The organism is Martinezella miluonensis (assembly GCF_900094545.1).
In the GTDB taxonomy this organism is placed as follows: domain Bacteria; phylum Pseudomonadota; class Alphaproteobacteria; order Rhizobiales; family Rhizobiaceae; genus Rhizobium; species Rhizobium miluonense.
Genome location: NZ_FMAH01000002.1, coordinates 171995 through 229196 on the forward strand (window position 1 = coordinate 171995; position 57202 = coordinate 229196).

Sequence of the window (57202 nt, forward strand, 5' to 3'; positions counted from 1 at the left end):
CAAATCCGTCAATGGCAGTGGGCTACGGCGCCGGGCGTGATGCCGTATTTCTTGCGGAACTCGCGGTAGAAATAGGAAAGATCATTGAAGCCTGCGTCGAAGGCGATACCGGCGATACCCTGCCCGCCCTGCGCATGAGAGCCGAGGTGGGCATGCGCTAGTTCCAGGCGGCGGCTGAGCAGCCGGTGGCCCGGGGTCTCGCCAAGGGCCTGGAAATGCCGTTGCAGCATGCGCTCGGAGACGTTGAGGCGGCGGGCAAGCTCGCTTGGGCCGAAACCGGGATCGGCGCAGTTGCGATCGATCATGACAAGCGCCCGCGACAGTAGCGTGTCTGCCGGTCGCGCCTTCTCCTGCGTCCTCATTCCTTGCAGATAGGCGCCCATCAGGCAGAAGAAGGCTTCACCGAGCTGCGTCGTCGCGCCGGGCTCTGCCAGCATCTTGGTCAGCACCGCCCGCATGGCGATCCACAGCGGGTCGTCGCGGCTGATCGCTACACCGCCGGTGCATTCCGCGCCAAAACGATGCAGCATTTCTTCGCGCGGCATGTGCAGCGACACCTGACTGGAGCGCACGCCGTCATAGACGAAGGCGGACGGCAGGGTGGAATCGACGAGGAACATGTCGCCAGCGGCAAGCGCCGCCATTTTCTCGCCCTGCTCGATGCGGCAATGGCCCTCATCCTGGATCAAAAGAAAGAGGTGTTCGCCCGGATCCTGACGGATCGAACGGACGCTGCGGCTGACGTGGCGGGCATCGAGCCCAACCACCGCCGTTTCGAAGAAGCCGATGCGGCGTGTCGCGACGTCGCCGGCAACCGTTCCGTCCCGGCCCATCGGCTCCAGGTCGAAGGCCCCGCAGACCTTGCGCAAGTCCGCCTGCAGGATTTCCACGGGCAACGGTCTATGGACCGGTGTTATCAACGACTGCATCATCCCCTCCCTGGCCTTTGCAGCTTTACGCGGATCGTATCACTTTATTGACACTTGCCTATGGCCGCGGCCATTTACCGCCACCAGCCGCCCGCTTCAGCAACGCACATGGCGGCTCGGCGAGTCCTGTCTCAGCAAGACGGGTCAGCGCATCCGAGACCTCCGCAAGTCCCCGCGCCTCGGCATAGGCCATCGGCCCGCCGCGCCAGCGCGGGAAACCATAGCCATGGATTTTAACGAGATCGATATCGGCTGCACGCAGTGCCACGCCCTCGGTCAGGATGCGCGCCGCCTCGTTGACCATCGGCAGGACGATACAGTCGGCAATCTCAGCCGGCGTCCAGTCGCGCCGCGGCATGTGCACGGCCTCTTCGGCGATGATCGCCGCCACTGTCTCGGAGGCTTGCGGCTTGCGCTCGCCAGGCTGGTAGTCGTACCAGCCACCGCCGGTCTTCTGGCCGTAGCGCTCCGCAGCGCAAAGCCGGTCGGCGATCGGGGCGAAAGGCGTTTCGCCGCGCGCCCTTGCGGCGCGGCGCTGGAAGGCCGCGATGTCCAGTCCGCCCAGATCCTGAGCCTCGAAAGGCCCCATCGGCAAACCGAAGGCGCGCATGGCGGCGTCGACCGCCGCCGGTGTCGCGCCCGAAAGCAACAGCCGTTCGGCCTGGGCGCGCGTGACCTTGAGGATGCGGTTGCCGATAAAGCCATCGCAGATGCCGGCACGGACTGGGATCTTGTTGAGGAGCCGTGCCAGCGCGAAGCCGGTCGCCGTCACGTCCGTCGCGGTTTCAGCTGCCGGTACGATCTCCATCAGCTTCATGATATTGGCCGGACTGAAGAAGTGCAGACCGAGGAAGCGCTCCGGGTGGACAATGCCCGACGCGATCGCGTTCGGATCGAGATAGGAGGTGTTCGTGGCGAGCACCGCGTCGGGCCGGCAGACCTCGCCGAGCCTTGCGAAGACCGCGCGCTTGACCTCAAGGTCCTCGAAAACCGCCTCGATCGCCAGGTCGACATCGGCTGCGGCAGCATAGTCGGCCGAACCCGTCACGCCGGCGATGCGTTCGGCGGCAATCTCGGCGCTGATACGGCCGCGTTTGGCCGAACCCTCGAAGATCGCCGCGACATTGGCAAGGCCGCGCTCCACTGCCACCTGATCACGTTCGATGAGGATAACGGGCAGGCCGGCGTCGCGAAGGGCGGCAGCAATCCCCGCACCCATGGTGCCGCCGCCGATGACGGCGGCCGAGCGGATCAGGCGCTGCTCGATGCCGGCAAGCTCAGGCGGCCGGGTAGCGGCGCGTTCGGCGAAAAAGACGTGCCGCAGGGCCGCCGCCTGGGTAGAACCGCGCAGCGAGAGAAAGGTCTCGCGTTCGAAGGCCATCGCCGTTTTGAAATCGCTCTCTGCAGCCTTGCGTAGGCAGGCAAGCGCGCGAAATGGCGCTTCCTCTCCCTTGGCCCGGGCGGCGACGGATGTCTTCGCCACCTCCCAGAAACTCGCTTCCGGCGAAGCGACGCTGCGCTCGCTGAGCGGGGCGGGCAGCGGCGCATTGGAAATGCCGCGCGCGAAGACGATCGCGCCTTCTGTCAGATCGCCCTCGACAATCGCGTCGATCAATCCGGCGGCGAGTGCCTTAACGGCTTTGACCGGCTGGCCGGTCGTGACCATCTCCACCGCAGTCTTAATACCGGCAAGACGTGGCAGACGCACGGTGCCACCTGCTCCCGGCACGAGGCCGAGGCGAACTTCCGGCAGCCCCATGCTTGCGTCAGGTGCAGCAACGCGGAAGCGGCACGCCAGCGCCACTTCGAAACCACCACCGAGCGCAGCACCGTGAATCGCAGCGACCCAAGGTTTTGCAGCGCTTTCGATCCGTGCCACGACGTCAGGCAAATGCGGAGGCTGCGGCGGCTTGCCGAATTCGCCGACATCGGCTCCGGCGATGAAGGTGCGCCCGGCGCAGCTAAGGACGACCGCCTTAACTGAAGGGTCGGCGTCGAGGGTTTCAGCCGCTTCAAGAAGCCCTTGGCGCAGTACCTGCGACAATGCGTTGACGGGCGGATTGTTGACGATGACGACGGCAATCCCGCCTTTCAATGCGATGGTGACCGTCATGGCTCACTTCCCCGTCTTTGGCCGGCGCCACATGGCAAGCCGAAACCGGTTTGCGACGAAAGCAGTGTCCGTGAGGCTGGCATTGCCGGCAGGATTGCCGCCGGTGACATGGAAGTCGCTGAATGCGGCGCTCTGGTTGACGAAGATGTTGCCGGTTAGATTGACCGAGAGGTTGACGCCGGCGGAAGCAAACGCATCGGCCGCTTCCTCGATCAGCGTCTCGTCGGTCGCATAGAGCGCTGCCGTGATCGCACCCTTGTGGCGGGCGAGCATGGAGGCTTTGGCAATTCCCTCCTTGCCGCTCTCGACAGCAATGACGAAGGTAATTGGCCCGAAGCGTTCTTCGTTCTGCACCTCGCTGGAAGCTCCGTCGACGGCGACAATCAGCGGGGTTGCGCTGCGCGCGCCGTCCAGCCCGGCAAGGGTTTCCGAATCGCGCATGATCCGCCCGAGGCCGCGGGCCACCTCGACGCGGGCAAGCGTTGCGGGGTTCGCGATCGCGCCGCAGACGCCGGCCGCGCGCGCCGGGTCGGCGAGTAGCTCGTCGATGGCGGCGGCAACACCGCCTGCAACCTCGTTGAAGCTCTTGTGCCCCTCATTGGTGTCGATGCCCCCGCGTGGCACGTAGATATTCTGCGGCGAAGTGCACATCTGACCGCTGTAGAGCGATAGCGAAAAAGCGACGTTGGCGCACATGCCCTTGAAATCGTCTGTCGCGGCGATCACGATCGAGTTGACGCCGGCCTCTTCGGTATAAACCTGTGCGTCGCCGGCATTTGCGCGCACCCATGCGCCGAAGGCGTTCGAGCCGGTGTAGTCGACGATGCGCACGGCCGGATGCACCACGAGTGCGGCGGTGATCGGCGCCTCGGCCCGGTCTGCGGCGAGCAGCACGACGTCGGCGGAGTAGCCCTGCTCTTCCAATACGGCGCGAGCAACCACAACCGTCAGCGCCAACGGCAGGATCGCGCCGGGATGCGGTTTGACGATTACGGTATTGCCGGTGGCAAGGCTCGCGAAGAAGCCGGGATAGCTGTTCCAGGTCGGAAACGTCTGGCAGCCGATTATCAGCGACACGCCGCGCGGCACGACGCGCCAGTGCTTTTCGAGAACGATCGGCTCGGCCTTACCCTGCGGCTTCGACCAGACAGCGCTCTTCGGCGCGCGGGTCATTTCGGCATAGGCGTAGGCGACCGCTTCGAGGCCACGATCCTGCGCATGCGGGCCGCCCGCCTGGAAGGCCATGGCGAAGGCCTGGCCCGTGGTGTGCATCACCGCATTCGCCATTTCGAAGCTCATGCGGTTGAGGCGGGAAAGGATTTCGATGCAGATGCCGGCGCGCGCCTCCGGCGTGGCAGCGGCCCAGGCCGGCGCGGCTTCCAGAGAGGCGGCAACCAGCGTTTCAGCACCGTTCGCCGGATAGGAGATCCCGAGTGCCGGGCCATAGGGGGAGACTTCCGCCCCGACCGACCCGGTCGCGGGATGACGGGGAAGAGAGAAAGGCCGGTTCAGCCGCGCCTCATAGGCCTGAAGCCCCTCGTCCTTGGCCGTTTCACCATAGATCTTGCCACTCGGAACTTCGGGATAGGCCGACCAAAAACCGCGATCGCGCGCCGCGGCCAAAGCCGCCTCCAGCGTCGCCCGATGTCGGTCGAACAAAGTCTCCATGCTGGCTTCCTCCCTGTCTGTGTTTTGTATAATTGACTGACCGGTCGGTTTATGCAAGTATTTTTTCGGAACCCGCCGGGACTGGCCGGCGGCAGGAGGAAACCATGCCAGCTACCGATACCGTTCTTTCCGTGCTTGCCGACGGCGTTCTGACGCTGACGCTCAACCGCCCGGACAAACTCAACTCCTTCAACGAAGAGATGCATCTGGCACTGCGCGCCGGCTTCGAACGGGCGCATGCCGACGATGCCGTCCGCTCCGTTCTTCTGACCGGCGCGGGCCGCGGCTTTTCCGCCGGCCAGGACCTCGGCGACCGCGATCCGCGCAACGGCGTCCCCGATCTCGGCCACACCATCGAAACATTCTACAATCCGCTGCTCCGGCTGATCCGCAGCCTCGACAAGCCGATCGTCTGTGCCGTCAACGGCGTGGCCGCAGGCGCGGGCGCCAACATCGCCTTTGCCTGCGACATCGTGCTTGCGGCACGCTCCGCCCGCTTCATACAGGCCTTCGCCAAGATCGGCCTGGTGCCGGATTCCGGCGGCACCTGGAGCCTGCCGCGCCTGATCGGCGAGGCCCGCGCCAAGGCCCTGGCGCTGACCGCTGAGCCGCTCTCGGCGGAAACCGCGGCCGACTGGGGCTTGATTTGGCGTGCCGTCGACGACGAGACGCTGCTGGCGGAAGCCACGGACCTTGCCAAAAAGCTCGCTGCTGGCCCGACCAGAGGGCTCGGCATGACCAAGCGGGCAATCCAGGCCGCAGCCACCAATTCGCTCGACGAGCAGCTAGACCTCGAGCGCGACCTGCAGTGCGAGGCCGGCCGCAGCGCCGATTACGCCGAGGGTGTCACTGCCTTCCTGGAGAAGCGTAAGCCGGAGTTTACGGGACAATGAGTGCGGCAGAGACCATGAGCCCGGATCAGCTTGCCCGCGCCTGCGCCGACGCCATGTGGAGCGACGACCGTGCGACGCAGCGGCTCGGCATGCAGATCGACAATGTCGCGGCGGGAACCGCCACCCTATCGATGACGATCACCGCTGACATGGCGAACGGCCACGGGATGTGCCACGGCGGCTATATTTTCACGCTCGCCGACAGCGCCTTCGCCTTTGCCTGCAACACCTACAATCAGCGCACGGTGGCGCAGCATTGCACCGTCACCTTCATCGCTTCCGCCTTTGAGGGCGACCGCCTGACAGCAATGGCGCGCGAAGTCTCGCGGCGCGGTCGAGGCGGCATCTACGACATAACGGTCATGAACCAAAAGGGCGAGACGCTCGCGGAATTCCGCGGCCACTCGCGCACCATCAAGGGCACGCATCTGCCCGAAGAGAGCTGAACGTCAAGCGCCCGCATTTGGGTGCGGTCCCGCAGTCTCGTTCATTTGGATTTCGGAGGAGAAATACATGGAAAATCTAGTCCCCCGCCCCGGCGATCTCGAGCCGATCGAAAATGCCTCGCGCGACGAACTCGCCGGCCTGCAACTGGAGCGGATGAAATGGTCTCTCAACCACGCCTACGAGAACTCGCCCTTCTATCGCTCCCGGTTTGACGAAGCAGGCATGCATCCCTCCGACCTGAAGACGCTGGGCGATCTCGCCAAATTCCCCTTCACGACCAAGCAGGACCTGCGCGACACCTATCCCTTCGGCATGTTCGCCGTACCTCGCGAAAAACTCTGCCGCATACATGGCTCGTCAGGTACCACCGGCAAGCCGACCGTCGTCGGCTATACGAAGAAGGATATCGACACCTGGGCGACGGTGGTTGCGCGTTCGATCCGCGCCGGCGGCGGCAGGCCCGGCGATATGGTGCATGTGGCCTACGGCTACGGCCTCTTCACCGGCGGCCTCGGCGCGCATTACGGTGCCGAAAAGCTCGGCTGTACGGTGGTGCCGATCTCCGGCGGCATGACCGAGCGTCAGGTCACGCTGATACAGGACTTCAAACCGCGCATCATCATGGTCACGCCCTCCTACATGCTGTCGATCCTCGACGAGTTCCGCCGTCAGGGCATCGACCCGCGCTCAAGCTCGCTCGCGATCGGCATCTTCGGCGCCGAGCCCTGGACGAATGCGATGCGCGAGGAGATCGAACAGGCCTTCGACATGCACGCCGTTGATATTTACGGGCTCTCCGAAGTGATGGGGCCTGGCGTCGCCAGCGAATGCGTGGAGACTAAGGACGGACTGCACATCTGGGAGGATCATTTTTATCCCGAGATCGTCGATCCGGTTACCGGCGAAGTGCTGCCCGACGGCGAGATGGGCGAGCTGGTCTTCACCACGCTGACCAAGGAAGGCCTGCCCATCATCCGCTACCGCACCCGTGACCTGACCCGGTTGCTGCCGGGAAGCGCCCGCAGCATGCGGCGAATGGAAAAGGTCACCGGCCGCTCCGACGACATGATGATTCTCCGCGGCGTCAACGTTTTCCCGACGCAGATCGAGGAGCAGATCCTGAAATGTCGCGGACTTGCTCCCCATTTTCAGATCGAGCTTTCCCGCTCCGGCCGTATGGACAATATGACGGTGCATGTGGAATGCACGCCGGAAGCGGCCGATGAAGCGGCGCGCGCCGGCTCTGCCAGGGAGCTCGCGCACCACATCAAAAGCGTCGTTGGCGTCAGTACCAGGATAGAGGTGCAGACACCCGGCACAGTCGCGCGATCCGAGGGCAAGGCAAAGCGGGTGGTCGACAACCGCCCCAAGGAATGAAGGGGTCATAGCGGTCCCTTACGACGGACGTCTCCACGAAAGCCGTCCATTGCATCAAAGGGTGCGCAGGTTCATGGCTTGCGCACCTGCTCGGGCTGACGAATGATTCGAAGCCGAGCGATTCCCCCGGCGATCGACGCCGGCTTTTTGCCCTCACGGGCAGGGAGAAACGAGAAGACGATAAGGACGAGTATGGCACGCACACGCGCAATCGACTTTGAGGAAAAACAGCGGGGCATCCTGTCGAGCGCTGCCGCGGTCTTCGCCGAGATAGGTATGGAAAAGGCCTCGATGGCGATGATCGCCTCGCGCAGTAACGTCTCGAAGGCTCTGCTCTATCACTACTATCCGAGCAAGGATGCGCTGATCTTCGACATCATCCGCACCCATCTGGTCGAACTCGATTCCGCCATTGAAGCCGCCGACCAGCCGGATGCGGAGCCTGAAAAGCGGCTGAGGCTCCTTGTGCGGCAGATGCTCGAAAGCTACCGCGACGCGGACGACCACCACAAGGTTCAGCTTAACGCCAGCGGTACGCTTTCCGCCGAACAGATTACCGAGATCCAGTCGATCGAGCGGCGGATCGTCAAACGCTTTTCAAACATCATCCGCGACATCAATCCCGACCTAAGCCGGGAGCGGCCGCTTCTCATGCCTGTCACCATGTCCCTCTTCGGCATGATGAACTGGGTTTACATGTGGTTCCGGCCGGATGGCCCGATCAGCCGCGACGAATATGCTGACATCGCAACGACGTTGGTGCTCGAAGGGGTGAAGGCGGTCAGGTAAATCCATTTTTTCCGGCAGTCTCCCAAGACGAGACCTTGCCTATTGCCGCCCCTCAATCCCCAAGCTTCAGCCGCGCCAGGATCAGCGGATCATATTGAGGCGCGCGAACGCGCTGGCGGTTGGGCTCGGGCGCCGCGAGCGGTTCCGCCGGCCGCAGCTTGTCTTTGGCCTCGAGCGCCAAGCGTTGGTAGACGCCGGTGCCTTGGCGCTTCCAGGCGATTTCCTTTTCGCTGAGCTCGCGCAGGACGCGGGCGGGAGAACCCACCGCGAGGCTGTTTGGGGGAATTTCCGCCCCGGCCTTGACGAAGGCCATGGCGGCGACGATCGAATTTTCGCCGATAATCGCCTCGTCCATGACCACGGCATTCATGCCAACCATGGCGTTGCGGCCGATCTTGCAGCCGTGCAGCACGGCTCCGTGTCCAATATGGCCCTCTTCGCCGATGACCACCTCGAGATCGGGAAAGCTGTGGACCACGCAAGTCTCCTGCACGTTGGAGCCGGCGCCCAAGACAATGCGGCCGAAGTCGCCGCGCAGGACCGCCGCCGGGCCGACATAGCAGCCGGCACCGACGATCACGTCGCCGATCACCACCGCCGCCGGGTGCACGAAGGCCTCCGGATCGATCACCGGCACGATGCCGTCATAAGCGTAGATCTGGGCCATGTCTCTCCTCCGATCGGCGCTCGCGGCCGCAGGGACGCGGCCGGAAACCGTTGATGTTTACCCTCGGGTCTTCGCCACCATGGTCAGCACATCGTACTGCGCCACAGTCTCGCCCTTCTGGTTGCTGACGCGGCAATCCCAGCGCACCTCGCCGTGGTCGGCGTTTTCGCGCGGGTTGATCTCCTTGGCTGTAAGCCGCACCTTCAGAGCATCGCCCGGATAGACCGGGGTGAGGAAGCGCAAGCTGTCGACACCATAGTTGGCAAGCACCGGACCCGGCGCCGGGTCGACGAAGAGGCCGGCGGCGAAGGAGGCGATGAGGTAGCCGTGCGCCACTCGTCCGTCGAAGAAGGGATTGGCGCGGGCCGCCTCCTCGTCCATGTGGGCGTAGAAGGTATCACCCGTGAAGTGGGCGAAATGCTCGATGTCTTCGAGTGTCACGATGCGCTCGGCCGTCTCCAGCTGGTCGCCGATCTTGAGTTCCGCAAGTGATTTGCGGAAGGGGTGCTCGCCGTGGGTGTTCGCCGGCGCGCCGGCCAGCCATCGGCCGGTGACGGCGGAAAGCAGCGCGGGCGCGCCCTGGACGGCCGTACGCTGCATGTAGTGCTTGACGCTGCGCATGCCGCCGAGTTCCTCGCCACCACCGGCGCGGCCCGGACCGCCATGGACGAGACCCGGCAGCGGCGAGCCGTGACCGGTCGAAGTTTTGGCGCTGACGCGGTTGCCGATCAGCACGCGACCATGGAACGGCGCCATGCCGATGACGACGTCCTCGGCAAAATGCGGGTCGTTGGTGAAGACCGAGGCAACGAGGCTTCCCTTGCCGCGCTTGGCAAGCTCAATAGCCTCTTCCACCGTGTCGTACGGCATGACGGTGCTGACCGGGCCAAAAGCCTCGACATCATGGACGGCGCGCGCGGAGGCGGGCTTGTCGCAATAGAGGAGGACTGGATTGAGGAAGGCGCCGGCTTCCGCATCGCCGGAGACGACACGCGGATTGCCGGGATCACCTGCGACGATCTCGGCGTCGGCGGATAGGTCGCGAATGCGGGCGCGCACTTCCTCGCGCTGGTCGAGGCTGGCGAGCGGGCCCATGCGCACACCTTCTTCGGCAGGGTTGCCGAGCGCAGTCTTGGCGAGCCGATCGCCAAGTGCTGCGACCAGCGCGTCGGTATAGCGGCGCGGCGCGATGACTCGACGGATGGCGGTGCACTTCTGCCCGGCCTTCGCGGTCATTTCACGGGCGACCTCCTTGACGAAGAGGTCGAACTCCTCCGTGCCGGGCGCGGCGTCGAGACCGAGCACGGCAGCGTTGAGACTGTCGGCCTCCATGGTAAAGCGGACGGAATTTGCGACGATCGCCGGATGGGTCTTCAGCCGCCGGCCGGTCGCAGCCGAGCCGGTGAAGGTGACGACGTCCTGATCGCCGACATAGTCGAGCAGATCGCCGACAGAACCGCAGATGAGCTGTACCGCGCCTTCCGGCAGGATACCTGTCTCGACCATCCGCCTGACCATCAATTCCGTGAGGTAGGCGGTCTGGCTGGCGGGTTTGACGATCGCCGGCAGACCGGCGATCAGCGTCGGCGCAATCTTTTCGAGCATGCCCCAGCAGGGAAAGTTGAAGGCGTTGATATGGACGGCGACGCCTTCGAGCGGCGTGAGGATGTGCTGGGCGGAAAAGCTGCTGTCCTTGGACAGCAGCTCCACGTCGCCGTCTGTCAGCACGCGGGTGTTCGGTAGCTCGCGCCGGGCCTTGGAGGCGTAGGAAAGCAGCGTGCCGATACCACCCTCGATGTCGATCCAGCTGTCGGCGCGGGTGGCGCCTGTCGCATAGGACAGTGCGTAGAATTCCTCCTTTTGCTCCATGAGCGCCAGGCCGAGGGCCTTCAGCATGGCAGCGCGCTCGTGGAAGGACATACGGCGGAGCGCGGCTCCCGCCTTGTCGCGGCCGTAGGCGAGCGCCGCCTTGAAGTCGAGGCCGGTGGAATCGATCAGCGCGACCGGGGCGCCGGTCGCCGCGTCGAGCAGCGGCACGCCTTCCTTCGCGCCGGCCGCCCAGCTACCGCAGACATAGCTTTCGAGCCGACGTGGCGCCTGTACGTTGATGGTCATCTCGTGGTCCTTCCTATGTCAGTTCAGCGGCAGGGCGGAAAGCGCGCTTTCGACCGCGCCTTCCCACTGCGCAAGCATTGTCTCGTTGGGCGTATGACGCAGGCCGAAACGGGAGAGCGTCTCGTAGCGGACCGAGCCAGCCAGACCGAAGCTTGCCGCGACGCGCGGGCGCCAATAGGCGAGCGAGGCAGCGATTTCGGCGCGGCCTTCCGGAGTTTCCGCAATGCGCTCCAAGCCGGCGAGCGCCAGTTCGGTATGGCGCGCCTCGCGCGGCAGGATAATGCGGAAGACGTCGGCGAGCGGCTGATAGGAGACGCGCGCCAACTCGTTGAGCTGGATGACGGAAGCCTTGCCCATCAAAAGGTTCATGACCACAGCGTCCACCCAGCCGGCGAGCGGATAGTGGAAGACGGAAAGCCGCATGTCGCCTTCGCGTCGTGCCGCGCCGATATCGGCGTCGCGAGCGACGCGCGCCGCCCATGGATAATGGTTGGCATAGCGGCGCGTATCGACACCGAAGGAACCCATCACCTCCAGCACCCGGCCGGCATGATCGGTCTTTTCCAGCACGATACGGGCAGCCGAAATGCGTTCCTTGATGCCCGGCGCATCATTGATGATGTCGGCAAAGCCGGCGGCACCCGCAAGCTCGCTGTCGACGAAGCTCGCCATCAGCCTCAAGAGTTCGCCGCGATAGCGCGCCGGCACATTATCAGGCGAGGTCAGCATGCCTCCTTGCGCCAGATAGTCTTCGATCGGCATCACATCATCGGACATTGCATTTCTCCCAATTCTCTCTTCCCTTCTTCGTGGCCGGAAGAAGAGGACGTACTTACTGGTCGTAGCTCACCACGATGCGGTCGGTCAGCGGGTAGCACTGGCAGGTGAGCACATAGCCCTGTCGCACCTCGTAATCCTCGAGCGCGTGGTTGACCTCCATTTCCACCTCGCCTTCCAGCACCTTGGCGCGACAGGTGGAGCAGACGCCAGCCTTGCAGGCGTAGGGCGCGTCCATCGCGTTTTCGAGCGCGGCGTCAAGCAGGCTCTGGCCGTGCTTCGGAAAGGTAAAGCCGCGGGTCGCGCCGTCGAGGGTGACGGTCGCATGGCAGGTGGCGTCGCGGTCGGCGCCGGCTGCGCTTTCGGCTTTACGCCGCGCCCGGCCAGGCTGAGAAGACGCAAACAACTCGAACTTGATCTGCCCGTCGGAAAGGCCATGGTTGCGCAGCGCCGCCGCAATTGCCAGCATCATCGGCTCGGGGCCGCAGATGAAGGCGGTATCGACGGACTTCAGGTCAATCCAGTGCGAGAAGAGGCCTTCGCATTTTTCGGCATCGATACGGCCAGTGAAGAGGTCGATATCCTGCGCTTCGCTTTCAAGCACGTGGATAATTGAGAAGCGTCCGAGATAAATGTTCTTCAGGTCATCCAACTCTTCGCGGAACATGATCGAGCTGATCTGACGGTTGGCGTAGACGAGGGTGAAGCGCGAGCGTGGTTCGCGGGCGAGCACGGTCTTGATAATCGAGAGCACCGGCGTAATGCCGCTGCCGCCGGCAAAGCCGAGATAGTGCTTTGCCTTCTCCGGCTCCAGCGCGGTGAAGAAGGCGCCCATCGGCGGCATCGCCTCCAGCGTGTCGCCGATCTTCAGCTCTTCGTTCGCCCAGGTTGAGAAGCAGCCGCCGTCGACGCGCTTGATGCCGACGCGCAGGAAGCCTTCATCGCGGCCGGCGCAGATCGAATAGGAGCGGCGCAGCTCCTCACCCTCAAAGGCTCGCCGGAAGGTCAGGTACTGGCCTTGCGTGAAGTCGAAGGCGGCGCGGTCCTCCTCGCTCGGAACAAGGGTAACCACCACGGCGTCGCGGGTCTCGCCGCGGACATCGGCGACTTGAAGGGAATGGAAACGTGCCACGATTTGGGGCCTCACTTATTGCGGCATCGCTCAGATGCACTTGAAATAATCGAAGGGTTCCAGGCACTCCGCGCAGCGATAGCTCGCCTTGCAGGGCGTCGATCCGAACTGGCTGATCTTCTCCGTCCGCGTCGAACCGCAGCGCGGACATTCGATCATCAGGTTCGAGCGGCCGGCGAGCCGGTCGATACGCTTCATCAGGGTCCCGTCAGCGGCGGTGCCGTCGACCGGTGGGGCAATCCCGTAGACCTTGAGCTTGTCGCGGCCCTCTGCACTAATCCAGTCGGTGGTCCAGGCAGGTGACAATTGCCGTTCGAGCCGGACCTTGACCACACCGCGCGCGGCAAGGGCTGCCTCGATGTCGAGGTTGATGATGGCGGTCGCCGGACAACCCGAATAGGTCGGCGTCACCGTCACCACCAGCGTCCCGTCATCCCACCGCACGTTGCGGATGATACCGAGATCGGTGAGCGAAATGACCGGGATCTCCGGGTCGGGGACCTCGGCCAGCCATTGCCATACGGTTTCCGTCGAAGGCTGCGCCATGATCCTCCCTCCCTACCAGGTCGCGCCCGGATAGGCGCGCTGCAGGAACTGCATCTCGGTGAGGATGAAGCCCAGATGCTCGGAGTGGACGCCGCGCTTGCCGCCCTTGTGCATGTAGCCATCGGCCGGCTTCTTCAGCGTGGCTTCAGCAAGCGCCTCGGCAACGATTTCGTCCCAGCCGGCCTTCAGGCTTTCCGGCTGCGGCGCAACGCCCGTTGCCGCAAGGGCAGCATCGCCCGCGTCGCCGATGAACATTTCGCCCGTATAAGCCCATAGCCCGTCGAGGGCTGCCTGCATACGGCGGTGGCTTTCGTCGGTGCCGTCGCCGAGGCGGATCACCAGGTCGCGGCTGCGCTCCAGATGGTAGGCCACCTCTTTCGAGGCCTTTTCGGCGATCTCCGCGATGTGCCGCTCGGCCGAGCCCTTGAGGGCATTCAACATCTGCAAGTGCCAGGCGTCGAACAGGAACTGGCGCATCAGCGTCTGGCCTATGTCGCCGTTCGGGCGCTCTACGAGCAGCAGATTACGAAAGTCGAAGCCGTCGCGCAGGAATGCGAGATCGTCAGCGCTCCGGCCCTTGCCTTCAATTTCTGCAGCAAGGCCGAGCCAAAGCTGCGTCTGGCCGATCAGGTCAAGCGCTACGTTGGCGAGCGCGATATCCTCCTCCAGCGCAGGCCCGTGTCCACACCATTCGGAGACACGGTGGCCGAGGATGAGGGCATTGTCTCCCATTCTCGTCAGGAACTCGGTGAGCACCGCCTTGTCGACGGCCGTGTCGGTCGCTGTCGCCATCACATGTGCCCCACTTCGTCTGGAATGTCGAAGAACGTCGGATGACGGTAGACCTTGGAGTTCGACGGCTCGAACAGCGGGCCCTTGTCCGATGGCGCGCTGGCGGCGATATCCGAAGAGCGCACGACCCAGATGCTGACGCCCTCATTGCGGCGGACATAAACGTCGCGGCCATTGTTGATGGCCATTTCGGCATCCGGCGCGTGCAGGCTGCCGACGTGGCGGTGGTTGAGGCCGTGCTGGCCGCGGATGAAAACTTCCCAGAGGGGCCATTCGCTCGACATGAATTCTCTCCCTTGAAACTATGACTGCTTGCCGCTCATTCCGCCGGCATCCGGGCGGCACGCCGCGCATCCGCCTTCTCGGCGTGGGCGACCAGCCCGTCACGGAACCAGGCGCCTTCGTCCCAGGCGGACTTGCGGGCGTTCAACCGCTCGGCGTTGCATGGGCCGTTGCCGGCGATAACGTCGAAGAATTCGCTCCAGTCCGGCTCGCCGAAATCATAGCCGCCCTTATTCTCATTCCATTTGAGGTCCGGATCGGGAACGGTGAGACCGAGATATTCGGCCTGCGGCACGGTCTGGTCGACAAACTTCTGGCGCAGCTCGTCATTGGAGTTCTGCTTGATCTTCCAGGCCATCGATTGGGCCGAATGGACCGAAGCGTCGTCGGAAGGACCAAACATCATCAGCGACGGCCACCACCAGCGGTTCAGCGCATCCTGGACCATCGCCTTCTGCTGAGGCGTGCCCTTCACCATCTTCATCAGGATGTCGAAACCCTGGCGCTGGTGAAAACTTTCCTCCTTGCAGATGCGCACCATGGCCCGCGCATAGGGGCCATACGAACAGCGCTGCAGCGGTACCTGGTTCATGATCGCCGCACCGTCGACCAGCCAGCCGATCGCGCCGATATCCGCCCAAGTGAGCGTCGGATAGTTGAAAATCGAGGAATATTTCGCCTTGCCGGAATGGAGCTGGCCGTACATCTCGTCGCGGCTGATGCCGAGCGTTTCGGCGGCGCAGTAGAGATAGAGGCCGTGGCCCGCTTCGTCCTGTACCTTGGCGAGCAGAATCGCCTTTCTTTCCAGTGTCGGAGCACGCGTGATCCAGTTGCCTTCTGGCAGCTGGCCGACAATTTCGGAATGGGCGTGCTGGCTGATCTGGCGCACCAGCGTCTTGCGGTAGCCTTCCGGCATCCATTCCTTCGGTTCGATCTTCTGGCCGGCGTCGATACGCTCCTGGAAGTCGCGCTCGACGGGATCCATCTCGTCGAGGCTGCGGACGCGGGCGGTGTCGGTCTTCACCATCTGTGCGTACATGGTTCTATCCTTCTGCTTTCGCGCGATCAGACGCGCTCAAGAATGATGGCGATACCCTGGCCGACGCCGATGCACATGGTACATAGCGCATGGCGTCCGCCCTGGCGGTCAAGCTGATAGGTGGCAGTGGTGACGAGGCGCGCGCCGCCATGCCGACAGCGTCCATGCCGGAGCAGCAGAGGCGATTGACGGTTGCACCCGGGATCGAGATCGGCATGCCGGACAGCAGCACGGCCATGCGTGCGACATTGCGATTGTCTTCGCCGGCCTGGTTGGCGCAGCCGTAGATGACATCCTCGACCTTCGCCCAGTCGACGTCCGAATTGCGCTTGGGGAGATGGGCGAGCGGGACGGCCGCCAGATAGTCAGCGCGCGCCGAAGCGAGCGCTCCGCCATAACGGCCGATCGGCATTCTCACCGCATCGCAGATGAAAGCTTCGGACATGCATTTCCTCCCGCTGCATCGCCGCATTCGGCCGGAAATAAATTAACCGACCGATCGGTCATGTATTACCACCGGAAACATCACAGTGCAACGCAATTTTTTGACTTTTATGTAATGTTTTACAGAGTGGCTATATTCCGATTTTAACACAGAGGCGCTCAGCGAGCGATCTTCCGTCGAAAATGACCACCAGGTGCGAGACAATCTGCCTGCACGCTGGCTTGAGGATGAGGGATGGGGAAACCCTGCAATTCGGGTCTTTCCCTCTGCCGATCGTCAGAAGGGTGCGCGCACTCTTAAAATCTCGAGCCGCGCCTTCAGCCGGCCCCCTCCCTGCGGATGAGCAAGGCGATCGGGTGAACTAGACTGAGGCTCGGAACCCGAGCATCTCGGCTCGGCGCCGCGTATCATCACTCTCTTCGGCGAGCGGTCCCGAGGCGGTGACGAATTGGTTGGCAACATGCCGGTCGGCAGTGGGAGAAAGCGCGAGATAGAGTTCGGCGAAGAGGCGGCGAGCGGCGTCGCCCGGCCAATCCGCCGGCAAGGCGGCGGCCGGCAGCCGAGGATCGCGGAGCGCGATGGCACGGAACTGATGCACGAGCAGGAGCCGTGCTGAAAGGGCGGTCTCAGCGTCGGTGGGCAGGTCAGCGGCGAAAGTTTCCGCGACAGGCGTAAAACGGGAAAGGAAGGCGCGATAGGCTTCCGCATGCGGGGCGAGATCCCAATGATCGGCGGCAAACGCGGTAAGCTCCACCTCGCCTTGCGCCACGTCGGCACGAAAGACGAGCGCCGGGACGACGCCAGGCAGCGACCGCCTCGGCCCGACCGCAAGCCTTGGCCCGAGGCGCGCCATTCCCACGCGCTCCAGCGCCTGCATTTCTTCTTCGAGGTTGACGCCCGCCGGGCGCACAAACTGCCACCCTTCGGCCTGCTCGTGCCTGAAGAGCACGGCGGCGGCGGCGCTGAATTCCGCGCGGGCGGCCGGGGAAAGACGATAATAGCTTCGCCGCCCCTCGCGCTCGCCGAGGAGCTGGCCGGCCGAGACGAGGCGTGACACGGCGGTGCGCACCAGCGTCTCGCTGATGCCGACACCGGCGCAGGTCTCGATGAGATTGCCGATCCAGACCACGCCGCCGCGCGGCTCGACGATGTCGCCGTAGATGGTGACGATAAAGCTCGCTGCCGTCGGCGGCCGCTCGACGACAATCCGCTTAACGAGTTCGCAGATGTCCTCTTTCGCCGCCTCAACCGCCATTCTGCTCATCCTTTCGACTTGCCCTCCGCTTTCCGCATAGCACACTTCGTCCGGCCGTCCAGCGCTGTCGTGAGCCAGAGACAGCAGGGCTCGCACCTCACACATCCGCCGCTCGACAGCATCGAAGTGGTCTTCGACCCTTCCAAACCAAATTGCTCATCGCTCCAGCCGGCTTGCTGAGCGGTCTTTGAGGCGGCGTCGGTGACGTTTCCGGAATTAGCAGTTGCGTCCCTGACCAAGCAGCGTGCTCTGACACGAAGTGGGAGCATCCGTGGACCCGCAATCAGCGCCAGTTGCCCAGCGCAGATCCTGCCGGACAAGCGCTCAAACGATCGCCCGTAGCCAAGCCGAGAAAGTTTCGATGTCCGGTGCACGTGACGTGTGGGCCATCGCAACGAGGTAGAAGCCGTAGCCGGGCAACGAGAGCGGATGCGCCTTCACCAGCACTCCACTCCTCAGTTCATTGCTGACGACCACGTCGCTGCAGATCGCAATCCCCTGGCCCGCCACGACGGCATCGATCGCGTGCAGTTCCTCACGAAAGCTCAGATCCCACGCTTTGTCCGTTTCCAGGCTTGGATCAATCGAACGCGCCGTGGTCAGCCATTGTTGCCAAGTCGGAGCGCCAGGATCCCGGTTCATCCAGTCAAAATGGATCAGCGGAAAGCGCAGGAGATCGGCAACGCGTTGGATCGACCGCCCATCGCTCGCCAGCAAGCGAGGACTGCAAACCGGAAAGAACGTGTCGCGAAAAACCTCTTGCGCAACGAAGTCCTGTGGCGGCCTGCGCGCATAGCGGATCGCAACATCGGCGGCGCCGGCCCGCAGATCGAGCACCGCATCGGTCCCGATGATCTCCAATGGGACGGTCGGGTTTTCCTCTCGCCATTTCGACAGGCGTGGGACGAGCCATCGACTTGCAAATGCATTCGGGCTCGTAATCCGCAACGGCGCCCGGGCATCGGGTTCGGCAACCGCGGCGATTGCGCCAGCGAGCACATCAAAGCCATTGCGCAGCCCTGGAAACAGCCGTGCACCGGCTTTCGTCAGCAGGAGAGGTCGCGGCCGGCGCTGAAACAGCTTGTAACCACAGGTCTCCTCCAGCAACCGGATCTGGTGGCTGATCGCAGTCGACGTCACCCCAAGCTCGGCCGCGGCGAGCTTGAAGCTGCCATGCCTGGCCGCGGCCTCGAAGGCGTGCAGCGAGCGTAGGGGCGGAAGGTTCCTCATGCCGCCAATCTAGATGAATTTCTCTCATCCAGCACCTGAGATCTTTGGCTTTGCTGCAAGTTGCAGACAGTGAGACGATATTCCCACTCGATAGGAGGCGACATCCATGAATGTAGAGCAGCCTGCTAACACTTCCTTAGGCGCAGTCCTTGCGTCCACCCCAGCCCTTGAGCAGCTGCGGCAAGACCTCCGCGGCGACCTGGTGCTGCCGGCGGATCCCACCTATGAGCAGGCGCGCCGGGTCTGGAATGGTGCGATCGACAAGCGGCCTGCCGCGATCGTCTTTTGCGCCGACACCGACGATGTCATCAAAGCGGTGACCTTCGCGCGTGTGCACCGCCTCCTTGTCGCCGTTCGAAGCGGCGGTCACAATGTCGCGGGCCTGTCCTTGTGCGACGATGGCATCGTGATCGATCTGTCGCGCATGAAAGGAATGCAGGTCGACCCCGAGCGCCGCATAGCCCGGGCCGAGGCGGGGCTCAATCTGGGCGAGTTCGACAGGGCCACGCAGGCTCATGGCCTGGCAACGACGATGGGCGTCAACAGCGACACCGGCATCGCCGGGCTCACCCTCGGCGGTGGGTTCGGCAAGCTTGGGCGCAAACATGGCCTGACCTGCGACAACCTCATCGCCGCCGAAATCGTGACCGCGGACGGCACGCTGCTGAGGACGAGCGCCTCCGAGCACCCCGACCTGTTCTGGGGACTGCGGGGCGGCGGCGGCAATTTCGGCATCGTGACGGCTTTCGAATATCGGCTTCATCCCGTCGGCCCGGCACTGCTGGTCGGCTCCGTCCTTCACAGTTACGACCATGCCCGCGGCGCGATGAAGTTTTATCATGAGTTCTCCCGCCAGGCGCCCGATGAACTCAGCGTTGATGCCGCACTTGTAACAACACCATCGGGCGACCGATTCTTCAGCATCTCAGCGTGCTATGTCGGACCGCAGGAGGCGGGCGAACCGATCCTTGCTCCGCTCATGAAGTTCGGCTCGCCGGTCGAAAGCAGCCTCGCCGCGCGGCCTTATCTTCAGATCCAATCGGGCGGCGATGCGCTTTTTCCGCGCGGGCGCCGCTACTATTGGAAAGCCCAGTTCCTCAACCATATCGGCGATGGCATCATCGATGCGCTCCTCGACACCTATGCAAAGGCGCCGTCGCATGCATCGCTGCTGGTCTTTCAGCAGGTCGGTGGCGCAATCGCCCGAACCTCAAAATCGGATTCGCCGTATGTGAACCGTGACGCCCTCTACGACTGCTTCCCGATTGCCATTTGGGATGCTCCCGCCGACGATGAAGCCAATATGCGTTGGGCCCGCGAGCTGTGGAGCGCCGTCAGGCCATATTCGACAAGCGGCGTTTATGCCAACAACCTGGGGGACGAGGGCGAGGACCGGGTGCGCGACGCCTATGGTGAAAACTATGCGCGCCTTGTCGCACTCAAAAACAAATACGATCCGACGAATCTTTTCCGCCTGAACCAGAACATCAAGCCAACGGTTTGATTCGTGATGTTGCCGAGGCCGAGATTCGCAGCCGCTGGAGCATTCTTGTCGGCTTGCAATCGTTGCTGCCATGATGGCGATATATCGCTTCTTCGCAGCAGCCAGTTCGGGAATTGTCGCGAAGGCGTCACCACCTCATGAGTCTGAGTGCCTTGCACGCGGATCCTGGCATCTGTGCAGCGATCGACGCTGCCGAAAGGGTCTTTATCCGAGACTTTAAATAGTTTCTTCGGCGGTTATCCTATCCTCGAGCGCGCGGCATTGATGCTCGCAATGAGATTTTTGATAACGGATGGTCAGCCGGTCGCTTTCCACCGATGCAGATCAGGCCAACACCGTCAGAGGCGAACAACAGCGGCAACTACCTTCGTCAAGTCGAAAGGCGCTGCCTGGATTACTGGACATCCCATTTCCCTTTCCGTTTGCGTGTTCCTTTACAACCCGACCGCAGACATACCGGCAATATTGATAGGGGCGAGTTCGCGTCTTCGCAAAGCGTCGAACAAAGACATGTCTGTCTCATCAGGAGTGAAGGGGTCCAATGCGGCGAATTGAATACATTGATGCGGTTATTTGCGATTTGGGCAAAAATTCCCGATCGATGCCGTTATTCGCAAAATATTCAGCGTTTTCCGGTAGGGCAATCGCAATGAACGGTCATGCGGTGATACTTGATGATCAATGAATTGGATATGCCGACGGTGCTCTTCCTGCAGAAGACATCCTATATCGCGGGCGCCTTGACCTTAGGCTACTTACGGCTCACTTCGACGGAAAGCCGTGGCGTCGGACTTCTCGCAGCGAGTTTTGTCGTTCTGGCTGTGGCTTCGACCTCAGCCGGGCATGCCGAAACTCATCCTGCGTTTTACGGACCCCTGAGCCTGATGAGCATTGTCCTTGCCGTGCTTGGGTATTCCCTGCTGGGCTTGGCATTTGTCCTGATCAGCGACCCTGCTAGAAAAATCAAGATCGGGCTTGCGCTGCTACCCGCCGCGTTAACGCTGGCGGCAGGCGTTGTCACGGCATTCCATCTAAACAACACCTATCGGGCGTCCGCCTTCAATTTTCTCGCTTGCCTGACAATGGCCGCCACCGCGCTTGTTGTCTTCATGGATGCGCACCGCGAGCCGCTCCCGATCCGCAAGCTGGTGGCGGCAATACTTGCCGCCTATAGTCTCCTGTCGCTGACCATGGCGTTGGAGTTCTCCTTGAACTCGTTCGCTCTGCTCGACGTGGCAAGCGGCTTTTTCCTGATGATCCTATCCAAGTTCGTGCTCGCGATTGCCATCGTAATTTTCATTAGCGAGCGGCAGCATATCAAGATCAGGCATCTGGCCGAACGCGACGCTCTCACGGGCCTCTATAACCGCCGCTTCTTTAACGAAAATGTCTCCAAGCAGCTGCGAAATGGCGATGCCATTCTTTACCTCGATATCGATCATTTCAAACAGTTGAACGATCGTTGGGGCCATGCCGCCGGCGATGAAGTCCTCGCGAAAATGGCACAGGCGGTGCAGTCGATGTTGCCACCGACCGCTCTATTCGGGCGCCAGGGAGGAGAGGAGTTCATTATTTTCCTTCCGTCTGGAGCTGGAGATCCATTGCTCCTGGCGGAGCGGGTGCGCAAGGCATTGCCAGAAATACGGTACCTTCGCCTCGGCCCCGATGTCAGCGTGACAGCGAGCATTGGTATCGCACGGGCGAGCAATGACCGTTCATCCCTTCCGGAGCTATGCAGGGAGGCCGACCGCGGCCTTTATCTGGCCAAAGCGGCTGGACGAAACCGAGTTTGCGACACCGATACCGACCATATTCCCGAAAACTATCTGCGATTGGGATAAACAGCGTAGTCACGTTGTTCGGCGTTAATTGAGCGGCGCGAATCTTGGATTCATATTGCCCTTGAAAAGGGCCAGGTTTGATTGTAGCTGCTTGTACATGGGCAAAATCTATCGAATCGCACTGAGCAAATTGCTCCTTCTTGTGCGGCTGGCGATCATCGTATCGCTGGCAGGATATACCTTGTCCAACGCGAATGCCGCCATGCACGGTTCGGCATTTCCCGAAGTCCGCGCTGCGGGGCAGATGGTTCACGGCGATCATCAAGCCGTGCAGGAGCAAGCCGCCGATAATCATCGCGATGATACGTCCGGATTGGTGAAAGATAAGATCGCCAAGCAGGAATACTGCAAGGATTTCTGTATCGGCTACGGCATCATCTGCAATGGCTATGATGTCGGCGGATTTGCCGTGTCGTCCATTCGCCAGTTTGTCGACGATCAGCGCGCGCTCGGCGAAAAACCCAATTTCGATCGTCCCCCGAATATCTGAATAGGATTCGCCCGCATCTGACGGGTTCGCATGGCTTTTGCCGGGATTTTTCCCGCAACGGCCGTTGGCAATCTCCTATTCGGATTTCTAAAGATGAGACCTTCCATAGTCGTGGTGGGGCTGCCCTTGTTCGTCGGCGGCTGCGCATCCACTTTTCCTCCTGACGTTGTCCCGTCATCGGATGTCGCACAGACGCGTTCTGTCGCTCCCTTCCAATACAATCCCCCTATCTCGGGCTACATCCCGCGCAAGCCTATCGATGCCAAGCCCTGGCGCCAACAGAACGACCGGCAGTCTCCAGCCAAGGGAGATGCGTCATGAGCTTAATTCGAACGCTTGCAGTGGTTGCCGTATTTCCAATCATTCTCGGCGGCTGTGTCAGCGGTGCCGAATATGCCGGGAAGGACGCCGGCTTCTCCACTGTGTCGACTTCGACCAGATCCGCGATGGCGAAGGACGCCGTCTGGGTTCAAAACCAGCAGCAGGCAAAGGCGTTGTCCGCGCAGACCAAGGCTCTCCTTTCTCGCGAGAAGAGCCTGGATGTCGATACCGCGGTCCAGATCGCGCTCCTCAACAACAAGGGCCTTCAGGCCGCCTATGCCGATCTCGGCGACGGCGCGGCGGATGCTTGGCAGACGACCATGCTGCTCAATCCGACGGCCTCCGTTGGCCTGAAAGGTATCGGCACGCCCGAGCTTGAAGCATTCAAGACAATCGAGGGGGCGCTCACAGCCAATATCCTCGCACTCATGACCAAGAAACGCGATGTCGCACTTGCCGACACGCGCTTCCGGCAGGCGCAGCTCAATGCCGCGATCGAGACGCTGCGTCTGGCCGCCGATACCCGCCGCGCCTGGATAACGGCCGTTGCGGCCGATGAGAACGTTGCCCAGCTCCAGCGTGCGCAGACAGCCGCCGATGCGGCCTCGGAACTGGCGGAGAAGCTGGGAGAAACCGGAGCAATGGCGAAGGGTGCGCAGGCTCGCGAGCATGCGTTCGCGGCCGAACTTGCAGGAGAAGCGGCCAAGTCGCGGCTGGCAGCCCGGCTCGCCAAGGAAGAACTGACCCGGCTGCTCGGACTTTGGGGGCCGGACGTGAACTATCGGATACCGAACCGCCTGCCGCCTCTGCCGAAGACGATCGCAAAGCGCGACACCATCGAGGCGGATGCGCTTCGCAACCGGATCGATCTGAAGGTTGCGAGACTGGAGCTGGAGGCGTCCGCACAATCCTACGGCCTGACGGAAGCCACCCGCTATGTCACCGACCTGGAGCTCACGACTGGACTCGAGGCCGAGCGCAGCCGCGAGGATGGGGCCAAGAAGGTCGACTTCACGGGATCGGCCGATATCGGCTTTGCCATTCCCATTTTCGACAGTGGCAAAGCCCGCATGCGGAAGGCGGAGCTGGCCTATATGCGCTCGGCCAATCGACTTGCGGAAAAGGCTGTGAACGTCCGCTCCGAGGCGAGATCGGCCTATGAGGCCTACCGCTCAAGCCTCGATATCGCCCGTCACTATCGCAACAATGTCGTGCCGCTGCGCAGCAAGGTCGAGGAGCAATCGCTCCTGACCTACAACGGCATGATCACCAACACTTTCGAGCTGCTCACCGACACGCGCGAGACGATCAACGCCCTCGTGCAGTCCGTCAACGCCAAGCGCGACTTCTGGCTCGCGGAGGCCAATCTCGCTCCTGCCATCTATGGCGGCGGCTCTTCCCCCGGCCCCTCCGAAACCGCAGCCGCCGGCTCCGACGAGTAGAAAGGATATCTCAATGTTCAACAGAAGACAGTTCTTCGGCGCGGGAGCCGTCATGCTCGCAGCTGGCGCATGGACCAAAACGTCAGCCATGGGATTGCCCGAGGCTCCCTCCATGGCGTCTGCAGACATGCAGCCACCCATTCATCCCTCATCCGGACCGGATTACCAGCCGGTCGTAACACTCAACGGCTGGACCCTGCCCCACCGCTTGAACAACGGCGTCAAGGAGTTCCATCTTGTCGCCGAGCCGGTGGAGCGCGAGATGGCCAACGGCATGACGGCCTATCTCTGGGGCTACAACGGCCAATCGCCCGGCCCGACGATCGAAGCGGTGGAAGGCGACCGGGTGCGCATCTTCGTCACGAACAAGCTGCCGGAGCATACGACCGTCCACTGGCATGGCATGATCCTTCCATCGGGCATGGATGGCGTCGGCGGCCTGACGCAGCCGCACATCCCAGTCGGCAAGACCTTCGTCTACGAGTTCGATCTCGTGAAGTCGGGCACCTTCATGTACCACCCGCATTCGGACGAGATGGTGCAGATGGCGATGGGCATGATGGGCTTCTTCGTCGTCCATCCGAAGGACCCGAAATTCATGCGGGTCGACCGCGACTTCGTCTTCCTCCTCAACGCCTACGATATCGATCCCGGCTCCTATGTGCCGCGCGTCATGGAAATGACCGACTTCAACATGTGGTGCTGGAACAGCCGCGTCTTTCCCGACATCACGCCACTTGTCGTCTCGAAGAATGACCGCGTGCGCGTGCGCGTCGGCAACCTGACGATGACCAATCATCCGATCCATATGCATGGCTACGACTTCGAAGTGACCTGCACCGACGGAGGCTGGGTCAGGCCCGAAGCACGCTGGCCCGAGGTCAGCATCGATATCCCCGTCGGCGCCATGCGGGCCTATGAATTCGACGCCAAATACGGGGGTGACTGGGCGATCCATTGCCACAAGTCGCATCACACGATGAACGCCATGGGACATGACATTCCGACCTTCATCGGCGCCGACAAATCCAAGCTCGCCGCCAAGATCCGCAAGCTTCAGCCTGATTACATGCCCATGGGCACCAAGGGCATGGCCGATATGGGCGAAATGGAAATGCCCATACCCGAGAATACCGTTCCCATGATGACCGGATGGGGTCCGCATGGCCCGATCGAAATGGGCGGCATGTTCTCGGTCGTGAAGGTCCGCGAGGGTATCTCCGCGGACGATTACTCCGATCCGGGTTGGTACGAAAACCCGCCAGGAACGCAGGCCTGGGAATGGACCGGTGACATGCCGGAGCAGACTAGAGCGAAGGATGCCAACACCCAGATTACTTCGAAGCCGACCAAACAATGACAACCAGACATCTATCAACTGCAAAGGATTTCAAAATGAAGAAACTCGCAATCGCACTCCTGCTCGCAGCGCTCGCCGGCCCCGCTTTCGCATCGGGAAGCCATGCCGGGGGCCATGACGAAAAGCTCGCCGTCGGTGAACCTGGCGACAAGGCCAAGGCGACGCAGACAATCCGTGTGACCATGAAGGAAACCGAAGACGGCAGGATGCTTTTCCAACCGGCCGTCATCAAGGTCCGCAAAGGGCAGACGGTAAAGATCGCGCTCAAGAACGCCGGCCAAAGCGACCATGAATTCGTGCTCGATCGAGAAGACAAGATCCTCGAGCACAAGGCCGTCATGGCGAAGTTTCCGGAAATGGAACATTCCGACGCCAACTCGATCCGGCTCGCCGCCGGTCAATCCGGCGAGATCGTCTGGAAGTTCAGCAACGACGGCGAGTTCAAATTCGCCTGCCTCATTCTCGGTCACTACGAGGCGGGCATGCATGGCGACGTATCCGTGGCCACCAACTGAAGCCTTGAAGAACAGGAGAAACCAGCATGAAGAATCTCGTTAGAATTGCCCTTATCGCCACCTTGACTATCGGCGCTGCCGCCAGCGTCCAAGCGCAGGAATTCACCAAGGGCGTGGTCAACAAGATCGATACTAAGACGAGCAAGGTCACGATCAAGCACGACGAACTGAAAAACCTCGGAATGCCGGCAATGACGATGGTGTTCACCGTCGAAGATCCCGCCATCCGCACCAAGCTGAAGGAGGGCGCCAACATCGAATTCGTCGCCGAGCGCGTAAATGGCAAGCTGACCGTCACACAGGTGAAATAATTGGTGGAGGCCGGGCTCTTCGGACCCGGCCTCCATTGCCCTGCTTGAGGGCTCGGTCGTCGCGGCAATATGGCGCGAAATCATCTCTTCGCGCGCAGCGTGATTACCCGGCATCCTCGGCCATTCAATCCTGAGCAATTTAAGGCGACGCTTCCGTAGAGAATGCTGCGCATGGCGGAGGTCGAACCGACCAGTCACAAGGCGGAACTCCCAACAAGTATTCGGCGGATGAAGCGACCGTTAATGGGGCACCACTATCTCTTTCATTAATACAAGCTCGCTATCACCACTTGCCTGCTAAATTTCACCGCGCTAAATTACGCAAGACTTAGTTGTATTTTTGCCGACACTAGGTCGACGGCCCTGACCACCGCTAACCCGATACTCTTGAATGCTGACATGATTTGGAATCATCGCATTACTCGTGTCACCGTCGGCCTGCTGCTGCTGGCGCTCGCAATTGTGGTCTCCTTGCCCGCGATCACCGGCTATACAAGCCGCGATGGTACCGTCAACGCACGCTTGGCTCTCGTCAATGCTCCTATCGATGGCGTTATTTCAGGTGAGCCGACCAAAGTTGGCGTTCCTGTCAAAGCCGGCCAGAATCTCGTTGAAATCAGCAATCCGCGTGTGAACCGCGCGGTGCTGGCTTCACTAGAAGCGGAGCGCAATACCGCCCACGATCGGGTTACGGCCCTGAAAAAGGAACGTGACGAACTCTCGCAACTTCGCGAACAATTGGGCAATCGCCTGGAAATCTTCAAACAGGCCACGATTTCGAATCTTGAGCGCGAAGTTGAGATCCTCCGAAAGAGGGTCGAGGTTTCACAGGCGCAGGATCTCGCCGCACAGGTAGATCTCGACCGCCGCAAGGAGCTGGAATCCAAGGGTATTCTCACCCAAAGGATGGTCGATGCAGCACGCGCCGCTGGCGCGGCAACCGGCGGTGAGGTCGAAGTCAGCAATCTGACCGTCGATCAATTGCAGCAGCGGCTGAATGCGGTTCGACAGGGTATCTTTGTCTTCGGAGACGGACAAAATGACGTACCCTACTCCCGCCAGCGCCAGGACGAAGTCATCGTCCACATCAGCGACCTGAACTCACGCATAGCCGAGAATGAAACGCGGGCGACGGAGGTCGAAAAGCAACTGACAGAAGAAGGCATCCGCGTTAGCAGCCTCGAATCTGCGACTGCAACAGCGCCGTTCGATGGCGTTGTTTGGAGCCGGAATATCGTGAACGGCTCCAATGTCGTGCTCAATAACGAGTTGATGCGAATTCTGGACTGCCGGGAGCTGTTCGTCGACATCCTTGTCCCCGAAGTCGATTATGACGAAATCTATCCGGGGCTGGCCGCTCAAGTTCGGCTTCTTGGGCGCAGCGATGTCTTCCAGGGCACGGTCGTTTCCGCAAAGGGCAGTTCGGCAGCCACGGAAACCGATTCATTTGCGGCGAGCTTGCCGGTTTCATCACAACGCAATGCCCACATCCGGGTTCGTCTCGAACCTTCCTTCATGAACGGTGACTTCGAGAATTTCTGCCAGGTGGGCCGGACAGTCCAGGTCAGGTTTCCTCGGCATGGATTAGGCTTTTCGAATTGGGTCAAGAACCTGTGGTTCAGTATCTTCTAGCCCTCGCTCCGACCTTTCTCGTGATGGCCTTCTTTCTCCTGGGGCCATTCAATTGGTCGCGTCATCATAGCTGGACGAGGACGATCACCTGCGGGTTCGTCGCAGCTGTCGCATTGCGCTACTTGCTTTGGCGTCTCACGCAAACCGTTCTTCCCTACCCTTATGATGGGGCTAATTTCTATTGGGTCTGGCTCGTTTTTATCGTCGAGATATTAGCCTTCACAGACGTCGTACTTTTCCTTGTGCTCATGAGCCGCTACGTCAATCGGAGCGTTGAGACGGACGGGCTGGGCAGCGTCTTTTTTTCACGTGACGAGCGCGAACTACCGACGGTTGACGTCTTCATTCCCACCTATAATGAGCCGCTCGACGTTCTGGAACGAACAATCGTCGGCGCTCTATCGCTCGATTACCCCGCGGACAAACTCAAAGTCTATGTCCTCGACGACCAGCGCCGCGACTGGCTCAAAACCTTTTGCGAGCAGAAAAACGCGCTTCATGTTACGCGCAGCAACAACGCGCACGCCAAGGCCGGCAACATGAATAATGGCCTGCTCGTCAGCTCGGGCGAATTCGTTGCTGTCTTCGATGCCGATTTCGTACCCTATCGGCACTTTCTTCGTCGGACACTGCCCTTCTTTTCCGATGAAAGCATCGGCATCGTCCAGACGCCCCAGCATTTTTTCAATGCCGACCCGGTGCAGACGAATCTGGGGCTTGAGAACATATGGCCGGACGAACAGCGCCTGTTCTTCGACGAAATCGCGCCGAGCCGCGATGGGTGGGATGTCAGTTTCTGTTGTGGCTCATGTTCGATCGCCCGACGCAAGGCGATCGACGCGATCGGCGGCTTTCCAACGGAGTCCATCACAGAGGACCTGCTGACCACCCTTTCCATGCTCAACATGGGCTACAAGACGCGCTATTTGAACGAACGTCTATCGATGGGGCTCGCGGCGGAGAATCTGACCGGTTATTTCGTTCAGCGCGAGCGCTGGTGCCAGGGAGGCATTCAAACGCTTTACCTGCACAACGGCCCGCTGCGCGGCCCGGGGCTTTCCCTTTTTCAGCGCATTATGTTCCTGCCGGCTTCATGGTTGGTGCAGTATCTGGTCCGCTTGATGATCCTGCTCATCCCGATCGCATATCTCTGGTTCGGACTACTGCCACTCTATTTCACGGATATTGCCGACTACATCTCCTATCAAGTGCCGCTGCTGGCAGCCTATTTCCTTCTCATGCTATGGATAACGCCAACACGATACTTGCCGATAATCTCAAGTGCCGTCGGAACGTTCGCGACCTTCCGAATGCTGCCGACCGTCGTGTCGAGCGTGATAAGGCCGTTCGGCAAGCCCTTCAGGGTGACGCCGAAAGGCAGCAGCAACCAAGCAAATCAATTCGACGGGTATACGCTTGCCTGGATCGCAACCTTGATCACGATCACCGCCCTCGGGCTGCTGATCGATATTGTCCCCGAGACCACGCAAATTCAGGCTCAATTTTCGCCGATCGCAGCTTTTTGGGCAGGCATCAACATCGTCGTTTTGGTCATCGCGTCTCTAATTTGTTTTGAGAAACCCCAGCGATTGTTTCACGCGTTCAAATTGGACGAGCCAGCCGTGGTGGACGATATCCCCGGCCGGCTGGTCAGCCTGGCGCTCGATAAGGCGGTTGTCGCAGTCCCGTTCGATTCACGCTTCGAGTCAAAATTGGTCTCTCTGCACCTTGAGGGTTTTGCGCCTTTCGAAACCGAACTGAGGCAGGTCACACAGCGTCGCAGAAGCATCAGCCGGGGCGGCGACAGGCAAGCGTACTACCTCCACCTTCACTTTGAGCTTGACGGCACTATTCGAGACGAAATGATCGTGAAGCTCTACACCGGAGAATATTCGCAGGACATTCACGACATCGACAAGGTCGCTGTATCAGTCAATCTTCTGCTACGCTCCTTCGGCCGAACACGCACATTCTAACCGAGACATCGAACTTCGCCCGGTGCTGGCCGGTTGGTTCAAACGGATCTTATTTTAGATAGGATCGCAGGACGTCGATCAGTTCCTCCGCCCCGTCGTCGCGCTCGTCCTGTGGAAGAGCCGCGTCCGCGACATGCATGCGCACGTGATCCTCGATGACCTCGCCCATCAGGCCGTTGATCGCTCCACGAACGGCTGCGATCGCATGCATAACCTCCGCGCAGCCCTTCTCCTCATCCAGCATCCGCTCGATGCCTTCCATCTGTCCGCGTAGCCGGCGCACGCGGTTAATGAGTTTCTGCTTCTCGCGGATCGTGTGGGTCATGTCTTGCTCCTGTCGGGCTCGCCCGCAGGCGTCCCTTTCTCGGCCTATCATGAAAACCATAGAATTCCAAAGTTGACAATAGATACCATACCCCCCTATATCATTTTCACTCGCATTTTCCGAAAGACGGCCCCATGACCTCCTTCACAGACCTCATTCAGCAAAGCACCGCCCATGCGTGGCTGTTCGTCCCAACGGCCATCCTTTTGGGAGCGCTACATGGCTTGGAACCGGGACATTCCAAGACGATGATGGCGGCCTTCATCATCGCCATCCGCGGAACGATCTCGCAAGCTGTCATGCTGGGTGTCGCCGCTGCAATTTCCCATACCGCGGTCGTGTGGCTCGTCGCGCTGGGAGGACAGTATCTTGGCCGTGGCATGAACGCAGAGACCACCGAACCCTATTTCCAGCTTGCATCGGCCGTCATCATCGTCGGAATCGCCGTCTGGATGCTCTGGCGCACGTGGCGTGAACAGCAGCTCGGGGCCGCGCATCATCACGATCACCATCATGACCACGATCATGATCATGATCATGGCCACCATCATCATGACGATGTCCGTAGAATCGATACCGGTCATGGCATGATGGCCCTGGAAGTATTCGAGGACGGAGTTCCGCCTCGGTTCCGCATCCGCTTCGAAAGCGGCCATGGCTGGGCCGCAAAGGATGTGACGCTCGTAACCGAGCGCCAGGATGGGGCAAGACAAGGCTTTACCTTCGCAGACACGGTTGGGTATCTGGAGAGCCTGGAGGAAATCCCTGAGCCCCATGAATTCAGGGCCCAGGTCAGCCTTGGCCATGGAAATCACACGCATGACTACGATGTGATCTATAGCGAGGGCGCGCATGACCACCAGGGCCTTGCCGTCGGTGATGGAGAATACATGGATGCTCACGAACGCGCCCACGCCCAGGATATCGCCCGTCGGTTCAAAAATCAGACCGTCACCAATTGGCAAATCGTCATGTTCGGCCTGACCGGCGGGCTCATTCCATGCCCGGCGGCGATTACGGTGCTGCTGCTCTGCCTACAGCTCAAGCAGCTCTCGCTCGGTGCGGTACTTGTGGTGTGCTTCAGCGTCGGTCTGGCCGTAACGATGGTCTCGGCCGGTGTCCTTGCCTCCTTGAGCGTTCGCCATGTCCAGAAACGGTGGTCCGGGTTCAGCACCTTCGCACGACGTGCGCCCTATGCTTCCGGCGTGCTAATGCTTCTGATCGCGCTTTACATGGGGTATTCAGGGCTGGAAGGGCTTCGCAATGGCTCACATCCAGCCGAGGCGGCCATGGCATCGGGACTCAAGCCGGCCAGCTAGCAACTCGTTCGCTATCTCTCCCAAATTGTTGCGATTTGGACTACCTTGCTGTTCTTTGCCGCCTGGATGTCGTGGCAACGCCTTCCCGACCGTTCGTGACACAGTCGGTTTAGGGCGGAATGCGACCGTGGCGCAAATTCGCCAACAGCGGACAACTTCGGATTTAGTCGGCCGCTAATCGCGCCGAAATTGACACGGCAGATGACATTCCTGTTTCTTCGCTCTGCAGATGGTCGTCCCGGGCGACCAAATTGCGGCGGGTCAGCCATCCATGTCCCCAGTCGCGCAAGCCGAGCAGGATCGGTGCCAAAGTCCGGCCTTCGTCGGTGATCGAATATTCCACCTTGGGCGGGATGACGGCAAAGACCTTTCGCTCGACGAGGCCATCTTCTTCGAGTTCCCGAAGCTGCTTGATCAGAAGGCGTTGGGAGCAGTCGCCAAGCTCTCTTTTAAGCGCGTTGAATCGCAAGGTACCCTTGAGCAAATGGTAGAGGATCATGCCCTTCCATTTGCCGCTGATGAGATTGAGTGCCGCGTACATCGTGCAGCCGGGGACCTCGTCGTAGTTCCTGTCCTTGTTCATTCCAGTTGCTCCGACAGTATACTTTTAGACACTATATGCATTTTATTACTGTATTTTCATTCGGGCATCCAGTTGCCAGATGCATGCGACGGACGCGCCGCTCCCGAGCGCGTGACGGAAACATGCAAGGAGAATGAAGCATGACCAGAGTTGTACGTTTTCACGAATATGGCGAGCCGGAGGTATTGCGGATCGACGATATCGAGGTCCCGGTTCCAGCCGCCGACGAGGTGCAAATCGCCGTGCGGGCCATCGGTCTCAACCGCGCGGAAGTCATGTTCAGGCGACACGCCTATCTTCAGGAAGCACAGTTCCCTTCAATGCTGGGTTATGAAGCCGCCGGCACCGTCAAGGCGCTCGGCAGCGACGTGAGTGGATTTGCGGAGGGCGATGCCGTAAGCGTCATCCCGACCCTGGACATGGCGCGCTGGGGCACCTATGGCGAGGTCATCAATGTCCCGGCTCGTCACGTCGTCAGGCATCCGCAGAACCTATCGTTCGAGAAAGCAGCCGCCTCATGGATGCAGTATGTGACGGCATGGGGTGCATTGATCGAACAGGCACGGCTTTCTGCCGGTGACTTCGTGATTGTATCTGCAGCCTCTAGCAGTGTCGGCATCGCAGCGTTTCAGATCGCCCGGAGCGCCGGCGCGACGGTGATCGCCACCACGCGGACCAGTGCCAAGACAGAGGGTCTGCACAAGGCCGGCGCACACTATGTTATCGCTACTGCGGAAGAAGACCTGCTCGCACGCGTGAGGGAAATCACCGGCGGCAAGGGCGCACGCGTCATATTCGATCCGATCGGTGGCCCAGCGGTCGCGCAGCTTGCCGAATGCATGGCGGTTGGCGGCATCCTTCTGGAATATGGAGCTCTCAGCCCCGAAGAAGGTTCGTTTCCGCAATTCGCCGTTATTAGGAAAAGCCTGACATTGAAGGGATATCTCTATACCGAGACCGTATCCGATCATGCAGCCCTCGAACGTGCGAAGACCTTTATCCTTGAGGGACTGCAGTCGGGAGCGCTCGACCCGCTGATCTCTCGCATCTTCACTTTCGATCAAATTCAGGCTGCGACGCATTTCCTGGAAAGCAATGAACAGATCGGAAAGGTAGTCGTCACTTTGGATTGATAGGCTGCCATCCGTTGATAACCCGCCCGCGCCGATTTATCGTCGGCGCGGGCTTTCAACATGGCCGCTTCGGACCGAAGACAGTCCAACCGGCGCAGTGAAAATTCCCGGCCCTCACCTTGGGCGTGTCGACCGGCATGAGCCCAGTGCCGAACAGAGCGGAACAGGCAAGTGGCTGGACTACTTTCTCTTTCTCCACTTTGAGTAGGTTCGCGTCGACGATATGGTAAATCAACCGGGCGAACAGGACATATCTAGGTCAATAGAGACAAAACTAGCGTCCAATACCAGCGTCCCGCGCTTCCAACTTAGGCTCATTTTGTGCGGTATATGAACAAATATCAAATAACGCACAAATCCATTGACGATCCCGGACTGAAGGCGCTTATTGACGCTCACAAGGATGGCATTTGTTGAGGAGGCCCTATGGCGAGGATTCTATCGCTTTCGCAGGCGGTGGCGGAGAATGTGCATGATGGCGACACGGTCGCCATGGAGGGGTTTACTCACCTCATTCCCTATGCCGCAGGTCACGAAGTCATCCGTCAGGGCAAACAAGATCTCTTTCTGATCCGTATGACGCCGGACATTCTCTACGATCAGCTGATCGGCGTCGGTGCAGCCAGGGGCATGAAATTTTCCTGGGGCGGCAATCCGGGCGTCGGCTCGCTCCATCGCTTCCGCGATGCCGTGGAGAACCAATGGCCCCGCCCGCTGGAAATCGAAGAGCACTCGCACGCCGCGATGGCCAATGCCTATGAAGCCGGCGCGGCAAACCTGCCTTTCGCTATGCTGCGAGGTTATATCGGCGCAGATCTGCCGACGGTCAATCCGAACATCAGACACGTGACCTGCCCCTTCACCGGCGAAGTGCTTGCCGCCGTTCCCGCGATCCGGCCTGACGTCACCATCATCCATGCGCTGCGTGCCGACCGGAAGGGCAACGTACTGCTGGAGGGTATCGTCGGCGTCCAAAAAGAGGCCGTACTGGCCGCCAAGCGCTCAATCGTCACGGTCGAGGAAATCGTCGACGAACTAGATCCGCCCTCGCCCAACTCCGTCGTGCTGCCGACATGGGCAGTGACGGCAGTGGCGCTCGTGCCGGGCGGCGCATTCCCATCCTATGCGCAGGGCTATTATGCCCGCTCCAACGCCTTCTACATCGCATGGGACGAAATCGCCCGCAATCGCGACAGCTTCCAGACCTGGATCGAAGAGCATGTGATGAAGGCCAGTCCGGAGGACTTTGCCAAACATGCCGGCACGAAGCCGGGCAAGACGGCGTAAGGAGGTCAAGATGAGCGATTTTACGCCTACCGAAATGATGACGATTGCAGCTGCCCGCGCTCTGACGAATGACGACGTCTGCTTCGTCGGCATCGGCGCGCCGTCGGCTGCCTGCAACGTCGCGCGGCTGACCCATGCGCCCGATATCACCCTGATCTACGAAAGCGGCACCGTCGGCACCAAGCCCGATGTGCTGCCGCTCTCGATCGGCGACGGCGAGCTTTGCGACACTGCCTTGTTCACCGTTTCCGTGCCGGAAATGTTCCGCTACTGGCTGCAGGGCGGCCGCATCACCACCGGCTTCCTCGGCGGTGCGCAGATCGACAAGTTCGCCAATCTGAACACGACCGTCGTCGGCCCTTACGATCACCCCAAGGTTCGCTTACCCGGCGGCGGCGGCGCACCGGAAATCGCCAGCAATTGCGGCCAGATCTTCATCACCATGGCGCTCTCCAAGCGCGGCTTCATCGAGAAGCTACCCTTCATCACGTCGATGGGCCACGGTGAAGGCGGCAATCATCGCGAGCGCCTGGGCATGAAGACGAAAGGCCCGACTCGCGTTATTACCGATCTCTGCGTTCTCGAACCTGATCCGGTCACCAAGGAATTGACTGTCGTGTCGATCCACAAGGGTGTAACCCGGGAGCAGATCATTGAGAATTGTGGCTGGACGATCAAGTTCGCCGATGAGGTGATCGAGACGCCGGTGCCGACCGAAACCGAACTATCTGTCCTGCGCGATATCAACGCGCGCACCAAGAAAGCCCATGAGGCAGCCTGATGACCGAAGCCTTTATCTGTGACTATATCCGCACCCCGATCGGCCGCTTTGGCGGATCGCTCTCCTCCGTTCGCGCCGATGATCTCGGGGCGGTGCCACTGAAGGCGCTGATCGAGCGCAATGGCTCGGTCGACTGGGAAGCCGTCGACGACGTGATCTATGGCTGCGCCAACCAGGCAGGCGAAGACAATCGCAACGTCGCGCGCATGGTAAGTCTGCTTGCCGGCCTGCCGATCGCAGCATCCGGCACGACGATCAACCGGCTTTGCGGCTCCGGCATGGACGCCATCATCGCCGCAGCCCGCGCCATCCGCGCCGGCGAGGCTGAATTGATGATCGCCGGCGGCGTTGAGAGCATGTCGCGCGCGCCCTTCGTCATGCCCAAAGCCGAAAGCGCCTTCTCGCGCAATGCCGAAATCTACGACACCACCATCGGCTGGCGTTTCATCAATCCGGTGATGAAGAAGCAGTACGGCGTCGATTCCATGCCGGAGACTGGTGAAAACGTCGCCGAAGACTACAAGGTCACCCGCGAGGATCAGGATGCCTTTGCCGTTCGTTCGCAGGCGAAGGCTGCGGCGGCGCAGGAAAGCGGCCGGCTCGCGAAGGAGATCACATCGGTAACGATCCCGCAGCGCAAGGGCGATCCTGTCGTCGTTGGCAAGGACGAGCATCCGCGTGCAACGACCATGGAAGCGCTTGCCAAACTCGGCACGCCCTTCAAGAAGGAAGGCGGCACGGTGACGGCAGGCAATGCCTCCGGCGTCAACGATGGTGCTGCAGCGCTTATCATCGCCTCCGAAGCGGCGGCGAAGAAATACGGCCTGACACCGATCGCCCGCATCCTCGGCGGAGCGGCTGCCGGTGTTCCCCCGCGCATCATGGGCATCGGTCCCATTCCCGCATCGCGGAAGCTCATGGCTAGACTCGGCATGCGCCAGGAACAGTTCGACGTCATCGAGCTCAACGAAGCCTTCGCCTCGCAGGGGCTGGCTGTGCTGCGCGAACTCGGCGTTGCCGATGATGACGCCCGCGTCAATCGCAACGGCGGCGCGATCGCGCTCGGCCATCCGCTCGGCATGTCCGGCGCTCGCATCACCGGCACCGCAGCTCTGGAGCTGAAGGAAACCGGCGGGCGCTATTCGCTCTCGACCATGTGTATCGGCGTCGGCCAGGGAATTGCCATCGCCCTCGAACGAGTCTGATTTTCCGATCAACTATGGTCCGTCGCCGCATGGGCGGCGGGCCATGCTTGCCGCCAATTCTCGAACGCCGGGCTAATTAAAGCGGCAATTGCCGATGTCATCTGGAACGGCAAAGGCTCTGGCGCGTTTTCCTGCTGCTCAGTGGGATCGATCCATGCCGTCACGCCCAAATTTCTTAAAGTCATTTCCGTCAAGCGCTCTTATCATTCTCATTGCCGTCATCCTGTCGCTGTCGATTGCCCAGGCGGCCTTTGCGGCCGAAGGGCAAAAGGCCAGTCATCCCTCGGAAGGGTTGTTTCTGGTCCAGATCATTCTGCTCGTCGTATCGGGCAGATTGCTCGGCGAATTGATGGTGCGCATCGGCCAGCCATCGATCATGGGCCAGATCATCGCCGGCATCATTCTTGGCCCCTCCCTCTTGGGCATGGTTTTTCCGCAGGCGCAGGCAAGCCTCTTTCCGTCGGATCAGGCGCAGAAGAGCATGACCGATTCGGTCGGCCAGCTCGGCATCCTCTTTCTCCTGCTGCTCGCCGGCATGGAAACCGATCTCGGCCTGGCGAAGCGCCTGCGCAAATCAGCGACCGGTGTCTCGCTCATGGGCATCGTCATTCCGTTTGCCGCAGGCTTTGCACTTGGCGAGCTGATCCCGGATGCCTTGCTTCCTGATCCTCAGAAGCGGCTGGTCACATCTCTCTTCCTAGGTACCGCGCTTTCCATCTCTTCCGTGAAGATCGTCGCTACGGTCGTCCGCGAGATGGACTTCATGCGCCGGGACATCGGCCAGTTGATTGTCGCTTCCGCCATCATCGACGATACCGTGGGATGGGTGATCATCGCCATAACCTTCGGCCTTGCCGAAAAAGGGACCGTCGACCTAACCACGCTGGCGACCAGCGTGACGGGCACGCTAACCTTCATGGCCGTCAGCTTCACCGTCGGCAGGCGGATCGTCTTCGAAATCATCCGCTGGACCAACGATAATTTCCGCAGCGACCTGCCCGTGCTCAGCGCCATCATCGCGATCATGGGCACGATGGCGATCATAACCAATCTCATCGGCGTCCATACCGTGCTCGGCGCCTTCGTCGCCGGTATTCTGGTTGGCGAATCGCCGATCCTCACCCGCCAGATCGATGTGCAGCTTCGCGGATTGACGGCCGCGCTGTTCATGCCCGTCTTCTTTGGGTTGACCGGTCTGCAGACCGATCTGACCGTACTTGCTAATCCCTCCATATTGTTGCTAACGGCTGCCATCGTCGTGATCGCAAGCATCGGCAAGTTCGGAGGAGCTTTTGCAGCTGCCAAGTTTGGCGGCTATTCGGCATCGGAGGCGCTGGCACTCGGGTGCGGTATGAATGCCAGGGGATCGACGGAAGTGATCGTCGCGACCATAGGCCTCTCCGTCGGCGTTCTGGACGAGAAGCTCTTCTCCGTCATCGTTGCCATGGCCGTCATCACCACCATGACGATGCCGCCGACGCTTCGTTGGGCGCTGGCACGCTTGCCACTGCGCGAGGAGGAGCGCAACCGGCTCGAACGCGAAGAATTCGAAAGCGGAAGCTTCCTCGGAAATTTCGAGCGCATCCTACTGACCGTCGATGGCTCGCAAAGCAGCCGCCTTGCGACCTGGATCGCCGCCTTCTTCGTGATGACGCGCAAGATGCCCGTCACCGTTCTAGATGTTCGTAAACCCGCCAGTCCCGACAAGGGAGCGGAGATGGCAAGTGCAACCGCCGAGGCTGCACAATCCCAGGCTAAAACGGCGGCCCAAGAGCTGCGCAAATGCGCAACCGATCTGCTGTCAGCAGCCTCACCTGATGCGAACCTTGCAACCGAAAGCGACATACACATCACCGTGCGAGACAGGAATGGCGAACTTGGGACCGTACTCGGCGACATCTCAAGCACCGGCCACGACCTCCTATTTACCGGCATCGAGCCGTCCATGGGCGAAGATGGCCGGTTCAGTGAACCCTTGCAGATCATGAGATCAGCGTTCAAAGGCACCTCCGCCATTGTGACGGCGCGCGGCACCCCTCCGAAACGCCCTCAGGACTTGCGGATCCTGCTGCCCGTCAGCGGTACGGAGCGTTCGATACGAGCAGCAGAGTTTGGGCTTGTGATAGCCAAGGCTACGGGCGCCCATTGCGCGCTCCTGTTGATTGTGGAGCCTCGGCAGGTCAGGGCGATCCCGCGTATCAGCGACCGCGGTAATGACAATCGGGTTGTTCTCAAGGCAGTCGGCGAGATCGCCGAGTACTATCATGTGGAGTTGGAGAAGGTCGTTCAGGAGGGGCCTTCTCCGGAGCTATCAATCCTCCGTCACGCCCGCGGCGGCAAATACAATTTGATCGTGCTGGGAGTGAGCAAGCGGGCAAGCGGCGGCCTCTCCTACGGAAGCGTCGCTGATACGCTGCTGCAGACAGCCGACCGATCATGCATTTTCATCGAAACCGACCTCGCGACGAGCGCTGCGGTGCCGAGCTAGAGCACGTCCATTTTGATCGGGGTCATGGTCGCACGCAGCGAAGAAATTCGCGCATTCGCTCGGCTCGAAGAGGGTGATGATCTGGCCGACGGTGTTCCACAGAGCGGCGACTGATCGTTCCGCTCGTTCACGCAGGAGCGCCTAGAGCCTGGAGAAGACGTTTTCAACAGGTTGAAGTCCGGACACCATAGGGCGGCAGGAAAAGGAGCCTGCATCCTGCGCTTTCTATGGCGTGGTGCACGCCCTCCACCTTGTGAGCTGGCAGGTTATCCATGACGACGATATCCTCTGGGAACAATGTCGGGATGAGGACCTGTTCGACATGGACGCGGAATGCTGTGCCGGTCGTTGTCGCACCGGGCTGGCGCTCAGGCCGATGCCTGCCACCGGCGACGTTCTGGCTGCCTGACGGCAATCGGATGCTTGAGCGGCGGTGCCGGCCGGCCGATATGGTATCCCTGGACCGCGTCGATGCCAAAGGATTTGACCAGATCGAGCTGCTCTTCGTTTTCGACGCCCTCGACCAGGATGCGATGGCCGCGATTGCGCACCAGGCCGATAATGTCCTCAAGAAGGATCTTAGCGCCCTCGCTGCTCGCGGCATCGTGAAGGAACGACTTATCGATCTTCACGGTCTCGAATTCCATCAGGCGAAGCCAGGACAGCCCAGCAAATCCGGTTCCGAAATCGTCCAGCCAGAATTTGATGCCCAGCCTCTTCAGATCCTGAATGCTGTCGAGGACGTCCGGCCGGATCTCCATATCAACGCCTTCGGTAATCTCGAAGGCGATCCTGTGCCCCGAAATGCCTGTTTCAGCCAGGATGGCGGCGACCTGCGCCGCAAAGCCGGGCGCCCGCAGCTGGATCGGAGAGACATTGACGCTGACCGTTTCGACGATATTGCGGGAGAGCAGCTCGCAGCACGCCCGTCTGATCGCCCAGTAGCCGAGTTCTATGATGGCGCCGGTGCGCTCCGCTATCGGAATGAACATGGCGGGCGACGCACTCGACCCGTCGAGCAATTGCAAGCGCATCAAGGCTTCGTAGGCGCCGATCTCTCCGGTGTCGAGATATTGGATCGGCTGATAGACGAGCGAGACGAGGTTCTGCTGAATGGCGATCTTCAGAATGGCCGCGACATTCTCGCTCGCATCGCCGCCGGGCAATTCGTTCGGATCGAATATTCTTGCGCAATTCCGGCCGCTGGCCTTCGCTGAATAGAGCGCGCGGTCGGCTTCATTGATGACGTTTTCGAGCTTGGTGCCGGCCACGTCTCTGGTAATGGTCGCGCCGACGCTCACGGTGACGTGCTGGAAACCATCAAGCCGCTGCGCATGGACGATATCGAGAGCTTCGATCCCCTGGCAGATGGCATCCGCCAGAGCCAGAGCATCCGCGCCGCGGTCGAGATCGAGAATGACGATGAACTCTTCGCCGCCATACCGTCCTACCGTCGCACCCAAGGGAACCACGATATCGGACAAGGCGTTGGCGACAGTGACCAGACAATGGTCACCTTCCTGGTGCCCATAATAGTCATTGTATTTTTTGAAGAAATCGACGTCGACAAGCAGCACCGCAAATGCCACTCCGTCCTGGCGCCAGCGCTCCCAGAACTGCTTCAGACGGATATCGGCGGCTCTTCGATTTTCCATCCCCGTGAGAGAGTCCGTGATCGACAGACGCAGGAGAGCCTCACCGCGCTCTGCTGCCTGGCGCTGCTGCAGCTCGGCTTCCCTGGCATTAAGAAAGACGTTGAAGCGCTCCTTGTTCAGTTTCCAGTTCACATAGGACGTGAAAACAAAGCAGCAGAGATAGAAAGTCGTGAAAGCCAGGCAGTAGGCGGGGCTGTAGTGAAACTCGGCAAGCGACAGCAAGAAGGAGGCGAAGATCAGCCCGGACGAGGCGATTGCCAGGCCGAATTCGAGACTGAAGAACAGATTGACGCCCATCATGAAGATCGCGCCGAAAGCGGCATAATAGGAAAATGCCTCGGCATTGCTGGTCTGCAGAGCCGGCACCAGCCACACGACATATCCCAAGACCACCGCGGTGGCGCATGTGGCTTCAAGCTCCCCCGCGGGACGCTTGCGCGCAAACTGGATTTCGAGAACCAGAAGCGAAGTGAGCCCGATCATGAAGCGCGCCGGAATCGTCACCTGCGAGACGTCGGGAATGAAGACCAGGTCCGTTACCAGGAAAAGGATATAGACGGGCACGGCAAGCCACAGGCCGCTGCGTGCCACGGCACGGCGCGCCTCGTTGCTGTAGTCTTTATAAAGAGCGCGAAGTCCGATGGCGCCGCTTGTCGGGCGTGCCTTTTCCCGGCCAGGATCGCTTCCTCTCGACAGTCGACGCATGTTCACCATTACCCGAGTTAGCCGAGACGTCATGTCCACCGCAGTTAGCTTTGCGTCGCTCTATCGAACAAATTGCTTGCTTTACCGGGCTGCTACTTTGGTTCGTTTGATAGCGACAGCGTTGCAGCAGTGACATTAACAAAACCATAGCGCTCACATTTTATGTGCGATATGGTTTTTATAGTCTTCACGGAATCATTTAAAATTGAAACAATTCCAAACTGCTCTCGACGGCTACAGCCTTGTGACCGCGCAATCGATCTCGAAACATACGAAATCGGCGGTTAGCAAATTTTCGAACGAACAGATCAAGGAGGGCGAGGCCGAACTCGCCCTCGTTCTCTCCCTGGCACAGCAGGCGTTCGAAGCGAATGCCCCTGTTCAAGACATCATGAAAGCCCTGACCGAGCGGCTGCAGACACTGAAGAACAAGACGACTCCCATGACCTGGGCACATCTCGCCTCCTTGGCGCAGGTGCATCCGGTCTCGTCTTTCCTGCTTCAGGATCCCCTGACCCGTTGGTCCTTCGAGAAGCCGCGCGGCTATAGCGGCGACGCCCAACTGCTGGATTTTATTTACGAACATCCGGCAGTTGACGTTCAGGTCAAGGCGGCTTCGCCACTCGGTGCCGAGATCTACGACTTCACCCGCAGAGCGGCATCAGCAGTCGCCGTACGCGAAAGACGTACTCTCCTTGCCGCGCATGTCGACGCGGTCGCCGACGAGAAGGAGAACGCGGAAGTACTGGCGATCGCCGCCGGGCATCTTCGCGAAGCGGAGCGTTCCAACGCTCTCAAGAGCAGCAAGCTCAAGCGCTGGGTCGCACTGGACCAGGACCCTATCAGCGTTGGAACCGTCAGCTCTGCCTTCCACGGGACCTGCATCGAAGCGGTCAATGGGTCGGTTCGTACCATTCTCGGACGAGCGCAGAAGCTTGGGACGTTCGATTTCATCTATGCAGCCGGCCTTTACGACTACCTGGCCGAAAGCGTTGCCGTGAAGCTGACGGAGCGCTGCCTGCAGATGCTGAAGCCGGGCGGCAAGTTCCTTCTGGCGAATTTTGCACAGGATATCGGCGTAGAAGGCTACATGGAAACCTTCATGAATTGGCCGCTGATATGGCGAACGGACAGGGATGTCCAATCGATCATCGACAAGGTCAAGCACCCGATTGCCGATAGCGCCGTTACACGCGGCGAAAACGGCGGCGTCATCTACGCGGTGTTGACCGTGTAGTGCATCGGATCGTCACGGCCGACCGGGCCGCATTGCGGCCTGGCCGGCAGACGCGGAACACCGTGAACAACAAAGGATAGGCCAGCATGATGGCGGCAAAGGCCGCAGGTAGAGCTATGTCCTGATCGAACATGTGCTTGCGCAGCATATAGCCAGATATCAGATACGGCGTATTCCAGAGAGCCGCACCGAAGAAGGTCGCGATGGCGAAGCCTTTTGCAGGTACGGCAAGCACCCCTGCGGGAAAGGCGATATAGGCTCTTGCAAACGGTATGATCTGGCTGACGAAGGTCACGGTAAACCCACGATAGTGATAACCGTCCTTCAGTCGCCAATACCATTCGCTGCCGATGCCGAGACGCTTGCCGACCCGCATGGCAAGAAAATCACCGCGTTCGGGGCCGAACCATCGACCCAACATATACCAAAACAGCGAACCTGCCGTTGATCCCGTGGCTGTGATGGCGACCACCCACGGCAGATCGCTCGCATCCGACGCGCCGAACATACCAAGCACGATGAGCATGCCGCCCGAGGGTATGATGGGTATAAGCTTTTCCACTGCGGTACAGAGGAGAAGGCCAGCCAGACCCCATGCGGCCAGGACAGGCAGAGTGCTGAGGAGATCGGATTGATCGATCATGCCTTGGCCACCAGCAACTTCGGCGGCTTTCGCTTGACAATCTTGTAGACCCGGGCTGGCGGAAAGTTGCGCAGCACACGTCCATGCAGCGTCGCCTTGAAGCCGAAGCGATCGAGGAGCCGATGCGGCACCGGACAGCGAAGCCCGTAGGTGAACTGGTAGAGCGCGCCGCCTTCGCGCAGTCGCGACAGGGCTCCGTCGAGAATGGCAACGACCGCTCTCGGCGACATGTTCAAGAGCGGCAGGCCGCTGATCGCACAGCCAAATGGAAGATCTTCGGGCGAGATATGCGTATCGAGCCTCGCGGCATTGGCGCATAGAACGCGCGCATGAGGAAAGCGCCGTTGAAGCATATCGGCGAAGTCGGAACTGAACTCCACTAGCGTCAGGTCGCTCTCGCGGACGCCGCGGGCAAGCAGTGCCTCGGTGAAGACGCCCGTTCCGGGGCCGAGTTCGAGAACGGCGCCAGCCGCGGGGTCCACCTCATTCGTGATGAGATCCGCCAGCATCGCGCCGGATGGCGCTATTGCGCCCACCATCCGGGGATTGGAGAAGAGAGTTCGAATAAATAATGACGTATTGGACATGAGTTCCCGTCCCTGCGGTCCTGGAGCTTCGGCGATTTCACCCGCCTCTCCTAGCCTCGCGCCGATTGCAGGAACATTGCATCCCCAGCGGGAACGTCGTTCTATCCGGCCAAAGGGAAACTCAATCTGAAGGCCGCGCCGCCAGTCGGCCCCTCCAACACCTGAACCTGTCCGCCATGAAGCCGGGCAATTTCCTGAACGAGGTTGAGGCCAAGGCCGAACCCCTTGCCGTAGCCGGAAAGCCGGTGAAACGGCTCGAAGATGCGCCCTCGCTGCTCGGCCGGAATGCCTTTGCCCTCGTCCGTCACGGTGATGCCCGTTGCCCGGCCGACATGCACCGTAATGCTGCCTTGCCGGCCGCCATGCTGGATCGCGTTCTGCACCAGATTGGCAACGGCGCGCTCGAGTGCGACGCGATCGCCGATGATCTCGACGGTATCCTCATCTGCCTGGAAACAAGGTTCGTAATTGGCGGCGATGGCCAGCGGCGCCAGTTCGGAAACGACGTGACGCGCGACATCGACGAGATTGACCGGAGCAGGCTCGAAACGATGATTGAGGCGCTGCAGATCGAGGAACTGTTCCGCCAGCGTCGCAAGCCGCACGGTATCCTCGAAGATCCTCTCCTTCAGCGGCCCGGAAGGTAGGCCATCGAGGCGGGCTTGCAGGATCGCGACGGGCGTGCGCCACTCGTGCGCGAGGTGGGCAAACAGGCGCTTCTGTCGCTCATGGCCCTCATCCAACCGGCTGAGCGCGTCATTGACGGCTTCGACGAGCGGCAAGATTTCCTGGGGGACATCCTCGACCGGCAGCCGCGTCCCCTGTCGATCGATGTCGATCTGCCCGGCGCGGGCGACGGCGGAATCGAGCGAGGAAAAGGCCCGGCGAACCACCATCGGTGCCGCAACCATGGTCGCGACCGCTGTCACGGCGAGCAGCGGCAGGAGGGTACTGAAAAACACAAGACTGGTCGCAGCCATCACCCGAGACGGCGAAACACTGCCGTCAACCCCGGTCAGAACCTGCACCTCGCCGATGGGGGATCCAACCCATTGAAGCCGCGCGGCGGGCACGGCATTTCCGCCGAGATTGCTGCCGAAGCGAGCCTGGCCGATGCCGTCGAGAGCGCGGCCCATGCCTGCATAGGCCTGCGGCACGGCACCCTCGGCAATCGTCGCGCCACTGCGGTCCCTCACGACAAACCAGAGACCCGGCAGCTCGGTGCGGCGCGCCGCCAGCATGGGTGTCTCTTTGATGGCAAGTGCGCCGTCCTTGTCTCGCTCAATCGACTGCGCGATCGCGTCGATGGTTTCGTCTTCCGGCTGAAGCGAGATGACGCTTCCAGTCATCCAGAGGGCCGCAATGATCAGGAGCGCAAGTATGCTCAGAAAAACCGCCTGCAGGGAGGCAAGCTGCCGCACCAGGCGCCAGCGCAATGAAGGCTGGCTTGCACTCATGAGGTCGGCTTCATGAGGTAGCCGATGCCGCGCACCGGATGGATTTCGAGGCCGGCATCGACGGAAACAAGCTTCCGGCGGAGGCGGGAGATATGTGCATCGAGGGTATTCGACTGGATATCGTCATCAAAGCCGTAAACGGCCTCTTCGAGCATGTGCCGCTGAACCGTGCGGCCGATCCGGCGGGCCAGTGTTTCGAACACCAGCAGTTCCCGACGCGGCAAATCGAGCCGGCAGCCGTTCACCTGCGCTTCCCGGCCATCGAAATCGTAGGATACTCGGCCGAAATTGACCGCGTCGACACGGACATCGCCCGGCCGGCGCATGACGGCGCGCAGGCGCGCGAGAAGCTCCTCGACGGCGAAAGGCTTGACGAGATAATCATCGGCCCCGGAGTCAAGGCCGTCTATGCGGTCGTCGAGTTCACCACGGGCGGTCAACACGATGACGGGTGCGCTCACGCCATTTGATCGAAGCTTGGGAATGAGCGACAGGCCGTCACCATCGGGAACTTGCCGGTCGAGCAGGATGACATCGTAGACGACGACCATTGCCGCCTCTTCGGCATCGGCAAGCGTCGTCATGTGGTCCACGAGAGCATCGCGTGTGCGCAGCGCGCTACAAAGCGCGGAAGCCATTTCCGGCTCGTCCTCAAGCAGCAGAATTCGCAATGTCACCCCTTTGCGCAAAGAATGTTCGAATTGCATAGGCTCATTGCGAGAACATTGCGACCCCGATTTTACCCCGCTCATGCCGCCGTCGCTGAAGTGGAACGCCGATGACGATCGGGCAGGCAATCTCAATGATAACTAGGGTTGGCGGCTCAACAGGGGAAGGCAGCGATTACCCTCCCCTGTCTGGGTTGCGGCAGGATGATTTTCAAGCGTAAGCCACGGCACACGCAGTCGCTTGGCTGCGCGCCGCAGATCACGCTCTCGGCTCCCTCGAACCGTCAGCCAAAGGCCATTTCCAAACCGGCCTTCCCAGCCGGCCGAATGCCATGAAGCACTCATTCGCATTGGTTCTATCCTAATCGAAGCGGCGCAGATGCGGTGGCATGAAATAAGGCGAGCGCGAACTGCTCTGCCGCTCGGGAAGGCCGATATCGCGAAGCTGGTAATCCGATAGCTCAGCGACCTGCTTGCGCGTCTGCCGCTGCCTCCAGATGACAAACAGCAAGGCGCGCGCAGTCCTCCACGCACCGAATTTCTGGTATAGTTCATCGACCGTTGCTGTTAAACTATCAGCAACCAATAATTGTGAAGACGTCATTATCTTTTCCTGGCGCAATCAAGCAACCAGGTCCTCTTGAAGCTCGACCGGCCTCAGGAGCTGATACGTCGGCGACGCATCAAATTATTCCCGCAGCAAGTCATATGGGTTTAATGGAAAAGCGCCTAAGTGGCGGCAGATAAAGCGTTTTGGGGCTTTAGCTAAAGATACGTCGCGAATTCGGTGCTGCACACACCATATTCATCGAGATCATTCCGCCAGAGGCGTTGTTATGCATTCGTGGATGTTGCATTGCACGCCTCCTCTGTTTGATTGCGGACGTGCAGATAATACGCGAGATCCGAGGATCGGCAACCCCACAATTTCGAATTGCAGTTATCTCACTGCCATGTGTTGCACTGACGCAACAGCAAGCGTCCCATTGCGAGATCGCGCTGGCGCGCGAAACCTCACCCTTGGAGAGGCCACCCAGTATTGAGATTTGACTAGAACGAATTGACGATCCCGCCGCCGGTGCGCATCTGCTGAACCATAACGTGAGCATGATAATGCATGGCGCATTTGATCGCGTAGATCTGCAGAATGATCGGAGAACGGCGATGCCGCAGCAGCTTCAGAAACCGCTGGCGGTACACGGCACGCAAATCCGCTTCCTTCACCCGGCTCATTAGCCTGACGAAGATGCCGATCGCTTCCAGCGCCCATGTCGCGTTGAGAGCGAGCAACTTCAATGGATGGCGGCGCAAATGCCGTAAGCGCGTGCTTTCCGGTTTGATATTCCCATCGATATAGAGCGCATCCAGCCGGTCGAAATAGGCGGCCGGCTGATGCAGGTCGCTGAGGACCGAGAGATATCCATCCCGCAAGGTTTCGCGGGAGAGATTGAGGGGAATGACATTCGTGCCGTAGGCCGGCGGATCGTCGTGATCAAGCCGCCCTTCCTTGGCGAGACGCGCATAGAGCGGCGTCTTCGGGATAGCGGCCAGCATCCCGATCATGGCATTGACGATGCGCGCATCCTTGATGAACACGCGCTGCGCTTCGAAAATCGTCGCATCGTCGCTGTCGAAGCCAAGGATCATGCCGCACCAGACTTCCATGCCGGTCTGCTGGATGCTGTGAATCTTCTCCAGCATCGTCCCGCCCTTGCGCAGGTTCTGCAGCTTCTTGGTTTCGCGCAACGCCTCCTCGTTCGGCGTCTCGATGCCGATGAAGACGACGCGGATATTGGCGTCGACCATCAGCTGCATCAGCTCGGCATCGTCGGCCAGATCGATCGACGCCTCAGTCAGGAAAGTCATCGGATAATGACGGCTCTCCTGCCAGGCGACGACATCGCGCAGCACCTCCTTGATCGCCTTCTTGTTGCCGATCAGATTGTCGTCGACGATGAAGGCCGTATCCATGCCGGACGCCAACAGGGCCTCCATTTCGGCAATGACCTGGGCGCTTTGTTTGATGCGCGGCTTGCGCCCGAAGACGACGATGATATCGCAGAAATCGCAGGTGAAAGGACAGCCTCGCGAGAACTGGACGCTGCCGACAGCATACTCATCCATCTTCAGGAGATCGAAGCGCGGCACCGGCACCTTGCTCATATCCGTCTTGTCGGATTGCTCGTAGCGCTGCGCGTGGTTACCTTCTTCCCATTCAAGCAGGAACTTCGGCCAGGTCTCTTCCGCCTCGCCGATGAAGGAGACATCGACGAGATTGCCGAAATAATCTTCCTTGACCGTAATCCAAGGTCCGCCGACGACGGTGAAACAATTGCGTCGTTTGAGCTCGGTCAAGATTTCCGTCATCCGGAAGCGCTGGACGATCATCCCGGTCAGCGCGACGATATCGGCCTTCTCGCACAGATCGAAATCCAGCGGTTCGACATTCTCGTCGACCAGGGTGACGGTATGTTCCGATGGCGTGAGCGCTGCCAGCAGGGGCAGGCAGGCCACCGGAAGATTCGCCTTCACGTCGAACAGCGGCAGGGCGTGTTCCATCCCCCAATAGGAGGTTTCGAAACGCGGATTGATAATGACGATATGAGCCATTGAATATGCCGCTCCATGACTGCGAAGATCTGGTTCGGTACTATGTCAAGCTTGCATGTCATTTGTGCCCGCTTACGCTTGCATTGGAGCAGCGAAGCAGGCCTTCAATAGGAGGGCAGCATTAGCAGCCCTGCATGAGCCCAAAATTAAAATCTGCGGGCAATAGCGGCATTCTGTCACGCGCGTTTTCCGGCCGCCAGATTTTTTTGAGCGGCAATGTCGAAATGGCCAAGACGCAATCGTCTTCATTGAGGCGGGTCGCGAGAGAGGAATACCGGATCCTTCCTGCCATAGGTCGAACTGTCAAAGAGGAGCTGGGAGATGAGTTCGTCATATCGTTGGGTGATCGTCGGTGCCGGAGCGCTGATGACCTGCGTCGCACTCGGCGCAATGTTTTCCTTGGCAATCTTTCAAGTGCCGATCGCCGCCGACACGGGCTGGTCGCATGCCGGCATCGCTGCAGCCATGACGCTGAATTTCCTCGTCATGGGGCTTGGCGCCTTCGCCTGGGGCGCTGCGAGCGATCGCTTCGGTATACGCATCGTAGTCCTGATCGGGGCATTGCTGCTTGGGCTTGCCCTTGTCTTGGCGAGCAGAGCGGGATCGCTTCTGCAGTTCCAGCTGACCTATGGCATTCTCGTCGGCGTCGCCGCCAGCGCCTTTTTCGCGCCAATGATCGCGGCAACGACCGCATGGTTCGACAAAGGCAGGAGCCTTGCCGTATCCTTGGTTTCCGCAGGCATGGGGGTCGCCCCGATGACGGTGTCGCCCTTCGCCCGCTACCTCATTTCCGCCTACGACTGGCGCTTCGCCATGCTGCTGATCGGCATCATGGCCTGGGTCCTTCTCATACCGGCGGCACTGCTGGTGCGGCGGGCTCCCGTTCTTGCGGAAACAGCCGGTTCGGACGGACAGGTGGCGGAGCAAAGCCTGCCGCTTGGCCAGATTTTCCGCTCGCCGCAATTCCTCATTCTTGGGGCTACCTTCTTTGCCTGCTGCGCGGCCCATTCCGGTCCGATCTTTCATATGGTCAGCTATGCGACGATCTGCGGCGTCGGGCCGATGGCCGCCGTCAGCATCTATAGCGTCGAGGGGCTTGCGGGCCTCGGCGGTCGCCTGCTTTACGGCACGCTTGCGGATCGGCTTGGCGTCAAGCCGGTGCTGATCGCCGGCCTCCTGGTCCAGGCCGCCGCGCTCGCCACCTATCTGCTGGTGAGAGAACTCGGCGAGTTCTATGCGCTGGCTATTGTCTTCGGCAGCGCCTATGGCGGCGTCATGCCGCTCTATGCGGTACTGGCAAGGGAGTATTTCGGCCCCCGCGTCATCGGCACGGTGTTCGGCGCAGCTTCGATGCTCTCGAGCATCGGCATGGCCGCCGGCCCTCTGATCGGCGGCTGGATATTCGATACGTTTGCCAATTATTCCTGGCTGTTCATCGGATCGTCCATGGTGGGGTTGGGAGCGGCGGCCATCGCCATTGCCTTCCCGCCGATGCAGCGCCTGCGGCTGCAGGCGGCATGATCCGCCATTTGCCGGGTGCGTCACATTTCGGCGTGTCCGGCCCCGTACTTTCCGGCGTAAATGCGGCGCAGCTGCGCCGGACCGCGATATATTCGTTTTTCTCGATGCTTACACACAGTTTTCCATACGCGGCAGCAGTTGCAGGCATTGCAATTTTCAATTTTTGGCCAAAACTCACTGATGCATCAGGTGCGTGATCTCCTCGGGGAGGAAATCGGGAGGGCACCCACTTGCGCGACTTTCCGCGCCCACTCGGCGGGAAGGTCCTGCGTGATGTCATCATGGGGGACATGAGACAGATCTATTGGCGATGTCCCTGGTGCAATTTGGGAGGATTGAGGAATGGCAGCCACGTCCATGGCCGAGACGACGCGTCGAGGCATGACCCGGGAAGAGAAGAAGGTTATCTTCGCCTCTTCGCTCGGAACAGTCTTCGAATGGTATGACTTCTATCTTTATGGGTCTCTGGCTGCCTTCATCGGCACGACCTTCTTCGCCGACTATCCGGAGGCAACCCGCAACATCTTCGCCCTGCTCGCCTTTGCGGCAGGCTTCCTCGTCCGGCCCTTCGGCGCCTTGGTCTTCGGCCGGATCGGCGACCTCGTCGGACGCAAATATACCTTCCTCGTCACGATCCTGATCATGGGTCTTTCGACCTTCCTGGTCGGCGTTCTCCCCGGGTCGGCAAACTGGGGCATCGCCGCCCCTGTCATCCTGGTCATCCTGCGTCTGCTGCAGGGCTTGGCGCTTGGCGGCGAATATGGCGGCGCCGCCACCTATGTCGCCGAACATGCGCCCGACAACAGGCGCGGCTATTATACGTCCTGGATCCAGACGACGGCGACGCTCGGACTGTTCCTGTCGCTGATCGTCATCCTGATCGTCCAGAATGCTGTCGGCAAAGATGCTTTCGCTGCCTGGGGCTGGCGCATTCCTTTCCTTGTGTCCTGCGTTCTGCTTGCCATCTCCGTCTGGATCCGGCTGTCGCTCAGTGAATCGCCGGCTTTCAAAAAGATGAAGGAGGAGGGCAAGGGCTCCAAGGCTCCGCTCTCGGAAGCCTTCGGCCAGTGGAAAAATGCGAAGATCGCCCTCATCGCACTGCTCGGCCTCACAGCCGGCCAAGCGGTTGTCTGGTATGCTGGACAGTTCTACTCCCTGTTCTTCCTGCAGAACGTGCTGAAGGTTGATGGCCAATCGGTCAACATCATGATCGCGATTGCGCTCTTGATCGGCAGCGGTTTTTTCGTGTTCTTCGGCTGGCTTTCGGACAAGATCGGCCGCAAGCCGATCATCATGGCAGGCCTTCTGCTTGCGATCCTGACCTATTTTCCGCTGTTCAAGGCATTGACCAGCGCGGCAAATCCGGCGCTCGCTCAGGCAGAACAAACCGTGCGGGCCACGGTAACGGCAGCTCCTGGCGACTGCACATTCCAGTTCAATCCTGTGGGAACGGCGAAATTCAACAATTCCTGCGACATCGCCACGTCTTTCCTGTCGAAATCATCCGTTCCCTATACGATCGCCGACGGCCCGGCAGGCCAACCGGCAACCGTCAAGGTCGGCGATGCCACGGTGACATCCTATGATGCCGCGGCCGCCGGCAAAGATGCGGCGGCCAAGGGTGCGGCGTTCACACACGACATGAGCCTTGCCCTGCAAAAGGCCGGCTTCCCGCTGGCGCGGGATCCCGCCAAGGTGCCGGATGCCAAGCTTGATGCCTTCATCACAGCGAACCCTGAGCTCGGGCTCAATGCGGCGACAGTGCGGGCAGGCGAAAAGACCGTCACGCCGACCGCCGATCTCGTCAAGGCAAAGCTTCTGACGGCGGAACAGGCAGGCGGAGCAACGGACATGCCCGTCTATACCGTCGCCAGCGGCGGCGCCTTCAAGATGGTCGCCAACCCTTCGGCCATCAACTGGCCGCTGACGATCGCCATTCTAACGATCCTCGTTATCTACGTCACCATGGTCTACGGCCCGATTGCCGCGATCCTGGTGGAGATGTTCCCGACCCGCATCCGCTATACCGGCATGTCGCTGCCGTATCATATCGGCAACGGCTGGTTTGGCGGCCTGCTTCCGGCAACGGTCTTTGCCATGAGTGCTGCCACGGGCGATATCTATTATGGCCTCTGGTACCCCATCGCGATTGCCGCCATGACCCTGGTCATCGGCGTCATCTTTGTCCGTGAGACCAAGGGCGTCAATCTCGACGCAATCGACTAACAAGAGCAAGGCCCGGCGTGTCAATCACGCCGGGCCTTTCGCTGCGTAGGCAGCGATCCACCGCCTCGCTCCACGATTTCGTCTCGATGACAATACCGGCTATCGATCAAGCAGAACCGTCGGCGGGAGAAAAGAAATTTATTCCATAGAATAAGTGATGAAAAGAAGACTGCTCCTTGTGATCGGATAGCAGAAGCCTAGGAGTGTGGCAGGCTTTCACCGAACTCATCCTTATGACCTTGCTGAGCATCCAAAATCTGTCCCGCGCTTTCGGCTCGACGCAAGCCTTGGCAGACGCATCCCTGACCATCGACAGCGGCGAGATCGTTGCGCTGATGGGAGCCAACGGCGCCGGCAAGTCGACGCTGGTGAAGATCCTCTCCGGCGTTTACCCGGCCGATTCAGGCAGCATTCTATGGAACGGTAGGAATTATCGCGCCGATAGCCCCGCTCAAGCAGCCGCCCAGGGTATCGTCACCGTACATCAATCGACCGACGTTGTCGGCGTCGCCGGCCTTTCGGTGGCGGACGCGCTTCTGCTCAATCAATTCGTCGATGGCCGTCAGCCTTTCTTCCTGTCGAAACGTTCGGTACGAAGGAAAGCGGCCGCTATTCTGAAGGAGGCTGGATTCGACCTGCCGCTGGATCGGGATTTCGGCGATCTCGGCACTGCCGATCGGCAGATGGTCGCCATTGCCCGCGCCCTGTCGAACAAGGCGCAACTGCTGATTCTCGACGAACCCACGGCAAGCCTCTCCGCCCGCGAGGCAGGACGACTTTACGAGATCGTCCGTCAGCTGAAAGCCCGCGGGATGAGCATTCTCTACATTTCCCACCGCACCGTCGATCTCGATGCGCTTGCGGATCGGGTCGTCATCCTGCGCGGCGGCCGCAATGTCGGCGCCTTCGCGCGACCGATCGATTTCGATGCCGCCATCGAGACCATGATCGGCCGGGCGATGAAAGCTTCCCGCCCACGTCGGCGCGAGCAATTTGACAGGACGGTGCTTGAGCTTCGGGGCATAAGGCTGCTTTCCGACAGCACACCTTTCGATCTCACGCTCCACGCCGGCGAAGTCGTAGCCATCACCGGCGTTCTGGGAGCTGGCAAGAGCCGGCTTCTCTCCGCGCTCTTCGGCATCGAGCACCTCGCGGCCGGCGATGCATTGTTGGATGGCGTGCCCTATAAGCCGGCCTCGCCGGCTGAGGCGATTGCACGCGGCGTCGTCATGGCTGCGGCAGACCGTCATCGCTCGTCCCTCATGCCATCGGACTGGCCGGGAGAGAGCATTGCAGCCACGATCAGCCTGCCGCATCTGAGGCAATGGTATCCATCCGGCTTCCTCTTTTCCGGGCGGGAAACCCGGGAAGGAGAGAAAGCAATCAGGCGCCTTGGCATCAAAGCCGCCGGCCCGGATGCATCGGTCTGGTCGCTTTCGGGCGGCAACCAGCAGAAGGTCGTGTTGGCGCGCTGGGAGGCTGAGCCCAGCCGGCTGTTGCTTCTCGACGAGCCCTTCCAGGGCGTCGATGTCGGAGCTCGCCAGGACATCATCGCAGCCATACGCAGCCATAGCGACCGCGCCACCTTGATTGCGACATCCGATCCGGAAGAAGCGCTCGAAGTCGCCGACCGGGTGCTCGTCATGGAACATCACAGCTTGAGAGACGTCGCTCCCGCGATTGCTGGCGACTGGCAAAACGAGGAATACGTCAGATGAGTGAAGGGACTGCCCAGATCCGGGAAAAAGAAAAGCCGGCGAGCGAGCCGCTCTCGCCGAAGGAACTCGTGCGGCGTGGCGCGGTCTTTTTTCTGCTCTTCGCCCTAATCCTCTTCTTCAGCTTCGCGCAGCCCGTTTTCATCAACATCAACAATCTGATGAGTATCCTGCAGGCGGTCTCCGTTGTCGCCATCATCGGCGCGGGCGTCACCATCACACTCGCGATCGGCGGGTTCGATCTGTCGGTCGGTGCGGTGGCAGCCTCCAGCGTCATGGCTGCCAGCTACGCCATGATCGTGCTCGATCTCAATGCCTATCAGACCGTACCGCTGGTGCTTGCTTTCGGCGCACTGGTCGGGCTCGTGAATGCCTTGCTGATCGTTCGTCTGAAAGTGCCGGACCTACTTGCGACCCTTGCCACGATGTTCCTGCTGACCGGCCTCCAGCTCATCCCGACGGCCGGGCGTTCGATCTCGGTGGGATTGATCCTTCCCGATGGAACGAGGGCAACCGGCAAAGTCGACCCGGCCTTCCTGACCATCGGCCGATCGAGCCTGTTGGGAACTGTTCCTCTGCCAGTCATTCTGATGCTGGTCGTCGCGCTGGTGCTCTATGTGCTGACCGAGCGCACGCGCCTTGGACGCCTGCTCTACGCAACCGGCGGCAACGAAGCTGCGACACGACTGGCCGGCGCCAATATCGCCCGTCTGAAGACCTTCGCCTATGTGTTGTCCGGCGTTCTGGCTTCGCTCGGCGGCATCATCGTTGCCGCCCGCGTCGGACGCGGCGATGTTTCGTCCGGCGCCTCGCTGCTGATGGACTCCGTGGCCGCCTCGCTCATCGGCTTTGCGGTTCTCGGCCTGCGTCGGCCAAACGTCCTTGGAACGACGATCGGCGCAGTCTTTGTCGGCATACTCCTCAACGGCCTGACGATGCTGAATGCTCCCTATTACACGCAGGACTTCATCAAGGGCGCCGTTCTTGTCGGTGCGCTTGCACTTACCTATGGCATCAGCCGCGGCAAGGCCTGATCGAGGCAGATCACGATGCCGAACTTGAGATCACCGAATATGGTGGCTGAGGGACCAAAAGCCCCGCAGCCTGCCATTTATCTCAAGGCTCCGCCCGACCGGGCGAGCCGGGCCTTGAAGCGTGTCAAACCAACTCCTCATGCGAGGGCTTTTCCCAGAGATTGACGCCGCCTTCGACGGCATAGCGATCGATCTCCGCCAGCTCCTCCCGGCTGAATGTCAGGTCGTCCAGAGCGGCCACATTTTCTTCCACCTGGCGCGCCGAACTAGCACCGATCAGCGCAGAGGTGACGCGCGGATCCCTGAGAACCCAGGCGAGGGCGAGCTGCGCCAGTGACTGGCCGCGACGCTTGGCGATCTCGTTGAGCGCGCGCGCCCGCTCGATGTTTTCCTCTTTCAGATGCTCCGGCCGCAACGGGTCGCCGCCGGGCCGGTTCACCCGCGAATCCTGTGGGATGCCGTTCAGATATTTGTTCGTCAGCAAGCCCTGGGCGAGCGGCGTAAAGGCGATGATACCAGCCCCGACCTCGTGAGAAGCGGCCAGCAGGTCCTTCTCGATCCAGCGATTGAAGAGGTTGTAGGACGGTTGGTTGATCAGCAGCGGCACCTGCCTTTCCTTCAACAGAGCCGCGATTTCACGCGTCTTGTTGCCGGAATAGGAGGAGACGCCGACATAGAGCGCCTTGCCCTGCCGGACCGCCTGGGCAAGCGCATCGGCCGTTTCTTCCAGCGGTGTCTCGGCATCGAAGCGGTGGGAATAGAAAATATCGACATAGTCGATGCCAAGTCGGCTGAGGCTCTGGTCGAGGCTGGAAAGAAGCGCCTTCTTCGACCCGCCGCCGCGACCATAGGGGCCGGGCCACATATTCCAGCCGGCCTTGGACGAAATGATCAGCTCGTCGCGATAAGCGGCCAGATCCTGCTTCAAGATATGGCCGAAATTGATCTCAGCACTTCCCGCTGGCGGGCCGTAATTGTTTGCAAGATCGAAATGCGTGATGCCGAGATCGAATGCCTTGAAGAGAATAGACTTCTGAGTATCGAGCGGCGTCGCATCGCCGAAATTGTGCCAGAGGCCAAAGGAAATTACAGGCAATTTCAGGCCGCTTCGGCCGACCCGGCGGAAATGGGCGGAGTCATAGCGTTCCGGATTGGGATGGTAGATCATGAACTCTCTTCCTGTTGGTCATACGGTGCGGACGCCGGCTCGACCGGGCAAGGTCGATGAATTCATACACGCGCTGGCTCCGATCATCTTTGCGACGCACCGAGAATGGCAGAGTCCAATTTGATAAGAAGTCATTCCATATTTTTTATCGACTAAATCGGAGAAGTTTTTTCCTCAGTGGCAGGCGCAAGATAATGCCGAAGCAGCTCAATACCGAACGCACCAAGCCGCTTCCACCAGGCTCAGACATTCGAACCAAAACGGGCTCGATAAAAGCCGGGCGTCACCCCAAGATGTTTAAGAAAGGCTCTGTGCAGGGTATCGAGGCTTGCGAAGCCGGAACGCTCGGCAATGCGAGCGAGCGACCAGTCCGAGGTTTCAAGGAGCGCCTTTGCCCGATCCAGCCGCGCAGTCTCCACGAATAGCGCCGGTGTCGTTCCGGTTTCCTTGCGGAAGCTGCGCGAAAATGTGCGTTCGCTCATTCCTGCCCGGCTGGCCAATGTGGGGATCGACAGATCTCCCGTCGGCTCTTCAATGATCTCGCCTAGAAGCTTGCGCAGCCGCGGCGTCGCATTCGCCTGAACGGAGAGACCTGCGCTGAACTGGGATTGCCCTCCAGGCCGACGCATGAACAGAACCATTTGCCGAGCGACCGCCAGGGCAGTCTGCGGCCCACAATCGGCCTCGACGAAGGCCAGGCATAGATCGATACCGGCCGTAATTCCGGCCGATGTATAAACCGGCGGCTCCGCGACGAAGATCGCGTCGGGTTCGATTTCGATTTGCGGTCGCAGTTCCTTCAGGAGAGCGCAGGAATTCCAATGGGTGGTGGCTCGTCTGCCGTCAAGAAAACCGCCGGCGGCCAATATGAACGCTCCGGTGCAGACGCTCGCCATTCGCCGGGTGGCTGTTTGCCGCGAATGCAGCCAGGCTAGCAAATTCGAGCGGAATATGACCTGGCGTAGCC

Annotated in this window: 49 protein-coding genes and 2 pseudogenes (1 of these 51 only partly in view); 25 read left to right on the forward strand and 26 right to left on the reverse strand. The window is 60.6% G+C overall.

Features of this window, described 5'->3' with window-relative positions; all coding sequences use genetic code 11:
- Positions 1-8: 8 nt before the first annotated feature.
- Genes GA0061102_RS03205 through paaN form a run of 3 tightly spaced genes read right to left on the reverse strand, consistent with a single transcriptional unit; the run spans position 9 to position 4710 of the window.
- A complete protein-coding gene (locus GA0061102_RS03205) occupies positions 9-929 on the reverse strand; it encodes a helix-turn-helix domain-containing protein (RefSeq protein WP_092843973.1) in 921 nt (306 codons plus the stop codon).
- Between the two features lie 58 nt (positions 930-987).
- Positions 988-3042 carry a 3-hydroxyacyl-CoA dehydrogenase NAD-binding domain-containing protein gene (locus GA0061102_RS03210; RefSeq protein WP_092843974.1) on the reverse strand — a complete coding sequence of 685 codons (2055 nt, stop codon included), beginning with the start codon at positions 3040-3042 and terminating at the stop codon, positions 988-990.
- A 3-nt stretch (positions 3043-3045) separates the two neighbouring features.
- Complete coding sequence (paaN, locus tag GA0061102_RS03215) at positions 3046-4710, reverse strand: phenylacetic acid degradation protein PaaN (RefSeq protein ID WP_092843975.1); 1665 nt, start codon at positions 4708-4710, stop codon at positions 3046-3048.
- A 104-nt stretch (positions 4711-4814) separates the two neighbouring features.
- Between paaN and paaG the strand changes: the two genes are divergently transcribed.
- From paaG to GA0061102_RS03235, 4 genes are all read left to right on the forward strand, one after another.
- Positions 4815-5603, forward strand: coding sequence for a 2-(1,2-epoxy-1,2-dihydrophenyl)acetyl-CoA isomerase PaaG (paaG, locus tag GA0061102_RS03220; RefSeq protein WP_092843976.1), 789 nt, complete (start codon positions 4815-4817; stop codon positions 5601-5603).
- Positions 5600-6049: a hydroxyphenylacetyl-CoA thioesterase PaaI gene (paaI, locus tag GA0061102_RS03225; RefSeq protein ID WP_092843977.1), complete on the forward strand. Its 450-nt coding sequence runs from the start codon at positions 5600-5602 to the stop codon at positions 6047-6049. Before paaG ends, paaI begins: the two co-directional genes overlap by 4 nt.
- Before the next feature lie 67 nt (positions 6050-6116).
- Positions 6117-7427: a phenylacetate--CoA ligase PaaK gene (gene paaK, locus GA0061102_RS03230; protein WP_092843978.1), complete on the forward strand. Its 1311-nt coding sequence runs from the start codon at positions 6117-6119 to the stop codon at positions 7425-7427.
- Between the two features lie 192 nt (positions 7428-7619).
- On the forward strand, positions 7620-8216 hold the full coding sequence (locus GA0061102_RS03235; protein ID WP_092843979.1) for a TetR/AcrR family transcriptional regulator: 597 nt from the start codon (positions 7620-7622) through the stop codon (positions 8214-8216).
- Positions 8217-8268: 52 nt separating this feature from the next.
- On the opposite strand, the gene GA0061102_RS03240 is transcribed toward GA0061102_RS03235, so the two are convergent.
- From GA0061102_RS03240 to GA0061102_RS03295, 11 genes and pseudogenes are all read right to left on the reverse strand, one after another.
- Positions 8269-8883: an acyltransferase gene (locus GA0061102_RS03240; protein WP_092843980.1), complete on the reverse strand. Its 615-nt coding sequence runs from the start codon at positions 8881-8883 to the stop codon at positions 8269-8271.
- A 57-nt stretch (positions 8884-8940) separates the two neighbouring features.
- Positions 8941-10998: a phenylacetic acid degradation bifunctional protein PaaZ gene (gene paaZ, locus GA0061102_RS03245; RefSeq protein WP_092843981.1), complete on the reverse strand. Its 2058-nt coding sequence runs from the start codon at positions 10996-10998 to the stop codon at positions 8941-8943.
- An 18-nt stretch (positions 10999-11016) separates the two neighbouring features.
- Positions 11017-11775: a Phenylacetic acid catabolic protein gene (locus GA0061102_RS03250; RefSeq protein WP_092843982.1), complete on the reverse strand. Its 759-nt coding sequence runs from the start codon at positions 11773-11775 to the stop codon at positions 11017-11019.
- A gap of 55 nt (positions 11776-11830) precedes the next feature.
- On the reverse strand, positions 11831-12907 hold the full coding sequence (gene paaE / locus GA0061102_RS03255) for a 1,2-phenylacetyl-CoA epoxidase subunit PaaE (RefSeq protein ID WP_092843983.1): 1077 nt from the start codon (positions 12905-12907) through the stop codon (positions 11831-11833).
- Positions 12908-12937: 30 nt separating this feature from the next.
- Entirely contained in the window at positions 12938-13453 is a 516-nt protein-coding gene (gene paaD / locus GA0061102_RS03260) for a 1,2-phenylacetyl-CoA epoxidase subunit PaaD (protein WP_092843984.1), read from the reverse strand.
- Positions 13454-13465: 12 nt separating this feature from the next.
- A complete protein-coding gene (paaC, locus tag GA0061102_RS03265) occupies positions 13466-14245 on the reverse strand; it encodes a 1,2-phenylacetyl-CoA epoxidase subunit PaaC (RefSeq protein ID WP_092843985.1) in 780 nt (259 codons plus the stop codon).
- Positions 14245-14529, reverse strand: coding sequence for a 1,2-phenylacetyl-CoA epoxidase subunit PaaB (gene paaB / locus GA0061102_RS03270; RefSeq protein WP_092843986.1), 285 nt, complete (start codon positions 14527-14529; stop codon positions 14245-14247). Before paaB ends, paaC begins: the two co-directional genes overlap by 1 nt.
- A 35-nt stretch (positions 14530-14564) precedes the next feature.
- Positions 14565-15566 (reverse strand): 1,2-phenylacetyl-CoA epoxidase subunit PaaA, encoded by a 1002-nt coding sequence (paaA, locus tag GA0061102_RS03275; protein WP_092843987.1) that lies wholly within the window; start codon positions 15564-15566, stop codon positions 14565-14567.
- A 136-nt stretch (positions 15567-15702) separates the two neighbouring features.
- Positions 15703-16011: pseudogene (locus GA0061102_RS03285) on the reverse strand (thiolase family protein); the annotation flags it as partial.
- 361 nt (positions 16012-16372) lie between these two features.
- Positions 16373-17266, reverse strand: a complete 894-nt coding sequence (paaX, locus tag GA0061102_RS03290) for a phenylacetic acid degradation operon negative regulatory protein PaaX (RefSeq protein WP_092843988.1) — start codon at positions 17264-17266, stop codon at positions 16373-16375.
- 324 nt (positions 17267-17590) lie between these two features.
- Positions 17591-18496, reverse strand: a complete 906-nt coding sequence (locus GA0061102_RS03295; RefSeq protein ID WP_092843989.1) for a LysR substrate-binding domain-containing protein — start codon at positions 18494-18496, stop codon at positions 17591-17593.
- Positions 18497-18602: 106 nt separating this feature from the next.
- Between GA0061102_RS03295 and GA0061102_RS03300 the strand changes: the two genes are divergently transcribed.
- The 10 genes from GA0061102_RS03300 (at position 18603) to GA0061102_RS03345 (ending at position 29888) form a co-directional block, all read left to right on the forward strand.
- A complete protein-coding gene (locus GA0061102_RS03300) occupies positions 18603-20000 on the forward strand; it encodes an FAD-binding oxidoreductase (RefSeq protein WP_092843990.1) in 1398 nt (465 codons plus the stop codon).
- Between the two features lie 674 nt (positions 20001-20674).
- Positions 20675-21841, forward strand: a complete 1167-nt coding sequence (locus tag GA0061102_RS03305; protein WP_092843991.1) for a GGDEF domain-containing protein — start codon at positions 20675-20677, stop codon at positions 21839-21841.
- Between the two features lie 97 nt (positions 21842-21938).
- On the forward strand, positions 21939-22331 hold the full coding sequence (locus tag GA0061102_RS03310; protein ID WP_092843992.1) for a hypothetical protein: 393 nt from the start codon (positions 21939-21941) through the stop codon (positions 22329-22331).
- A 93-nt stretch (positions 22332-22424) separates the two neighbouring features.
- Entirely contained in the window at positions 22425-22652 is a 228-nt protein-coding gene (locus tag GA0061102_RS33390) for a hypothetical protein (protein WP_092844248.1), read from the forward strand.
- Positions 22649-24094 (forward strand): TolC family protein, encoded by a 1446-nt coding sequence (locus tag GA0061102_RS03320; RefSeq protein ID WP_092843993.1) that lies wholly within the window; start codon positions 22649-22651, stop codon positions 24092-24094. The genes GA0061102_RS33390 and GA0061102_RS03320 overlap by 4 nt, the downstream gene beginning before the upstream one ends.
- Before the next feature lie 13 nt (positions 24095-24107).
- Positions 24108-25454, forward strand: coding sequence for a multicopper oxidase family protein (locus GA0061102_RS03325; RefSeq protein ID WP_092843994.1), 1347 nt, complete (start codon positions 24108-24110; stop codon positions 25452-25454).
- Between the two features lie 35 nt (positions 25455-25489).
- Entirely contained in the window at positions 25490-25969 is a 480-nt protein-coding gene (locus GA0061102_RS03330; RefSeq protein WP_092843995.1) for a cupredoxin domain-containing protein, read from the forward strand.
- A gap of 26 nt (positions 25970-25995) precedes the next feature.
- Positions 25996-26280 (forward strand): copper-binding protein, encoded by a 285-nt coding sequence (locus tag GA0061102_RS03335; protein WP_092843996.1) that lies wholly within the window; start codon positions 25996-25998, stop codon positions 26278-26280.
- 399 nt (positions 26281-26679) lie between these two features.
- The gene (locus GA0061102_RS03340; protein ID WP_092843997.1) at positions 26680-27912 is read left to right on the forward strand and encodes an HlyD family secretion protein; all 1233 of its coding nucleotides are present in this window, start codon (positions 26680-26682) and stop codon (positions 27910-27912) included.
- Positions 27894-29888: a glycosyltransferase gene (locus GA0061102_RS03345; RefSeq protein WP_092843998.1), complete on the forward strand. Its 1995-nt coding sequence runs from the start codon at positions 27894-27896 to the stop codon at positions 29886-29888. The genes GA0061102_RS03340 and GA0061102_RS03345 overlap by 19 nt, the downstream gene beginning before the upstream one ends.
- 49 nt (positions 29889-29937) lie before the next feature.
- Here the strand turns inward: GA0061102_RS03345 and GA0061102_RS03350 are convergent, their stop codons facing one another.
- Positions 29938-30213: a metal/formaldehyde-sensitive transcriptional repressor gene (locus GA0061102_RS03350; protein WP_092844250.1), complete on the reverse strand. Its 276-nt coding sequence runs from the start codon at positions 30211-30213 to the stop codon at positions 29938-29940.
- Between the two features lie 134 nt (positions 30214-30347).
- Here GA0061102_RS03350 and GA0061102_RS03355 point away from each other — a divergent pair, with 134 nt between their 5' ends.
- On the forward strand, positions 30348-31532 hold the full coding sequence (locus tag GA0061102_RS03355; RefSeq protein ID WP_092844000.1) for a nickel/cobalt efflux transporter: 1185 nt from the start codon (positions 30348-30350) through the stop codon (positions 31530-31532).
- A gap of 163 nt (positions 31533-31695) precedes the next feature.
- Here GA0061102_RS03355 and GA0061102_RS03360 read toward each other — a convergent pair whose 3' ends face one another.
- Entirely contained in the window at positions 31696-32115 is a 420-nt protein-coding gene (locus GA0061102_RS03360; RefSeq protein ID WP_167667881.1) for a winged helix-turn-helix transcriptional regulator, read from the reverse strand.
- Positions 32116-32255: 140 nt separating this feature from the next.
- Between GA0061102_RS03360 and GA0061102_RS03365 the strand changes: the two genes are divergently transcribed.
- From GA0061102_RS03365 to GA0061102_RS03385, 5 genes are all read left to right on the forward strand, one after another.
- Positions 32256-33248 (forward strand): zinc-dependent alcohol dehydrogenase family protein, encoded by a 993-nt coding sequence (locus GA0061102_RS03365; RefSeq protein WP_092844002.1) that lies wholly within the window; start codon positions 32256-32258, stop codon positions 33246-33248.
- Between the two features lie 426 nt (positions 33249-33674).
- Positions 33675-34535 (forward strand): CoA transferase subunit A, encoded by an 861-nt coding sequence (locus tag GA0061102_RS03370; protein WP_092844004.1) that lies wholly within the window; start codon positions 33675-33677, stop codon positions 34533-34535.
- Between the two features lie 10 nt (positions 34536-34545).
- The gene (locus GA0061102_RS03375; protein ID WP_092844006.1) at positions 34546-35316 is read left to right on the forward strand and encodes a CoA-transferase subunit beta; all 771 of its coding nucleotides are present in this window, start codon (positions 34546-34548) and stop codon (positions 35314-35316) included.
- Positions 35316-36521, forward strand: coding sequence for a 3-oxoadipyl-CoA thiolase (pcaF, locus tag GA0061102_RS03380; RefSeq protein ID WP_092844008.1), 1206 nt, complete (start codon positions 35316-35318; stop codon positions 36519-36521). The genes GA0061102_RS03375 and pcaF overlap by 1 nt, the downstream gene beginning before the upstream one ends.
- Positions 36522-36675: 154 nt before the next feature.
- A complete protein-coding gene (locus tag GA0061102_RS03385; RefSeq protein WP_092844010.1) occupies positions 36676-39009 on the forward strand; it encodes a cation:proton antiporter domain-containing protein in 2334 nt (777 codons plus the stop codon).
- 15 nt (positions 39010-39024) lie between these two features.
- Here the strand turns inward: GA0061102_RS03385 and GA0061102_RS33395 are convergent.
- Both GA0061102_RS33395 and GA0061102_RS03395 read right to left on the reverse strand, forming a co-directional pair.
- A pseudogene (locus GA0061102_RS33395) lies at positions 39025-39352 on the reverse strand (transposase); the annotation flags it as partial.
- A 25-nt stretch (positions 39353-39377) separates the two neighbouring features.
- Positions 39378-41369 carry a putative bifunctional diguanylate cyclase/phosphodiesterase gene (locus tag GA0061102_RS03395; RefSeq protein WP_245297908.1) on the reverse strand — a complete coding sequence of 664 codons (1992 nt, stop codon included), beginning with the start codon at positions 41367-41369 and terminating at the stop codon, positions 39378-39380.
- A gap of 205 nt (positions 41370-41574) precedes the next feature.
- On the opposite strand from GA0061102_RS03395, the gene GA0061102_RS03400 reads away from it, so the two are divergent.
- Positions 41575-42606 carry a class I SAM-dependent methyltransferase gene (locus GA0061102_RS03400; protein ID WP_092844016.1) on the forward strand — a complete coding sequence of 344 codons (1032 nt, stop codon included), beginning with the start codon at positions 41575-41577 and terminating at the stop codon, positions 42604-42606.
- Here GA0061102_RS03400 and GA0061102_RS03405 read toward each other — a convergent pair.
- The 6 genes from GA0061102_RS03405 to GA0061102_RS03430 form a co-directional block, all read right to left on the reverse strand.
- Complete coding sequence (locus tag GA0061102_RS03405) at positions 42581-43249, reverse strand: DedA family protein (RefSeq protein ID WP_092844018.1); 669 nt, start codon at positions 43247-43249, stop codon at positions 42581-42583. The genes GA0061102_RS03400 and GA0061102_RS03405 overlap by 26 nt on opposite strands.
- Positions 43246-43836 (reverse strand): class I SAM-dependent methyltransferase, encoded by a 591-nt coding sequence (locus tag GA0061102_RS03410; RefSeq protein ID WP_092844020.1) that lies wholly within the window; start codon positions 43834-43836, stop codon positions 43246-43248. The genes GA0061102_RS03405 and GA0061102_RS03410 overlap by 4 nt, the downstream gene beginning before the upstream one ends.
- 101 nt (positions 43837-43937) lie before the next feature.
- Positions 43938-45293, reverse strand: coding sequence for a sensor histidine kinase (locus GA0061102_RS03415; protein ID WP_092844022.1), 1356 nt, complete (start codon positions 45291-45293; stop codon positions 43938-43940).
- Complete coding sequence (locus GA0061102_RS03420; RefSeq protein WP_167667883.1) at positions 45290-45964, reverse strand: response regulator transcription factor; 675 nt, start codon at positions 45962-45964, stop codon at positions 45290-45292. Before GA0061102_RS03420 ends, GA0061102_RS03415 begins: the two co-directional genes overlap by 4 nt.
- Before the next feature lie 358 nt (positions 45965-46322).
- Positions 46323-46565, reverse strand: a complete 243-nt coding sequence (locus tag GA0061102_RS03425) for a DUF1127 domain-containing protein (RefSeq protein WP_092844026.1) — start codon at positions 46563-46565, stop codon at positions 46323-46325.
- A gap of 446 nt (positions 46566-47011) precedes the next feature.
- Positions 47012-48571 carry a B12-binding domain-containing radical SAM protein gene (locus GA0061102_RS03430; RefSeq protein WP_092844028.1) on the reverse strand — a complete coding sequence of 520 codons (1560 nt, stop codon included), beginning with the start codon at positions 48569-48571 and terminating at the stop codon, positions 47012-47014.
- A 321-nt stretch (positions 48572-48892) separates the two neighbouring features.
- On the opposite strand from GA0061102_RS03430, the gene GA0061102_RS03435 reads away from it, so the two are divergent.
- The 4 genes from GA0061102_RS03435 to GA0061102_RS03450 all read left to right on the forward strand — a co-directional run bounded on the left by GA0061102_RS03435 (position 48893) and on the right by GA0061102_RS03450 (position 55067).
- A complete protein-coding gene (locus GA0061102_RS03435; protein WP_092844030.1) occupies positions 48893-50092 on the forward strand; it encodes an MFS transporter in 1200 nt (399 codons plus the stop codon).
- A gap of 342 nt (positions 50093-50434) precedes the next feature.
- A complete protein-coding gene (locus tag GA0061102_RS03440) occupies positions 50435-52318 on the forward strand; it encodes an MFS transporter (protein ID WP_092844032.1) in 1884 nt (627 codons plus the stop codon).
- Positions 52319-52551: 233 nt separating this feature from the next.
- A complete protein-coding gene (locus GA0061102_RS03445) occupies positions 52552-54036 on the forward strand; it encodes a sugar ABC transporter ATP-binding protein (RefSeq protein WP_092844254.1) in 1485 nt (494 codons plus the stop codon).
- Entirely contained in the window at positions 54033-55067 is a 1035-nt protein-coding gene (locus tag GA0061102_RS03450; RefSeq protein WP_092844034.1) for an ABC transporter permease, read from the forward strand. The genes GA0061102_RS03445 and GA0061102_RS03450 overlap by 4 nt, the downstream gene beginning before the upstream one ends.
- 124 nt (positions 55068-55191) lie before the next feature.
- Here GA0061102_RS03450 and mgrA read toward each other — a convergent pair whose 3' ends face one another.
- The gene (mgrA, locus tag GA0061102_RS03455; protein WP_092844036.1) at positions 55192-56235 is read right to left on the reverse strand and encodes an L-glyceraldehyde 3-phosphate reductase; all 1044 of its coding nucleotides are present in this window, start codon (positions 56233-56235) and stop codon (positions 55192-55194) included.
- Positions 56236-56477: 242 nt separating this feature from the next.
- Positions 56478-57202, reverse strand: partial view of a GlxA family transcriptional regulator gene (locus GA0061102_RS03460; protein ID WP_092844038.1) — the 3' portion only. Its footprint extends 274 nt past the window's final position; only the last 725 of its 999 coding nucleotides appear in the window; its start codon lies off the right edge, out of view; its stop codon occupies positions 56478-56480.

What these genes read in the sequence shown, in the direction of transcription:
- GA0061102_RS03205 (WP_092843973.1), bottom strand. Translation starts at nt 929, where the DNA reads ATGCAGTCGTTGATAACACCGGTCCATAGACCGTTGCCCGTGGAAATC.
- GA0061102_RS03210 (WP_092843974.1), bottom strand. Translation starts at nt 3,042, where the DNA reads ATGACGGTCACCATCGCATTGAAAGGCGGGATTGCCGTCGTCATCGTC.
- paaN (WP_092843975.1), bottom strand. Translation starts at nt 4,710, where the DNA reads ATGGAGACTTTGTTCGACCGACATCGGGCGACGCTGGAGGCGGCTTTG.
- paaG (WP_092843976.1), top strand. Translation starts at nt 4,815, where the DNA reads ATGCCAGCTACCGATACCGTTCTTTCCGTGCTTGCCGACGGCGTTCTG.
- paaI (WP_092843977.1), top strand. Translation starts at nt 5,600, where the DNA reads ATGAGTGCGGCAGAGACCATGAGCCCGGATCAGCTTGCCCGCGCCTGC.
- paaK (WP_092843978.1), top strand. Translation starts at nt 6,117, where the DNA reads ATGGAAAATCTAGTCCCCCGCCCCGGCGATCTCGAGCCGATCGAAAAT.
- GA0061102_RS03235 (WP_092843979.1), top strand. Translation starts at nt 7,620, where the DNA reads ATGGCACGCACACGCGCAATCGACTTTGAGGAAAAACAGCGGGGCATC.
- GA0061102_RS03240 (WP_092843980.1), bottom strand. Translation starts at nt 8,883, where the DNA reads ATGGCCCAGATCTACGCTTATGACGGCATCGTGCCGGTGATCGATCCG.
- paaZ (WP_092843981.1), bottom strand. Translation starts at nt 10,998, where the DNA reads ATGACCATCAACGTACAGGCGCCACGTCGGCTCGAAAGCTATGTCTGC.
- GA0061102_RS03250 (WP_092843982.1), bottom strand. Translation starts at nt 11,775, where the DNA reads ATGTCCGATGATGTGATGCCGATCGAAGACTATCTGGCGCAAGGAGGC.
- paaD (WP_092843984.1), bottom strand. Translation starts at nt 13,453, where the DNA reads ATGGCGCAGCCTTCGACGGAAACCGTATGGCAATGGCTGGCCGAGGTC.
- paaC (WP_092843985.1), bottom strand. Translation starts at nt 14,245, where the DNA reads ATGGCGACAGCGACCGACACGGCCGTCGACAAGGCGGTGCTCACCGAG.
- paaB (WP_092843986.1), bottom strand. Translation starts at nt 14,529, where the DNA reads ATGTCGAGCGAATGGCCCCTCTGGGAAGTTTTCATCCGCGGCCAGCAC.
- paaA (WP_092843987.1), bottom strand. Translation starts at nt 15,566, where the DNA reads ATGTACGCACAGATGGTGAAGACCGACACCGCCCGCGTCCGCAGCCTC.
- paaX (WP_092843988.1), bottom strand. Translation starts at nt 17,266, where the DNA reads ATGGCGGTTGAGGCGGCGAAAGAGGACATCTGCGAACTCGTTAAGCGG.
- GA0061102_RS03295 (WP_092843989.1), bottom strand. Translation starts at nt 18,496, where the DNA reads ATGAGGAACCTTCCGCCCCTACGCTCGCTGCACGCCTTCGAGGCCGCG.
- GA0061102_RS03300 (WP_092843990.1), top strand. Translation starts at nt 18,603, where the DNA reads ATGAATGTAGAGCAGCCTGCTAACACTTCCTTAGGCGCAGTCCTTGCG.
- GA0061102_RS03305 (WP_092843991.1), top strand. Translation starts at nt 20,675, where the DNA reads ATGATCAATGAATTGGATATGCCGACGGTGCTCTTCCTGCAGAAGACA.
- GA0061102_RS03310 (WP_092843992.1), top strand. Translation starts at nt 21,939, where the DNA reads ATGGGCAAAATCTATCGAATCGCACTGAGCAAATTGCTCCTTCTTGTG.
- GA0061102_RS33390 (WP_092844248.1), top strand. Translation starts at nt 22,425, where the DNA reads ATGAGACCTTCCATAGTCGTGGTGGGGCTGCCCTTGTTCGTCGGCGGC.
- GA0061102_RS03320 (WP_092843993.1), top strand. Translation starts at nt 22,649, where the DNA reads ATGAGCTTAATTCGAACGCTTGCAGTGGTTGCCGTATTTCCAATCATT.
- GA0061102_RS03325 (WP_092843994.1), top strand. Translation starts at nt 24,108, where the DNA reads ATGTTCAACAGAAGACAGTTCTTCGGCGCGGGAGCCGTCATGCTCGCA.
- GA0061102_RS03330 (WP_092843995.1), top strand. Translation starts at nt 25,490, where the DNA reads ATGAAGAAACTCGCAATCGCACTCCTGCTCGCAGCGCTCGCCGGCCCC.
- GA0061102_RS03335 (WP_092843996.1), top strand. Translation starts at nt 25,996, where the DNA reads ATGAAGAATCTCGTTAGAATTGCCCTTATCGCCACCTTGACTATCGGC.
- GA0061102_RS03340 (WP_092843997.1), top strand. Translation starts at nt 26,680, where the DNA reads ATGATTTGGAATCATCGCATTACTCGTGTCACCGTCGGCCTGCTGCTG.
- GA0061102_RS03350 (WP_092844250.1), bottom strand. Translation starts at nt 30,213, where the DNA reads ATGACCCACACGATCCGCGAGAAGCAGAAACTCATTAACCGCGTGCGC.
- GA0061102_RS03355 (WP_092844000.1), top strand. Translation starts at nt 30,348, where the DNA reads ATGACCTCCTTCACAGACCTCATTCAGCAAAGCACCGCCCATGCGTGG.
- GA0061102_RS03360 (WP_167667881.1), bottom strand. Translation starts at nt 32,115, where the DNA reads ATGAACAAGGACAGGAACTACGACGAGGTCCCCGGCTGCACGATGTAC.
- GA0061102_RS03365 (WP_092844002.1), top strand. Translation starts at nt 32,256, where the DNA reads ATGACCAGAGTTGTACGTTTTCACGAATATGGCGAGCCGGAGGTATTG.
- GA0061102_RS03370 (WP_092844004.1), top strand. Translation starts at nt 33,675, where the DNA reads ATGGCGAGGATTCTATCGCTTTCGCAGGCGGTGGCGGAGAATGTGCAT.
- GA0061102_RS03375 (WP_092844006.1), top strand. Translation starts at nt 34,546, where the DNA reads ATGAGCGATTTTACGCCTACCGAAATGATGACGATTGCAGCTGCCCGC.
- pcaF (WP_092844008.1), top strand. Translation starts at nt 35,316, where the DNA reads ATGACCGAAGCCTTTATCTGTGACTATATCCGCACCCCGATCGGCCGC.
- GA0061102_RS03385 (WP_092844010.1), top strand. Translation starts at nt 36,676, where the DNA reads ATGCCGTCACGCCCAAATTTCTTAAAGTCATTTCCGTCAAGCGCTCTT.
- GA0061102_RS03395 (WP_245297908.1), bottom strand. Translation starts at nt 41,369, where the DNA reads ATGCGTCGACTGTCGAGAGGAAGCGATCCTGGCCGGGAAAAGGCACGC.
- GA0061102_RS03405 (WP_092844018.1), bottom strand. Translation starts at nt 43,249, where the DNA reads ATGATCGATCAATCCGATCTCCTCAGCACTCTGCCTGTCCTGGCCGCA.
- GA0061102_RS03410 (WP_092844020.1), bottom strand. Translation starts at nt 43,836, where the DNA reads ATGTCCAATACGTCATTATTTATTCGAACTCTCTTCTCCAATCCCCGG.
- GA0061102_RS03415 (WP_092844022.1), bottom strand. Translation starts at nt 45,293, where the DNA reads ATGAGTGCAAGCCAGCCTTCATTGCGCTGGCGCCTGGTGCGGCAGCTT.
- GA0061102_RS03425 (WP_092844026.1), bottom strand. Translation starts at nt 46,565, where the DNA reads ATGACGTCTTCACAATTATTGGTTGCTGATAGTTTAACAGCAACGGTC.
- GA0061102_RS03430 (WP_092844028.1), bottom strand. Translation starts at nt 48,571, where the DNA reads ATGGCTCATATCGTCATTATCAATCCGCGTTTCGAAACCTCCTATTGG.
- GA0061102_RS03435 (WP_092844030.1), top strand. Translation starts at nt 48,893, where the DNA reads ATGAGTTCGTCATATCGTTGGGTGATCGTCGGTGCCGGAGCGCTGATG.
- GA0061102_RS03440 (WP_092844032.1), top strand. Translation starts at nt 50,435, where the DNA reads ATGGCAGCCACGTCCATGGCCGAGACGACGCGTCGAGGCATGACCCGG.
- GA0061102_RS03445 (WP_092844254.1), top strand. Translation starts at nt 52,552, where the DNA reads ATGACCTTGCTGAGCATCCAAAATCTGTCCCGCGCTTTCGGCTCGACG.
- GA0061102_RS03450 (WP_092844034.1), top strand. Translation starts at nt 54,033, where the DNA reads ATGAGTGAAGGGACTGCCCAGATCCGGGAAAAAGAAAAGCCGGCGAGC.
- mgrA (WP_092844036.1), bottom strand. Translation starts at nt 56,235, where the DNA reads ATGATCTACCATCCCAATCCGGAACGCTATGACTCCGCCCATTTCCGC.